This is a genomic window from Streptococcus sp. CCUG 71758, assembly GCF_011714815.1.
Classification (GTDB): domain Bacteria; phylum Bacillota; class Bacilli; order Lactobacillales; family Streptococcaceae; genus Streptococcus; species Streptococcus halitosis.
In genome coordinates this window covers 1-52412 of record NZ_RXXO01000007.1, presented here as the reverse complement: position 1 = coordinate 52412, position 52412 = coordinate 1, and the positions used below count along the sequence as shown (strand labels likewise).

Sequence of the window (52412 nt, the reverse complement as noted above, 5' to 3'; positions counted from 1 at the left end):
TTCAACTCTTTCTATTATACCTACTTTTCCTACTTTGTCAAGATCTTTTTTCCTCTTTACCGAAATTCTGAAAAGATAAGGGAAAGTTCTCTCAGGAGAGCTTTACGTCCTCTAAAGACTTCTCCTCCCATGAGACGGTCTATTAACTCTTGTTTTTCCATACTCTGCTTTGATTTGTAATTCTTTAGAAGTTCGTGAAAGAGATAATAATCGTCTAGCCTGAGTCCTTTTTCTCCTAGGCGATGACTAATCTCACTCACCTCTTCATAGGGTTCTTTGTCAAAACGTCGCTTGTGGCTTTCCTGTTTACGGATGTAATCTAGAATACGATTTCTAAATTTTGTTTTAAAGCAGACATAAAGTCGATGGCGCTCGCCCTCTAATAACTCTGGATTACGGCTCACCAGCTCATACAGGCATAACATGCCTTCCTGATCCCAGTCCTCTTTCTCCCACAGATGCAAATGATAATCTTTGCGACACTTATGGACGATTCCCTTCGTTTCTTCGTATAGTTCTTTCAGATTCATAGACCTCTCCTTTCTGCATTTAGTTTAGCAAAATGCACGAACCCATGGGTCTACTTCCTCTATTCTATACTTCTTCCTCCCTCAACGGCACATAAAAAGAGAGGTTAAGCCTCTCTGGGGTTATAATTCTGCAATTTGGTTGAGATTCACTTCTGCAATCGTATCATTACCAAACATAGAGATAATCATCTTCACTTTGTTGTTATCAATTTCAGTAATTTTCCCTGTGTAGTCTGCAAAAGCGCCATCAATAATGCGGACTGTCTGTCCAACTTCAACGTCAATATCGAACTCTTGAACAGTTTGTCCCATTGAAACCAAGATATCACGGATTTCTTGTTCCAATAGTGGAGTTGGTTTTGATCTGTTCCCGTGTGAGCCGACGAATCCTGTTACGTTCGGTGTGTTTCGAACGACGAACCATGCTTCATCTGTCATGACCATTTCTACAAGGACATAACCTGGAAAGCGATTCTCTTCAACTTCCTTTTTCTTTCCATTTTTCTCAACTTGCACGGTTTGTGTTGGAATCTCAACGCGTAGAATATTATCCAACATGTTATACGTTTGCGCACGTTGCAATAGATTTTCTTTTACCTTATTTTCATAGCCAGAATAAGTTTGTAGAACAAACCATCCTTTGTCAAAACTATCCATGATATTTCCTTTCATAATAGAAGAAATTAGCAGAAGCTCTCTGCCTTTCTTCTAAAAAATGTTAATAAATCGAATCAAACCTGAAACAATCAACTGGTCAAAAATGTAAATGATGACCACAAAGAAGGCTGTGTATTCCATAATAGAGCGAAAATCTCTCCAGCTTTCCTTGCGAGTTGGCCACGTTGTTTCTTTAAGAAGTTTAAAAATATCCTTAATGAAGCCCATCGTTCTCTCCTATCTCGTTTCTCTATGTGTCGTATATTTCCCACAATGTTTACAAAATTTATTTACTTCTAGTCGTGTTGGCTTGGGGTTCCCACTAATTTTGATTGAGTAATTCCTTGAACCACAAACTGCACAAGCTAGGCTTGCTTTTTTTAGTGCCATAACGCCTCCATCTTATCTATTATAACAAGAAACCTAGGCTTTGACAAGCCTCTTAACGAAATAGATTAAAGATTGAGTCCCATATTGTCTGGGCTTTTTCTTTTATTTTAGCTTCTGAAATCGCACGTCCTGCTTCATCTACAAGATTTTGTGCACGACTACGAATATCTCCTATCGGGTCCTCAGACTGGTTTGTCTCATTTTCAACAACTTGCTTTTTCGTATTTTCTGGTTCAATACCATTTTGTTTATAAGCATTCTCAACTGTAAAAGTGCTACCTGGAGTGTATGGCAAAATGGTATTAGCCATACTTCTAAAGACATGGGCTGCTCCATTTGAGGTCGAACCTGCTAGATAATGGTTCTCATCCGTCGTCGGGAAGCCGAGCCAGTGGGTAATTACCACATCTGGAGTATAACCAATCACCCACTGGTCACTAGTATATACTGAATTAAAAGCAGCCTCAGTAGTACCCGTCTTTCCAGCCATAACATAATCTGTTGGCGACGAACTAATTCCTGTACCATTGGTAAATGTTCCTAGCATCATACTGGTCATTTTATCAGCTACAGACTTATCAATCACTCGTTTTTGGGAGTTTTTATGGCTCTTGATGACCTGACCACTGGCATTTTCAATACGAGTGATAAAATGCGCTTCAGGCATCAAACCTTCATTAGCAAAGGTTGCATAGGCTTGCGCCATCTGGAGAGGATTCGTCTCTACGCCTCCACCGAGAGCGACTCCAAGAACTCGATCAACATTTTCCATATTCAGGCCAAATCTCTCCCCAGCGTCAAAAGCTTTGTCAATACCTAATGCATTTACAGTCGCAACTGCCGGTAAATTGAGTGATTCAGCCAAAGCCTGATACATAGGTACTTCAGGAGAAGTCTTAATCCCTGCATAATTGTCCACTTGATAACTATCATACTGCATCGTATGATTATCCAATTGCTTGTTTAAGGCCCATCCTGCTTCTACCGCAGGCGTATAAACCACTAAAGGTTTGATAGTTGAACCTGGGCTACGCTTAGACTGAGTGGCATAGTTGAAATTGCGGAAGCCTGGTTTGTCATCGCCAGCTACGCTACCAACAACGCTACGCACCCCACCTGTTTTAGGCTCTAAAGCAACACTACCTGATTCAGCATGTGTTCCGTCTTCTGCCTTTGGAAATAGTGAGGTATTTTCGTAAACAACCTGCATGTTGGCTTGGTAGTTTTGGTCAAGTTCTGTATAGATTCGATAGCCGTTGTTGACAATTTCCTCTTCTGTGAGATTGTACTTGGAAACGGCTTCGTTGACAACTGCATCAAAATAAGACGGGTAACGATAATCCGAAATCTTCCCTTCATACTTATCTTGCAGTTGAGAAGCCATATCTGCTCCAGCTGCTTCGGTCTCTTGATTTTTATCAATATAACCCGCTGCAACCATATTTTGCAAAACAGTATCCCTACGGTTGGTTGAAGTTTCAACAGAATTTAATGGATTATACAATTCTGGCCCCTTGAGCATCCCTGCTAGAGTTGCCGCCTGATCAAGCGTTAGTTGTGAAGCCGATACACCGAAATATTTCTTACTTGCATCTTCAACACCCCACACCCCATTTCCAAAATAGGCGTTATTGAGGTACATAGTAAGGATTTGCTCCTTACTGTATTTCTTGGTCAACTCTAAGGCAAGGAAAAACTCCTTGGCCTTCCGTTCAACGGTTTGATCCTGAGACAGATAGGCATTTTTTGCCAACTGTTGAGTGATGGTGGACCCCCCTCCAGAACGACCCGCTGTAAGGATGGCTAGAAAGAAACGACCGTAGTTAATCCCATCATTTTTATAAAAGGAACGGTCCTCTGTCGCGACGACAGCATTTTGCAAGTCTTTACTGATGTCTGTCAGTTCAACATAGGTCCCCTTTTGACCGGACAGGGCCCCCGCCTCTTTTTCTTCGCGGTCAAAAATCAGAGTTCGCGTTTTCAAGGCATTTTGCAAATCATTGACATTGGTAGACTTGGCTATCGCAAATAGGTAGGTTCCCACAAGCAAGCCAGCGCTTAACCCTAAAATGATGACGATTTTTGTCAGATGATAACGACGCCAAAATTTCCGAATTGGCCCTACTTGTGACATTTTTTTTCTATCGCTCCGAGAACGACGCATGCTAGTAGAATCAGACTCCGCCGATTCATTCGTTTCTTTTTTAAAGAGAGAAAGAAACTTCTCAAATAATTTATCTAATTTCATGCGTTTATTTTATCATCTTCACCATGGGAACTCAAGAATTTAGCTACTCCCTATCCAAATAGGACTTTTTTTGTTACAATATCTGTATGCAATTCACATTTACATTACCCGAATCCCTGCCTCAAATGACGGTCAAACAATTTCTAGAGGAACAACTCCTCATCCCTAGAAAAATCCGTCATTTTTTGAGAACCAAGAAGAACATCTTAATTAACCACGAAGAAGTTCACTGGAACGAGATGGTGAAGCCAGGGGATATTTGCCAATTGACTTTTGACGAGGAAGATTATCCCAAAAAGGAAATACTTTTGGGAAATCCAGACCTCGTTCAAGAGGTTTATCAAGACCAACATCTCATTATCGTCAACAAGCCAGAAGGAATGAAAACGCATGGGAATCAACCCAAGGAGATCGCCCTTCTCAACCATGTCTCTGCCTACGTTGGGCAAACTTGCTATGTCGTTCATCGTCTAGATATGGAAACCAGCGGGCTAGTGCTTTTTGCTAAGAACCCTTTTATCCTGCCCATCCTCAATCGCTTGTTGGAGAAAAAAGACATCGCTCGCGAGTACTGGGCACTCGTAGAAGGACGAGTAGAGAGTAAAGAACTTATCTTTCAAGATAAAATTGGCCGTGATCGACATGATCGCAGAAAACGAGTAGTAGATCCCAAAAATGGGCAATATGCTGAAACGCATATCAGTCGATTAAAGCAATTCCCAAACAAAACAGCTCTTGTCCGTTGCAAGCTAAAGACCGGTCGAACGCATCAGATTCGTGTTCACCTCTCTCATCACAAGCATCCTATCTTGGGCGACCCTCTCTATAATAGTAAATCAAAAGCAAGCCGGCTTATGCTTCACGCCTTTCGCCTTTCTTTTACCCATCCACTCACCTTAGAAAAATTGAGTTTCACTGTTCTATCGGATACTTTTGAAAAAGAATTAAAAAAGAATGGATGACATTATCATCTATTCTTTTATCTATACAAAAAAGCAAGGCCAGAAAGCCTTGCTTTTTTATCGACTCAAGAATTATTTAGCGATTTTTGCAAAGTATTCAAGAGTACGAACAAGTTGTGAAGTGTAAGACATTTCGTTGTCATACCATGAAACAACTTTAACCAATTGTTTACCGTCAACGTCAAGAACTTTAGTTTGAGTTGCGTCAAACAATGAACCGAATGACATACCTACGATATCAGAAGATACGATTGGATCTTCAGTGTAACCGTATGATTCGTTAGAAGCTGCTTTCATAGCTGCGTTTACTTCATCAACAGTAACGTTCTTATCAAGAACTGCTACCAATTCAGTTACAGAACCTGTTGGAACAGGAACACGTTGAGCAGCTCCGTCCAATTTACCGTTCAATTCAGGGATAACCAAACCGATTGCTTTAGCAGCACCAGTTGAGTTAGGAACGATGTTAGCTGCAGCAGCACGAGCACGGCGAAGGTCACCTTTACGGTGTGGTCCATCAAGAACCATTTGGTCACCAGTGTAACCGTGGATAGTAGTCATCAAACCTTCAACGATACCGAAGTTGTCATGAAGAGCTTTAGCCATTGGAGCCAAACAGTTTGTAGTACATGAAGCACCTGAGATAACTGTTTCAGTACCATCAAGAATATCATGGTTAGTGTTAAATACAACTGTTTTAACATCTGATCCACCAGGAGCAGTGATAACAACTTTCTTAGCACCACCAGCGTGCAAGTGTTTTTCAGCAGCTGCTTTAGTAGCAAAGAAACCAGTTGCTTCAAGAACGATTTCTACACCGTCGTTAGCCCAGTCGATTTGTTCTGGATCACGTTCAGCAGAAACTTTAACGAATTTACCGTTAACTTCAAATCCGCCTTCTTTAACTTCTACAGTACCGTCGAAACGACCTTGAGTTGTATCGTATTTCAACAAGTGTGCAAGCATCACTGGATCTGTAAGGTCGTTGATGCGAGTAACTTCAACACCTTCTACGTTTTGGATACGGCGGAAAGCAAGACGACCGATACGTCCGAAACCGTTAATACCAACTTTAACTACCATTAGTGATTTCCTCCTTATGAAAATCATGAAAATTTTATTGTGAAAAGAGTAACTTGAATCACTACAAATCACCTTTCAACACACCTATTATATAACTATTTGAGTTTAATTGCAAGTATGGGCGTCGATTTTCTCTGTCAGTTTCTTTTTGATAAACTTCTTTCCCTACTCATAGCGTAAGGATTCCACTGGATCCATTTTACTAATCTTACGTGCTGGGAAGTAGGCTGAAATATAGCCAAGAAACAAAGCAAAAATAAGAGTTCCTGAAACGGAGAGAAGATTTAATTCAAAAACTTTAGAGATAGACGGATAGAAATGGTGGACAATAATATTCGCTAGGCTTCCTAGCCCTTGTGCAATGATAAAGGCTATTAGCAAGGCGATCCCTACAATCCAAAGAGCTTCGTAGATAAAGATTCCTTTCACATCTCTATTTTGATAGCCAACCGCCTTCATGACACCAATTTCCTTAGAACGTTGCATGATATTGATGTAAATAATGATCCCTATCATAACTGCTGCCACCACAATCGCTTGTGAAGAAAGCACAATCAGTAATCCCTGAATGACACGAATAAAGGTAATCACAATATCAAGAACGGCCTGTTGAGAAAGAACTGTATACTTCTTATTTTTCTGCAATTCTTCTATTACTGTTTTCGTACGAGAAGGATCTTTAAGTTCCAGAATAAAATAGGATACAGCCTTTGTAAATTCAGCTTCTTTTAAAATAGTTTCCATCTGGTTGGAAGCCATGAAACTATTGCTATCCTCTGCATCATCTTCGTCATTGATGACACGCACAATATGAGTTTGAAAACCTGCCAACTTGCTACCTTCAGCAGCATTTTCTACAATGGTTGCTGAAACTGGCTTGCCAATAACATCACTAGCTGTCAGATTTTCCCCTGTTTGTTCATTCCAATTTTTGAGCAAACTCATCGGAATCGTCAATCCCTGCTCGTTAACATCCGTATAAAGAGTGCCTGCTAACACTTTTTCTTTTTCATTGCTACTAACAGAAATACTTGTATCTTCATACAAACTCACGACTTGAGCATAAGAAGGCATAGATTGGCTAAATTCTACTTCGTGTCCGTCCATGCTAATCTTTGACATGGTCATGCCAAAAGGACTTTCTAGATATTTAATATTTTCTTTCCCAATCGTATCCACGATATAGTTCTTATCATCTTGGTTCAAAAAACCTCTGCCAGCAACACTAGAATTCAGCGCAATCTGAACTTGGGAAGGGAGCTTCCCCCCGTTGGTATTTTCATCAATCATCGAAATCAAGGCATTTCCTAGCCCAAACGAAACCAATACACCTACAAAACCAATCGAGGTCGCTACTGCAATCAGCAAGTTACGCCACTTTCTTTCCAAAAAGTTACTTAAAGAAAGTTTGAATTTGTTTTTAAAGGACAATCCTTTATTTTTTGACTTCTTCAACGACTTCACCATCCTTCATTTTGATAATCACATCTGCATATTCAGTAACCTCTGGGTTATGAGTAACAATCAGTACTGTTTTCCCAGCTTGGGCCAAATTTTTGAACACTTCTAAAACCATCTCTTGAGATTGAGAATCGAGCGATCCAGTTGGTTCATCAGCTACAATCATATCTGGTTGGTTTACCAGAGCACGCGCAATGGCTACACGTTGTTTTTGTCCACCAGAGAGCTGTTTAACATTCTTAGCCATAAAAGGCTCCATCCCTAAATTATGAAGTTGTTCTTGGGCTATTCTTGTCATTTCTTTATCCGATAAATCTTTGACATAGAGAGGCAACTTAACATTATCCAAAACAGATTGATGGGGGATGAGATTGAAGTTTTGAAAGACAAACCCAATGTTGTCTTTGCGAAATTGCGTCAATTCAACCTCTGACAATTCCTTGAGAGACTCTCCTTTAAAGTCTAAAATTCCCTCGTACTCCCTATCTAAACCGCTGATAATATTTAATAGACTGGTTTTTCCACATCCTGACGGGCCATAAATCGCAGTGATTTTCCCTTCAGCAATTTGCAGGTTAATATTCCTTAGAGCCTGCTCTTTATTATTCCCATCCAAGGCGTAAAATTTTGAAATATTTTTAATGGATAAAATGGACATTACAATCTCCTTTAATCACTTGTGATATCGTGTACCGATACAAACTAAAATAAACAATGCTAATATAAATTAATCTAACAGAATCAGATTCAAAAAAATTCCTTCTTTTTTCGAATCCATTTTAACAAAAAAGCGACATTCCCCCAATGACAGAAATGTCACTCCTATAAACTCTTTAACGATATCTTTCTAGATCCTCAGCCCATTCATTGTCTAAACTAACGATTAACTGCTCATTACCAAACATCCTTGCCATCATTTTTGCTTCTTCATACTTTTGTTTGGCTGTTTCATAATCCATCTGAATATAATATTTCCACTCCACCATCAAGACAATTGGTTGTTTTTGAAAATCTCGTGTTTTCTGTCCTATTTTATTTAAGGTCTCAACTGCTCTCTTAAAATAATGAAACAGCCCCATAATTTCTATACAAGCTAAAGAAGCTAACAAGGAATCTCTAAGCAAGTCCAAACAATCGAACTCTATCTTATCAACCTGAGAAATTAGTTTGTCATGAAAACAAAGAATGGTTTCATGCTCAGATTCTTTTATCTCACCCACATTTAAACCATCCATTAACTGACAGTTGAAATACAGTCTCAATTTCAAAAAGTCCTCGGCTTTATATACATCTCTGGATAGTAAGTCTTGAAGACCGCCCTCAATCACACTACTTCCGTATAAGGAATTACTAGTCGCCCTCACCTCATCTATAGCTTGAAGACAATCCACTATCACTTTCTCATCACGTGGCAAATCATCATAAAAACATTCAAAAATCTCATCAAAATATTCTTCCTTTCGTTCCTGCAACTCTTTGTCTCCATAGTCAGGATGATGAAGAAGAAAGTATTTTAATTCTTGGTAACGCTTGGGTAATTCCTTATAGTCTGGCATCAGAATATAGGTTGGAATATCTAGCCTATTCGCTATATATTCTAGTGTTTTTATCGTAGGACGAAATTCTCCTTTCTCGATGCGGACCAACTGACGGACTGATAATTCCGACTCATCTCCACAAAAAACTGGACGACTAAGCCCTTTCTCCTCTCTAAGGCGTCTTACCTTTTCCCCTAAATCATTCATCTCTTACATTTCTCCCTCGGCTCGATACAAAAACTTTGATATTCAAATAACTATATGCGCTTATTATAACATTTTTCAAGAAAATGTACAAAAAAAGAGACAGGATCACTCCTGCCTCTAGGCTGATAAACAATTATTTGCGACGTCCTGGTCGTTCTGCATAACCATAGTAAGCATCTGCCATGATTTCTTCCATGTCAGCTACCATTGGCAAGCGTGGGTTTGCAGGTGAACATTGGTCTTCGTAAGCAAGTAAGGCAATTTCATGCAAGCTGTCTTTCCAAGCTTTTTCATCAATTCCAAAGCCTTTGAAGTTCATTGTGATTCCAACTGCTTCACCAAGATCGTAAACTGCTTTGGCATAAGCTTCAACCGCTTCTTCTGGTGTTGAGCAAGGAAGACCTAGCATACGAGCGATATCTTGGAATTTTTCATCAGCTTTCCAGTAATTGTACTTAGGCCATGTTGTAGTTTTAGATGGACGAGTTCCATTATAACGGATAACATAAGGAAGTAAAATAGCATTTGTACGTCCGTGAATGGTGTGGTGAACAGCACCAATCTTATGCGCCATTGAGTGACTCATTCCAAGGAAGGCATTTGCAAAGGCCATACCAGCCATTGTAGAGGCATTATGCATCTTTTCACGGGCTTCTGGGTCAGCTGTTTTTACAGATTTTTCCAAGTATTTGAAGACTAACTTGATGGTTTGAAGAGCAATACCATCTGTATAGTCATTGGCAAAGTTAGAAGTATAAGCTTCAGTTGCGTGTGTCAAGACATCCATACCTGTGTCAGCAGCAATAAATGCTGGAACAGATTCTACCAAAGCAGGGTCAACAATTGCAATGGTTGGTGTCAAAGCGTAGTCAGTGATTGGGTATTTCCGGTTGTTTGCCTTGTCAGAGATAACTGCAAACGGTGTTACTTCTGAACCTGTACCAGATGTTGTTGGAATACCGATATATTGTGCTTTCTTACCAAGTGATGGGAATTTGAAGGCACGTTTGCGGATATCCATGAATTTTTGAACGAGGTCACCGAAGTCAACGTCTGGCTGTTCATAGAACATCCACATACCTTTAGCTGCATCCATTGGTGAACCACCACCAAGGGCAATGATAGTGTCTGGTTCAAACGAACGCATTACTTCAACACCACGACGAACTGTTGTGATATCTGGATCTGGTTCAACATCTGAGAAGACTTGAATCGTGACTTTGTTTTTACGAAGATTCAATTGGTCAATCACACGTTGTACAAAACCGAGTTTTTCAATTGATTTATCGGTAACAATCATGACACGTTCGATACCTTCGCAAGTTTGAAGGTATTGGATTGAGTTACGTTCGAAGTAGATTTTTGAAGGAACTTTAAACCATTGCATATTATTTCTACGTTTTCCTACTTTCTTGATGTTAAGAAGGTTGATAGCGGATACGTTATCACCAACTGAGTTGTGTCCATATGAACCACATCCAAGTGTTAATGATGGAATGAAGGCGTTGTATACATCACCGATACCACCAAAGGTAGATGGAGAGTTCCAGATAATACGCATTGCCTTTATTTCCGTACCGAAACGTTTTGCAAGAGCTTCGTCTTTTGTATGGATAGCAGCTGAGTGTCCTAGACCATTAAATTCAACCATTTGACGAGCTTTTTTAAGTCCATCTTCAGTATCTTCAGCTTTCAAAACTGCAATAACAGGTGATAATTTTTCACGAGTCAATGGTTCTTTAATTCCAACTTCTGCACATTCAGCAGCCAAGATATTTGTACCTTCTGGTACTTTGAATCCTGCTTGCTCAGCAATCCATGCTGCTGGTTTACCAACAATATTTGGGTTCAATTTTGCACCAGCGCAGTTCTTGCTGTTAGCTTTTGCACCAAAACAGAATTCTTCCAAAAGCGCTTTTTCTTTCTTGTTGACAAAGTAAGTGTGATATGATTTGAATTCTTCTACAAATTCGTCATACACTTCTTTATCAATGATAACCGCTTGTTCTGATGCACAGACCATCCCATTATCAAATGATTTAGACATAACGATGTCATGAGCAGCTTGACGAAGGTCAGCAGATTTTTCGACATAGGCAGGAACGTTTCCGGCACCTACCCCAAGAGCTGGTTTTCCACATGAGTATGCAGCTTTAACCATGGCATTCCCACCAGTTGCGAGGATAGTCGCAACACCTTCGTGGTTCATAAGCGCTCCAGTTGCTTCCATAGATGGCTCTGTAATCCATTGCACACAGTTTTCAGGTGCACCGGCTGCGATGGCTGCATCACGAACGATTTGTGCAGCATGAGCAGAAGATTCTTGAGCTGATGGGTGGAAGGCGAAAACAATTGGGTTACGTGTCTTCAAAGCAATCAATGATTTGAAAATCGCTGTTGAAGTTGGGTTTGTTGTTGGAGTGATACCACAAATAACTCCGACCGGCTCCGCAATCTTCGTCAAACCTGTAATTGGATCATCTTCGATAACTCCAGCTGTTTTAACTCCACGCATATTGTTCACTACGTGTTCACAGGCAAATAGATTTTTTGTCGCCTTATCTTCAAATACACCACGACCAGTTTCTTCAACTGCGTGTTGTGCAAGGATACCGTGCGCATCAAGTGCTGCAACAGACGCTTTTGCTACGATGTAGTCAACTTGCTCTTGGTTCAACTTGCGCATTTCATCAAGCGCAACCAAAGCTTTTTTCACGAGACCGTCGACATGCTTTTCAGCAGCAAGTTGTTTTTCCTCTGGTGTTACTGTTTTTTTATCAGCCATATTATCCTCCATAGCCTTTAAGGATGTTATCCTTTGTTAATTTTTTCACAAGTTCATTATAACTCTTTTTTTATACTTTGTAAACAGTTTCATAAGCATTTCACAAAGAAATTTCTTAAGTTTGTGAATTTTTTCTCAACCCACCTGTGCAATAGAGTTTTATCTGGATGATTGTGAAATTATGAAAAATATTTTTTTATTTCACAAAGTTTTTCTAGTTGATAGTTATTTACCGAATTTAATCACAGAAAGCGCTTTCTTTCTCGCTTTTAAAAATAGCCTCCTCATCTGGAGACTACTGTTTTTGTTGGAAAACGCCTTGTTTAAAGGTTCCTTCATAGACAACTTCTTGCTCTGTCGTCAACTTTCCTTGACCTTCAGCCTGGCCATTTACAAAATCACCTTCGTATTTCCAGCCATCTTTTGATTGGAACGTTCCTTTTCCATTAAAGGCTCCATTATTGAAATCACCTGTATATTGGTCCCCATTTTCAAAGGTCAAGGTCCCCTGACCATTCATTTTCCCTCGTACCAAGGTGCCATCATAAACAAGGGTACCGCCATCAAGTGTCAGGGCACCCTTTTTAGGTGTATTTAGTAGAAATACTGAAAGGGCACAGAGTGCAATTACGACTACTGCAATGAACTCTAGCCTAGGGCGAGTTAGGTAAACTCTATACTTTTCATAGATTTGTTTAAGCTTTTCCATTGTCACTCTCATTTTCTAATCGATCTAGCCAGCTTCGACATCCACTTGTGATGCGAGCATAGGTTTCCTCAAAATCTCCTGTATACCAAGGATCTGGAACACTTTCAGATGCAAAAGGGTAGATCTTATGTTGCAATTCCTGAGGACACATTTGACGCAGATCTGAAACGTTTGAAGCATCCATACCGATAATGTAATCAAACGATTCAAAATCTTCTCTACAAATCTGGAGTGATGTTTTGTCTTTGTCATAAGGAATCTGATACTGCCGGAAAATCCCCTGCGTTCCCTTATGAATCGGATTACCATGTTCCCATGATGACGTTGCACGGCTCTCGACTTGGTAATCGCTCGTCATGGATTTCATCACAAACTCTGCCATGGGGCTACGGCAGATGTTTCCTAAGCACACAAATACTATTTTTCTCATCCCTTTTCCTCTTACTTCATAGAAAAACGGGAGTGACAGGTCCCGTTTTATTCTTCGATTGCTCCGCTTTCATCAACAACTGTTCCTTCTGGTGTCACAGCTTCTTTGAGTGGCAACACTGTCTTGATAGCAGCCAATTCAAAAGTCAAATAAACGCCATCTACATCAAGTACGATTGTTCTCTTCTCAGTATCTACTTCATCCACTGTTCCGTAAAGGCCGCCAATTGTAATAACTTCATAGCCTTTTTGAAGTTTATTTAAGCTTTCCATACGCTTTTGAGCTTGTTTCTTTTGAGAACGTTGCATAAAGAACATCAAGGCCATCATACCTACAAGCATGATTAAAAAAGTAATATTTGGATTCATTGTTTTCTCCTTTGTATTTTACATAGGACTACTATATCAAATTTCAGCTACTTTTACAAGATTGTGCCTTGTTTTTATGGTTATAAAAAATCAGAGTTTTCACTCTGATTTTTGTGATTATTTCAAGTTTTGAACGACTTTGACTAGATTTTCAACTGTAAATCCGTACTCTGCCAATACTTTTGGTGCTGGAGCAGATGCTCCGAAGGTATCAATACCGAGAACTGCACCATCTAGACCAACATATTTGTACCAGTTTTGAGTTGCACCCATTTCGACTGCAACACGACGGCGAACTGCATTTGGAAGGATTTCTTCCTTGTATGCTGCATCTTGTTTATCAAAGACATCTGTAGATGGCATGCTGACTACACGGACTTTTTCGCCTTGACTAGCTAATTCTTTGGCAGCTGCGACAGCTAGATTGACCTCTGAACCTGTCGCAATCAAGATCGTGTCAAAATCTACTGCATTTTCATAGACAACATAGGCACCTTTTGCAACTTTATCGAAGTCTGTTCCCTCTTCTACAGTCAAGTTTTGACGTGTCAAGACAAGGGCAGTTGGTGTTTTCTCACTTGTCACTGCAAGGTACCAAGCCGCTTGAGTTTCACGCGCATCTGCTGGGCGGAAAACATTCAGATTTGGCATGGCACGAAGACCTGCTAAGTGTTCAACTGGTTCGTGAGTTGGACCATCTTCACCAACTGCAATCGAATCGTGGGTAAAGACATAAGTCACAGGAAGTCCTTGCAAGGCTGACAAGCGGACAGCTGCTTTCACATAGTCAGAGAAGACGAAGAAAGTACCACCGTATACACGAAGTCCACCATGAAGAGCCATTCCGTTCAAGATCGTTCCCATTGCAAATTCACGAACACCAAACTGAATGTTACGGTTCAAGCGATTAGCATCGTCTTGAAGTCCATCAGTCTTGATATAAGTCATGTTTGAGTGAGCGAGGTCAGCTGATCCACCTAAGAAGGTTGGCAACTTAGCTGCTACAACATTCAAGGCATCTTGGCTTGAATTACGAGTTGCTTGAGAGAAGCCGTTTTCTAAGGCTGGGAAGTCTGCTGGAGTTACTTCAACTGGGTCGCGCCCGTCAATGATAGCTTCTACTTCTGCAGCAAGTTCTGGATAAACTTCTTTATAATCAGCAACTAATTTTGTCCAAGCTTGATAAGCTGATGCGCCACGATCTGCAACATTTTCTTTGAAATCAGCATAAACTTCAGCTGGGATTTCAAATGGTTCATAGTCCCAACCGAGGGCTTGACGAGTTGCTGCAGTTTCGTCTGCACCAAGAGGAGCACCGTGTACAGCATTGGTTCCTTGTTTGTTTGGAGAACCATATCCAATCACAGTCTTCACTTCAATCAAAGATGGTTTGCCTGAAGCTTTAGCTGCTTCGATAGCAGCATGGATTGCTTCCAAGTCTGTTCCATCTTCAACCAAGGCTGTATGCCAACCGTAGGCATTGTAACGATCACGAACACTTTCTGTGAAGGAATCTTTTGTCTCGCCATCCAAGTTGATGTCATTTGAATCATAAAGAACCACCAACTTGTCAAGTTTTTGCAAGCCTGCGTATGAAGCCGCCTCACTTGAGACACCTTCCATCAAATCTCCATCTCCACAGATCACATAAGTATAGTGATCAAAGAGATTGTAGCCTTCACGATTATATTTGGCTGCAAGGAAACGTTCTGCTTGGGCAAAACCAGTAGCAGTCGAAATCCCTTGACCTAGAGGTCCAGTAGTAGCATCAATCCCTGCTGTATGTCCAAATTCTGGGTGACCAGGTGTTTTGGAACCCCATTGGCGGAAGCTCTTGATTTCATCCATGCTGACATCTTCAAAACCAGAAAGGTGAAGAAGGGCATAGAGAAGCATAGATCCGTGTCCTGCTGAAAGAATAAAGCGGTCGCGGTTAATCCAGTTTGGTTGGGCTGGATTGATACGAAGTTGTTTTGTAAAGAGGCTATAAGCCATCGGAGCCGCTCCCATAACCACACCTGGGTGACCTGAGTTGGCTTTGTTGATAGCGTCAATTCCTAGGAAACGAATTGCATTAACAGATAGATTTGACATAGAATTTCCTTTCTCTTTGAGGTGATTAATGAATCACACATCCTATTTTACTATTATATGAAAAAATGCATGGAATAGCAATAAAACAATTTGTGTTCATCTAACCCGTTTGATTTGTCTATTCCCTCGTCACTTCATAGTACGGAAGCAAGCGAGTATAAGCGTCTTCTAGCTTCTCCAATATCGCTTCTACTGACTGATTTTCAATGAGGGAAACATCTGACTTGACTAAGACTTTTCGGGCTTTCTGACTTCTCACCTTCTCGCGTAAAGTACGACGGTTCTCCTCAGTAGCCTCCATCTTATGACTTTCCCCATTTGAGTAGACTAGATAATAAATTCCTTCTACCACTGGAATTTCTAAAACCTTGGCTTGCTTGCCTAAGGTCTGTTCGTCTTTCTTACGCTCGATGAAACTGACCTCTAAAGAAATCCCAAAGTCAGCAGGTGTTCCATACAAACGAAGAGCCATCATAGGTTCTGTCACTTGTCCGTCTCTCTGAAGATAGGCCCAGAAATGCGGTCGCAAACGCTGCGCTTGGTTCATCCACTGGCTAGTCTGTTGCAGTTTCCATTCTGGATGACTAGCTTGAAAGGTTTTGGCCAGTTCTGTAAAAGACTTCCGAGCCCCTTGACCTTTTTGCCGCAAATCCAACATCTTTTCTCTTTCATCACCAGCTTTATCAGGATTACGATACTGGACCCCTGCAAATGATAGGTATTCTCTAACTGCTTTCAGCATATCTGAATCTTTCCTTTCCTAGCAAAAAATCAGGACGAACCTGATTTTGCTTTGCTTATTCTGCATCTACGACAACATAGCGATTTGGCTCGTCACCTTCAGAGTAACTCGTCACGCCATCCATGCGTGAAATAATGCGATGGATAATCTTGCGTTCGCTATTTGACATTGGATCAGTTTGTTGGCTACGCCCTTCTTCTAAAACGCGAGTCGCCAATTTTTGAGCGTAGGTTTGCAAGACTTCTGCACGGTGTTCAACGTAATCATTGACATTGATTGTGATGTAGAAGGTTCTTGAATAGCGATTATAAAGGTAATTTTGCGCTAATAGTTGAAGAGCTTTCAAGACTTTTCCGTGGTAGCCGATAATACGACCTGGTTCGTTAGTGTCAATTTGAAGATTGATGGTACGGCGATTGTAGTCACTTGAAATCGTCCCTTCAACATCCATATCATCTACAATGGTTTGAACGTAGCTAGCTACTTCAGTTGCCACTTGTTCGATATCATAACTTGGCTCTACTTTTAAGCCCAAATCTTCCAACGATTGGCTCGCTACTTCTTGCGTTTCAGCTTCTTGTTCTGGGGCAGACTTAACTTCCTCAGCAACATCTTCTGCTTGCAGTTCATTTAAAATTGAAATATGACCTGTTTCTTCCAAAATCGTGCTGGCATGTTTTTCATTTTTCAAGATTTCAGCCTTGACCTCTTCAGAAACACCTTGACCTTCTTCTTCAATCTTCTTGATGGCTTCCACTACATGCCCCAAATCAACTGTTGCTTCGCTGACGCTCTTTACTGGTTCATTCTTTTCATTGACTTCTTTTGGAACCCCTTTAATAGCCTGCTGATTGGCTTTGATCACTGTCGTTTCACTAATCGCTTCGATATCAACTTGAGCTGGCTTCTTACCAAACAAGCCTAAGAACCCTTTTTTCTCTTTCGAAACAACCTTGATGTGGGCCTTCATTCTTGGAATGTCTAATTCTTTCAATCCTTTTTGGATTGCCTCTTCAACCGTTGAACCTGTAAATAGTACCATTACAAGATTCCTCCTTATTTTTTCTTTTTCTGTGCTTTTTTCAAGGCTTTTCTCTTCTTACCTTCTAAATCTTTTTCTGCTTGCGCCACTGCTTCTCTTTCAGCAATAATCTTGAAAGGATTGTTCAAGAAATAGGTTTGCAAAACTTGGTAAGCATTTGATACAGCCCAGTACAAGGCAACTCCACTAGGTGCAGAGATGGCAAAGATAAAGATCAGTACCGGCATACCATACATCATCCCTGTCGTAGCTCCACTTTTTTCGGATAAAGCTTTATTCGATAACCAGCTACTCAAGAAGGTAAAGACTGCCGCCAAAATCGGAAGGACAAAACTTGTATCTACTCCTCCCAAATTAATCCATAAAAAGTGACCTGTTTTCAAAAAGTCTACTCGACTCAAGGCTTGAAAGAGCGCCAAGAGAACCGGCATTTGTATTAAAATCGGCCAGAGAGAGGAGGAATGTTTGATTCCTAACTCTTTATAAACCTTACGCATCTCCTGGTCTAGCTTGGTTCTACTTTCCATATCACGACCCGGGTATTGCTCTCGCAAAGCCTTGATGCGTGGCTGAGCCTCTTGCATTTTTCTAGAGGCAACCATCTGTGTCTGAAAGACTGGTAATAGAATCGTCCGGATCAAGATCGTAAAGAGGATAATCCCCACTCCGATACTAATGTCAAAGGACAAAAAGCGGATAATTTCAGCAAAAAAATAGACGAATTTACTCCAAAAATCTGTCGAGTCTGCTGTTATATCGCTAGCTGTACTATTTGTTGCACAGGCCGTCATGATAACCAAGGACAAGCCCAACAAACTAGTCAACTGTAGTTTCTTTTTCACTCCCATTTCCTTCCTGGTAAATCTTTGATAACTTTAATACGTGGAGTAGATTTTTCTCCATCTCTGCATATTCCAAGGTTTCCACCCCTTTTCGGGCAATCACGACAAAATCAACATGCTCTACTAAACTCCCTTTTACACTTTGTAGAATGTGTCGGATTCGTCTCTTAATTTGATTTCTGGTAACTGCATTCCCCAGCTTTTTGCTGACGGACAGTCCTACTCGAAAATGGTTTTGCTGGTTTTCCAATTGGTAGACAACAAATTTTCGATTGGCAAAACTTGTTCCGTCCTTGAAAATCGCCTTAAAATCTTTCTCTCTTTTTACACGAAAGCTTTTCTTCAAAACTCAACTCCATCTATTAAATTACTACTATTATACCATATTTTTTGAAAAAGCCAATAACAGCAAGGTTTTAGACATTTTCTGCATAAAAAAAGCTGGAAAATCTCTTCCCCAACTTCTTTCTACAATCAAATTTTATGTGCATTTACTTATTTTTTCAAGCGTTCAACATCACGTGCAATCACCAATTCTTCATCTGTTGGAATAACCAAGACACGAATTTTCGCTGCGTCTGTTGAGATATCTCCCGTTACACCAAAGACGTTCTTTTCTGGATCCACATCACAACCAAACCAAGAGATACCTGAGATGACATCTTCACGTACGTTTGCAGCATTTTCACCGATACCTGCTGTGAAGATAATCGCATCTGCTCCATTTAGGACTGCAAGATATTGGCCGATATGTTTTTGGATACGATCAACATACATTTCATAAGCCAAAGTTGCATCATGGTCTCCTGCTTCCATGGCAGCAATCACATCACGCATATCGCTTGACTGACCAGAAACTCCCATGAGCCCTGATTCACGATTGAGAACGCGACTAATATCTTCTGGGGTATTGAAATCCTCTGTATATTGCATGAGATAAGGGATGATAGCAGGGTCAATATCCCCTGTACGAGTTCCCATCATCACACCGCCGAGTGGTGTGAATCCCATAGAAGTATCCACAGACTTCCCACCCTTAACAGCTGTGATAGAAGCCCCGTTACCAATATGGCAGGTAATCAATTTCAAATCTTCTAGAGGACGACCCAAAAGTTTCGCTGCTTCTCCTGCGACAAACTGGTGGCTTGTACCATGAGCACCGTATTTACGAACCTTGTTTTCTGTGTAGTATTTAGTTGGTAGAGGATAGCGATAAGCCTTCTCTGGCATGGTTGTGTGGAATGAAGTATCAAATACAACAACACTGGTAATATCTGGAAGTAATTCCTTAAATGCACGAATTCCAGCTGCGTTAGCCGGATTGTGAAGAGGAGCCAAGAGTCCCAATTCCTCAACTTTTTCTAACACATCTCCCTCAACAACTGTTGATTCTTTGAAATATTCACCACCTGCAACGACGCGGTGTCCGACACCTGTAATCTCATCGTACCCTTTGATAATGTCAAAACGAATCAAGTCATCCAATAAAATTTTAACGGCTTGTGTGTGATCTTCAATATCAAGAATTTGTTGCTCCGAACGACCGTTAAATTTTACTGTTGAAATTGAGTCTTTCAATCCAATACGTTCAATCAAGCCTTTAGCCAAAACTTTTTCCTCAGGCATTTGATAAAGTTGCCATTTCAAGCTTGAGCTTCCTGCATTGATTGCAATTGTTTTTGTCATAAGATGATACCTCTTTTTAAGCGTTTTCATCTATTATAACAAAATCTCTTTTATATTTCAGTACCTTTGCTCCAATTTTGAAAATTTTCTTTAAAGGTCAACAAAACTGACGGATCTTGCAAGCTAGTAAGAGGGTAAACAAAGGGTTCTATTTCCTTGTCTCTTTTCTTCTGTAAGACAAAAATACTTTTAGCTTGGCTTGCAGTTGAGAAAATATCCTCTGGCAGAGCGATGATAGCAGCCAGACTCACTTCGTCTTTGAGCCACCCTTTTAATAAGTCACTTTGAGGACTGGTCAATAAATCACTCGGAGCTAGAAAAATAGCATAGCCATCTGACTTAAGGTACTTGAGGCCTTGTTCCATCAGCAAATGGTGGGCATAGGTATGCTCTTGACTAGAAGCCACTTGATAGCGTGAAGCGATGGCATCGTCTGGGTAATAGCCAACAGGTAAGTCGCTGATGACCACGTCGCTTTCTTTAAGCATTTGCGGACGAACGGCATCTCCTTGGACAAAACCAGCCTGCAAACCAATCACATCTGCCATACTGGCTGCCAAATCAATCAGCAAGTCATCCACTTCGATTCCCAAGTAATCTACTTTTTTAGCGAGAGAAGTCAAGAAAGTAGCCCCCAAAATCCCCATACCAGAACCTATTTCGAGAATGCTAATTTCCTCTTTATGAAGCAACTCTTCTACAACAATTACCAAGAGGAGGGCAATGGCATCTGGTGTAAACTGGTGATTGGCCTGTAAAGGTTCCGTTTGTCCTGCCTTCATCAAGAGAAACTGGTAGGTCTTGAGCCACTCTTCCTTGCGAAGCGCTAAGCGCTTAAGGGCTTGATTGTTCTCCTTGACCTGCTCTAGATTGGTCTCGCCATCTAGATAGATACTATTTTGCTCTACCAAGGCGTCATAAAAGTTGGTCGCCAAATCACTTTGGATGACTTGGACATTCTCTAGTAAATACGTATAAGCTTGTTCAATTTTTTCAAAATCCATATTTCTATCTTATCAAATTTCCCTCCTTTTTTCCATTCCTATAGAAAAATCACTCCCTTACTAGGCGAGTGATTTTTGGGCTACTGTTAAAAAGAGCTCTGCGTAATTTCCTAGGAAAAGACCTTCGGCACTGTAAAGGATCTGACTGTCAATGCTCGAAAAACCAAACTGGGCTAGCTTGTTTTCCAGTTCAGCTAAATCAAAACCATGATGGTTGGTATCTGTCTTGACAAAATCAGCGATGAGGACCTGTCCATTCTCCCTAAGATGATGGTGAAACATAGCAAGAGTTGCATCTAGATCAGGCATATGATGAAGAACCCTACTGACAACAATTAGGTCAAATTGCTGCTCCAAGGGATTTGCCAGTAAATCCTGCTCCAAGAGTTGAAGATTCCTGATTTCTTGTTCCTCTGCTTTCAAACGGGCTTGCTCCAGCATTTTCTCCGAGATGTCTACAAGGGTAACCGACTTGGCCTGCTTGGCTAGGGGCAAAGCTAACAGACCTGTTCCACCACCAAAATCCAGTATTTCCTTGTCTGATAGAAGAGCAATCTGTTTTTCAACTGCTTTACAAACTAAGTTTGCAAGAAAGATATTTTTGGGCGAATCAAAGGTTTCTGCTTTGTGATTAAAATCATGTTTCATGCTTTTAGTTTAACACAAAGTAGTTGAATTGACTAGGAATTGTCTTTCTTTTCAGGCTTTTCTTCTGATTTTTTCTTCCCTGCTTGATTGCTTGAATCAGTCGCTACCTCTTCCTTTTTATCCGTTTTCTTTTCTTGGATTTTCATCGGAGGAAAGAGAAATTCATAGTTGCCCTTATTCATACGAACACTTGTTGTAAAACCTGTTTTCGTATTTTGATACCTGACTTTTCCTAAGTTAAAGACTCGTTCCCCGCTCTCTTGCTCAGCCTTATCTTTGCTTCGTTTGGCCATGGCAAAAGCGACCAACTTTTCTTTGTTTAGGGTAAAGTCTTTGTGATGGGCGACTTGCCGATTCAAATAAAACTGCAACAAAAGGCTAAAAATGGCTGCAATGGTGACTGCATATAAAAGAACACCTGCCTTAACTTTTTGCTTTTTCCACACGATAGATGAACTCCCTTTCTAGGCCCTTTTGAAATTGGAAACGAAAGCGAACCAATTGATTTTCCTCTGTAATTTGAGCTGATTTGAGTCCATAAACCATAGGTTGGTAGCCCCTTCCGCTGGTATCCGTCTTTCGAAAATCATCCGATTTAGACTTCCCTATAGAGATATCCTTACCATCCTGTTTCATGTAGAGGCGATTGCCTTCCACCTTTTCAAACTGCGAACGCTCTAACTCTGCCTCCAGCTGGTCCACAAACAAGAGCCACTCCTTTTGCTCGCTTTGCTTCTGGTAACGAACTTCTGAAATGAGGAGCTGACTCATAGCTTGAAAAAGGAGCAAACCTCCGCTAATGACGATAAGGGCAATCAGCGATTCTAAAAGAGTGAAGGCTCTTACCTTACTGCTCTTTAAGATCGAGCAATTTCTCTGAACCATGGTAGACCTCCAATCCTTTTTCACTAGCAAATACCTGAATCTCAACTCCATTTATGTTTACCTGATTTTGCCCTGTTTGCAGAGCCATCTTCGCCACACGCAAGACTTCTTCCTTTTGCAAGATTTCTGCCTCTAACCGTCGATTTTGTTGGATTTGTCCCAAAAGAAGGGTCGCAATGCTGGCAAAGATAGCTAGAGCGACCAACGCTTCCAGTAAAATCACTGCCTTAATTTTTTGTTTCCTTAATGCGTTTAATTTTTCCATTTCCTAGATATAATTGATAGCGAATCGCTCCTTTGCTAGTCTGAAATTCAACCTTAGCCAGAGAGGAATTGCCCCCAGCTCGATCAAATATAATGCTTTGTCCTGATGGTCCCTGAATTCCTTTTGGAATTGTCAACTTTTGACTGCCATTGCTGATCGTCTGTCCATCTAAGTTTAGACTAGTCTTTTGCTGACTGGTAACACTGCGTTTTTGCGTTTCCCGATAGAGTTCTTCAAACTCCATAAAGAAAATCTGCTCCTCTACCGCCGCAAAACTGGACTGAACAGAACCAGACAAGCCCAAAGAAAGGATACTCACAAGTCCCAAAACCAAGAGACTTTCAAGCATAGTAAAGGCCTTAATCTGCAACAGTTTGACTTGTTTTTTGTTTTGCATGGTAGTCTTTATAAGCTTTAACTTGCTCAGCTGTGATACGACCGTCCGCTTGTAATTTGCTGAGGCTGGCATCATCATTTTTATCCAAACGATAAAGTTCTGCCTGGCTTTCCACGACCTTGACAACAGCAGCTTTTCCTTTGTCATCTACGGCATCCTTTTGCTTGGTCAAATTGGGCACAAAGAGCAAGAGAAGAACGCTGATGATAAGTAAAACCACTAACATTTCTACCAAAGTGAAAGCTTTAACCTTGGCTTTTTTTAAATTTGTCATGAGTTTTTTCATTTTAAAAATTTACCTCCATATTTTGATACATGGGCATGAGCATTGCCGCATAGAGTAAAACGATAATCAGGGCCACAAAGATAAAAACCAGTGGCTGTACCAGATTCATGGTACGATTAACTCGGGTAAAAAAAGCTTCCCAAGTTTTTTCAGCATAGATTTCCAACTCACTCCCCAGCTTGGACTTGACTTCCCCATACTCGATGATGAGACTCAACTCCTTCTTAAAGAAAGGATAGGTCACTATGGTTTGAGAAAATTCACGGCCATTTTGCAGGGCTTGAGCTAGATCTTGACCGATTTCTTTAAAGAGCTGAGAACCTTGTTCCTGCATGATCTGAAAAATCTGCGTCAGCTCCATTCCCTGTGAAATCATATTGCCCCATTCACGCGCATAATAAGCTGTCAGATAAGTCTGGACAAAGATTCCTAGAAAGGGAATCCGTGCCAAAATAGAAAAGACCCGCATCTTGGAACTTCTTTTATAGAAAGTGAGAGCTAAAAGTAGAGACAGAGAGCAAGCCAACACTAGTCCCAGAAAAATTTGTGGCAGATTGCCAATGATTTGAGTGGCGATATTGCTACTGTCCAGTTGAGGCAGCAAATAGTTTCTCAACCCCAACATGATTAGCAGGAGAAATCCCAGCAAAATCAAAGGATAGGTCGCTACTTCGATTAACTTTTTCTTGACCTTGGACAAATTATCCAGATATTCTTCTATCTTTCCCAAACTCAGGTGAAGATTTCCATGCACTTCAGCTAGAGATAATTGGGTCACAATAGCACTTGAAAAGCCCAAGTTGTTCATCATTTCTGAGAAAGATTTCCCCTGAGACAATCCTTGGTGCATCTGGGCCACATAGTCCTTTTCCAGCAAGGCACTTCTCCCCAAGAAAGAAATAATTTCCACCAAATGAAAGCCACTGGAGAAGAGGTTGTTAAACAAAGTGATGATTTTCTTCTGCTTAGCTGTAGCTAATTTTTTCCGTTTCAGCCTGAAGACTTGTGATATGTCCATCTTTAAGAAGCTGCTCAATCTGTTCATTCCAGCTAGTTGGCTGGTGTTCCTGATAGTCTTTGTTTGCAAAGTCAACGATTCCTCCTCCCCCAATTAATCTCTGGTAGCAGACTCCTTGCAGAACAACTGCTAATTCCTCCTCCGTCACACCCAACTCCAGAAGGCGTTCATAAACACCTCGGATACTCTTGGCATGAATGGTTGAAAAAACTGTCGCCCCTGTCAAACTGGCTCTGACCACTGCACGCGCTGTCTCGCTATCCCGAATTTCACCAATAATCAAGAGGTCCGGACGATGCCGGAGAGACAGTTTGATCAGATTTTCATAGGTCAAGCCAATCGCTTCATTCAACTGCAACTGGAGCATGTCTTCCTGCTTGATCTCGACAGGATCTTCAATGGACATAACCTGTTGCCCTTTAAACAGAGACTTGGCCAATTCGTGCATCAAGGTCGTCTTGCCACTTCCGACTGGACCTGCAAATAGATAGAGTCCCCGTTGCCTGTACTGCTCACCCAGTTCGTTCATATCCTGAAACCAGAAATTCAGATCCTGCTCCTCATCGTGCAACAAACGAATGACCAAACTCTCATGCCCCCGATAATCTCCTACGGTAGACAAACGCAGAGAAGACTTCTTCTCCCCATGCTGATAGTCGCAAGAACCCAGCTGACTGCGCCTCTTCTCTCCTACGTTCATACCCGCCACAAACTTAAAATGACTAATCACAGCAGCTAAAACATCAAACTCATAGGAGTCAACGAGACACCGCTCGTCTCCAACCCGCATGTGAAGCTCGTAGGACTTTTCCTTGGGAATGAAATAGATATCCTGAGCCTTCTTTTCTTTCGCAGTCGCAATAATTTTCTGTGCAATTTCTTGTACCATACCGCCCTCCTTATCTAACTATTCGCAAAAAAATAAAAAAAGCAACTTAAAAAGTTACTTTTTTATCTCCATTTCATACGGCAAGAACGGTGCTTTTCTTGACCTGTTTGTTTTTCATAACCTGGACGTAGCTTTTCATCGGGAATGACTTGCCCATCTTGTAAAAGTGCCAAAGAATGGTACTGCTGCAAATACTCATCACACTCATCACACCAGCGTTTATCAGCAGGATCCCAAAAAATAGTCATCAAATCACTCCGACTCTTATAAAGAGGATTCTTCTTTTCCAGCTCAAACCAGCATGATTTATAATATTTTAGAGCATCATAATACTTGTCAAAAGATTGACTCATGATGACATCTTCTTCCCAACCTTCTATGAACCACCACGGTTCAAAGTCCCCATACATTTCTATAACACGATACATTCTTACTACTTCCTTTGTACCGTATATTATATCTAATTTTTTAATACAAGAAAAGGATTTTGCTTATTTCCCCCATTAGAAACTTCTTTAAGAAGCCTGTTATTTTCATCTGATAATAAAAATAGGAGTCCTTTATTGACCCCTATTTTTATCTTCTTAGGCTTGATAACGTTTCACACCATCTAGGTAGGTTGCTACCAATTCCAAATCTTTATCTAGTACGATAAAGTCGGCATCGTAACCTTCACGGATTTGACCACAGACATCATCGATGTGAACAGATTTTGCTGGGTTGAGGCTGGCCATCATGACTGCTTCATGCGGATTCGCAATTCCCCATTCGACCACATTCTTCAAACCATCTTTGAGTTTAAGGATAGAACCTGCCAAATTACCTGTCGATTTGAGGCGAGCAGTTCCATTAGCAACAACTACTGGGAATTCTCCCAACATGTAATCTCCATCTTCCAAGCCACCAGCTGTCATACAGTCTGTGATAAGGGCGATATTTTCAGTTCCTTTTTGCTTGAGCAAAATATCACAGGCCTTTGGATCTACGTGGTGACCATCACAAATCAATTCAGCGTAAGTATGTGGCAACTCATACATGGCTCCCACCATACCGAGCTCACGGTGAGTCAACCCACGCATTCCATTATAGGCATGTACCCAAACACTCGCTCCAGCATCGACTGCTTTTTTAGCTTCATCAAAAGTCGCATTGGAGTGTCCAAGAGCAACAGTCACTCCTTCACCCGTAATTGTACGAACAAAGTCTTCTACACCTTCACGTTCTGGCGCAAGGGCAATTTTATTGAGCAGGCCATTAGCTGCTTTTTGCCAAGCACGAAACTCATCCATACGAGGATCTTTCATGTAAGCAGGGTTTTGAGCTCCCTTGTATTTCTCTGTGAAATAAGGGCCTTCAAAATAGATCCCACGAATCTTGGCTCCACTTGCTTCCTGGTAACGAGCACCGATATTTTCAGTTACCGCAAGCAACTGCTCGTAAGAGGAAGTCAACGTCGTTGGCAAGAAGCTGGTAACACCTGTGCTAAGCAATCCTTCACTCATGGTATGAAGGGTTCCTTCGATATTATTATCCATGACATCGACACCGCCAAATCCATGAATATGGGTATCCACAAGTCCTGGGGCAATGCTATAACCGGTATAGTCAATCACCTCAGCTCCTTCAGGAATCTGTTCTACATGCTTGCCAAACTTGCCATCCACAAGTTCCAAGTAACCGCCACGACGAACTCCGTGTGGGTAGAAAAACTGATCCGCTTTAATATAATTAGGCATAATGATAACCTCCTTGATAGATTGATTCTAGAATTTATTATGTCAATTACATTATAAACCTTTCTTTTTCATTTGTAAATGGTATAGACCTATTTTCTAGAGATATTTTAAAAGAGCTGGATTTCTCCAACTCTTTAATTTTATTTTGATTTTACAGGTAGTTCTTGAGCAGCCTTGACAGCAGCTGCAATCGTTTCTGCGTAAAGTTTAGCACCTTCTTCAATCATGTTGCTATCATTCCCAAAGTGGACTTGGTCGGTTCCAGCCCAGATTTCAGGGTGCTCCTTAGCAACCTTATTCCAGTCAGCGATGCTCACGTAAGGATTCTTTTCAGCTAATTCCCGTGCATAAGCCGCATACTGCTCCACTGATGTGTAAGTGTCCTTACTCTTATCTCCCTCATAAGGTGTCACCAATATCAGATGGTGTCCTTTCGGTAGATTGTTCACGATGCTGTCCAAATCATTCTTATAGCCTTCAGGATTGTTGACCCCCGTTGCAATGACAACTGTTTTTAAAAGCGCCTTGTTCTGGCTATTATTGAGCATGATGTCATTGGCTTGCTTGGTCGTCCGACTAACCTGAGCATTGATATTTGTATCAGGAAGTGCCTCTTTTAAGGCTGTATTGGCACGTAAAGTCACTGAATCCCCAATCAGACTCGTTCCCTCAGAAATTCCTAGGCGACTGACTTCAGCTTGTTCAGCCAGAGTCTTTGTTTGTCCTATATTGGTCTGAGCTTGCTTGAAACCATTGATCATCAAGTCTGTCTCAAAAGCTCCAACCTGAGGAGCTGCAGCTATGATAATCAAAGTAAGTAAAGAAAGGGCGCCCACAACACTAGCACTAATAGGTTTGATATGACGCAGCTTAGTGATTTTTCTAACTAAAGCGTTGGTCTTACCAGCAATCAATGGCTCAATAATATAGAAGGATAGGATAGCAAAGAAATAGGAAAAGATAACGGTTAAAACAACAGCAGGCAGATTACTCATCAACTGAGAAAAGATAATATAAAAAGGCCAGTGGAAGAGATAAACCGCGTAGCTGGTATCCGCTAAAAATGTGATTATATGAGGTTCTCGTATCTCAGGCGTTTTCTCATGCAAGACACGCGCAGCAAAAATCATGGTCACGGCCGCTAAACTTGCCAGTAAGAAACCGAATAGATAAGCAAACAGGTAGGTGAACTTGACAAAGAAAGTCAAGAGCACTAATACCAAAAGACCTGCAGCAAACACCAGTAAATTCTGACGAAGATCCCACGTCCGGTCAAACTGCTTGACTAAATCGCTCGTCTGACGAACCCCTACAACTGTCGCTAAAATGCTTCCTAAAAAGAAGGGATAGACATGGGTTAAACTTGAAAAGTAGACAGATGAATAGGAACTAGCCATTAGACTACCAATAAACATGGAGAAAAAGCTAATGATGAAAGCTCCCGCAGAAAGAAGAAAGACCATCCCTCTCAATTGACTACTAGATTTTGAACGTTTCGATAAGAACCAAACCGCCAATCCCCAGAGAATATAGTAGTGAACCTCAACAGCTAGACTCCAGTTATGAACAAAGAGATGCGGAATGAACTGGGATTCATAACTTCCCCCTGTTAACATTTCGTAGAAGTTGGTCATAAAACCGAGAACTCCAGCTATCTGGCCACCAATTCCAGCAACATAGTCTTGACGAACCAAGAAAGTAAAAGGCATGGTCACCAAAACCATCAGCACTACAGGTGGCACGATGCGGTAAAACCGTCTCTTAAAAAAGCCCAACAAATCAATCTGATGTGCCTTCCCAAATTCTTCTAAAAGGAGGGAGGTGATCAAAAATCCTGAAAAAGTGAAAAAGACATCTACCCCAAAGAATCCTCCAGGAAAGATTGTTTGAAAGAAGTGGTACAAAAGCACCAAAAGTAAACCTGTAATCCTAATCAAGGAAAACCATTTAATACGCATACGAGTCTATTCTCCATTAAATTAGGAAGTAAAACACCACCTAATTTCCATTCCATTATACTCCCTATTCTATCAAAAAAATAGGAAAAATCCTAAGAGAAAACTTAGGATTTTGGCATTCTATTTTTACACTTTAGAAATTGCGCCCTGACTTGTTGTAGCCATATTTTTCTACAAAATACTCACGAAATTCCAAGAGATTGTCATCCATGATGGCTTGGCGGACCTGCTTCATCAGGTTGAGCAAGAAGTAGAGATTGTGGTAACTAGTCAAGCGGATACCAAAGGTTTCATCAGCCTTGAGCAGGTGACGAAGATAAGCGCGTGTGTAGTTCTTACATGTGTAGCAATCACACTCAGGATCCAGTGGCGTAAAATCTTCAGCGAATTGGGCATTCTTGACAACCAAACGACCTCGGCTGGTCATACAAGTTCCGTTACGAGCAATACGAGTTGGCAAGACACAGTCAAACATATCTACACCACGAATGACTCCATCAATCAAGCTATCTGGCGCTCCCACACCCATCAGGTAGCGAGGTTTGTTTTCAGGAAGGAGTTGGGTTGTGAAGTCCAAGACTGCATTCATCTCTTCGTGCGTTTCTCCCACAGCCAAACCACCGATAGAGTAGCCTGGGAAATCCATGCCGACAAGGTCGTGAGCCGACTGACGACGAAGGTCTTCAAATCCTGCCCCCTGCACAATTCCAAACAAACCTTGATCCTGTGGGCGACGGTGAGCCTTCAAACCACGCTCAGCCCAACGACTGGTACGTTCGATTGATTTCTTAACGTAATCATAGGGTTGGTAAAACTGAGGACATTCATCAAAAGACATCATGATGTCTGAGCCTAGATTGTTCTGAATAGAGATGGCCTTTTCTGGCGATAGGAACATCTTGGATCCATTGAGATGGTTTTTAAAGGTTACTCCTTCTTCGGTGATATTTCGGCTATCCGCTAGAGAATAAACCTGAAAACCACCACTATCGGTCAAAATGGGTTGGTCCCAGTTCATAAATTTGTGGAGACCACCTGCGCGTGCGATGAGTTCGTCCCCAGGGCGAAGCCAGAGATGATAGGTATTGGACAGGATAATCCCTGAACCCATCTCCTTCAACTCCTCTGGTGACTGAGTCTTGACAGTAGCTTGGGTCCCAACTGGCATAAACATAGGCGTTGGAAAGGTACCGTGCGGGGTGATAATTTCTCCTAGACGAGCTCCCGTGTGTTTTTCTTTCTTAATCAAACGATATTTGATGGGTGAATCTGACATTTTCTACCTCCGAAGCTGGGAAAGACAGTCCCAGTTCATACTTTGTGCCCAAAGGCATACTGTATGATTTTATCAAAAAAAGCTGGAACTGTCACGAACTATGATATAATGAGAGAATGAAATACCCAAAAATTGATTTAAAAACTATTCGTCTGCAGGCTAGGCAATTTCAGGCTGAAAATCCCCGCCTCCTTCTGGTCTATCTCCTTCCTAGTATGCTGGTCATCTTGTCAGGCTTTCTCAACCCCTTGGCTCGTCTCCAAGAAAGTGTTTTAGAGCAATCCTTTTTCAGCATGCTGGCACAAGTACTCCAAGCCTATCTCTTCCCGTTAGTGGTTTCTTTTGTGAGCACGATTTTTCTAGCAGGTGCTGCCTTTGCGACACTCCGACTCCTCAAGGATCCTGATACAGAACTCTCAGTAAAATCAAGCCTGGCCCTCTTTGCTGAAGAGCGCTTCTCGCAAACCTTCCTAACTCTGCTCCTCAAACGTTTCTACCTCTTTTTATGGAGCATTCCAAACTTAGTAGGCGTTTATTTTCTCTTTTATAGCAATCTCTTGGCTCGGAGATTTGTCGCCCTACATCCTGAATTTCCAAAATTAGACCTCTCATCCGTTGAAACCGAGCAATTCCTTATGACCTTTGGACTCTACTTTTTCGCGAGTCTCATCTTGATGATTGTAGGGAATATCCTCTACGTTCCGCAACATTATGCCTACTCACAGGTAGAATTCCTCCTCTGCGACACTCTGGATTTAGGCCAGGTTAAACCCCGTCAAATCCTGAAAACCAGCCGTTTCTTGATGAAGGGTTACAAGTTTCAACGCTTTGTCCTCGACTTACAACTACTTCCTTGGTACTTCCTCAATTGGATTACTTTTGGAATTGCTAGTTTTTCAATCCTTCCCTATATCCAGAACAATCATATCTTCTTTTACAGAGCCCTCCTAGCCCGTAAACGTCGAAATGGATAAGAACCTACAAAAACCAGCGTCTTACAGGACGCTGGATTTCTTATTTCAAAAGCAAAATACTCAGCAAAGTCAAAATAGCGGGTCCACCTTGCTTCAGAATAATCTTCTTGTCTGCTGTTAGAGAACCGTAGGTCGCTGCACCAAGCACAAATAAAACAAAGATGGTCACAATTTCCAAGCTTTGCGAAAAATAAATCCCATACAAGAGAAAGCCCCCCTATCAAAGCATTATAAATCCCCTGATTTTTAAACAATGAACTCACTGAAGGACGAGCCAGTTCTTCTTTACCCACATTAAATACGCGACTAGTAGTATCTGATTGCGTAGCCACACTTTCCAAATAAAAAATGTAAAAATGCTCTAAAGCAACGAGAGTTGCTAAAATAGTAGTAATGATTGACATCGTTTTCTCCTTAAAATTCTATTTTTTCTAGACCTGACACTAGTTTCGTCAGTAAAGTTGTTAGCTCTTTCTGCTCAGCTGTCGATAAGATGCTCTCCATCTGTTCCTTCACTCGCAAATGATGTTTAGGCGGACTGACTAAGAGTTGATTCTTGGCTTCTTGGGTTAATTCAACTAAGACTTCTCGCTGATTGGCCGGATTACGCTTGCGACTGACATAGCCCTCTGACTCTAGTATCTTAAAATGACGGGTCAAGGCCGCCTGGTCGATTTGCAACTTCTCCTGAACGGCAATCTGGTTGCAGGGTGACTGCTGCAGTAAAAACTGCAAGATTTGATAGCGGGTCAAACTAATTCCCAATTGTTTCTCAAAAAGTTGAGTGATCATCTGATCTGTTAAATGGAGCTGGTACAGTAAGTCGTTAATTTTTTTCATTTCTACCTCCTTGCGTACACTTGATTTATCAACTATTGATTTATCAAGTATATTACAGAAAGATTAAAAACGCAACTATTTTGCTTACTCACGAAAAATAGCCTCTTGGTTTCAATCCCAAAAGGCTATTATTTCTATATTCTAGATAAAATCCAGCACTAACCTACCAAATCTGCTCGAAGGATTTCTCCCTCTTTATCAATGACAACTTCGATGGCATGGCCTGCAAAAATTTCCTCGCTATCATCATAGTAGAGGGTCAATTCCCCGTCTTCGTTGATCGATAGTTCACTCAAGGAAAGAGAGTTGGTAAAATACTCTTCTGTTAACTCCACATCATTTTCATCTGAATCTATCCAGTCTTGGGCTGTTTCCCACAGTTCTTTGACAATATAGTCTTTAATCCGAGTATCTTGAACTTGGAAAGTTCCCATAAATTTCTTTAGATCATCAAAAGAACTTGGAGGGAGACTTTCATCTGCACTCGCAGCAAAGATAGCATGAATCTTACCACCCTCGTAAGTGATAAATCCTTCAAACCAAGAATAGGCTCTGTTTAAGGTGAATTCCCCAATATCGTCTTGAATGATGACCGGTTTTTGATAGGTTTCAATCAAGGTCTCTAACCTAGAGTCTGAGGATTGGTCATCTAGGTATTCCAGCAAGTGGTAGCAGTTATTAGCTACTTCTGACATATATGGCTCTAACTCCATGAAGGGGCGTTTTTGACATTTGATATGATGAATTTTGTAGGGTTCAAAACTAAAGCCCCATCTCTTTTCTTCAAATTCCTCAGGAGTCAATACCCATTCCAAACGTCCCTCACGTTCAGAGAATTTCTGGGTTGCAACATTGACACTAGCTTTAAAATGAACGGACGGCATTTTACAACCATCTTTTAAAGAAGCGGCCCCAGTTACATTTTGGAGGGTAAAAATCAAGAATTCGACAATTTCACCACAAAATTCCTCTTCAAAATCATCTCTTGTTTTCTCAAATGGAGTTTTTAATCGATTTGTCATTCACTTCATCCTTTCTCTCTATGCTTAAAAGCGTTAGTATAGTTTTGTATTCGCTTACATTTTAACATGTTTTAGATTTTATTTCACTTATCGACACTATTTTACACAAAAAGAAGCTACACATTTTAAATGTATAGCTTCTTATTATTCTTAATTCATTGATACGTGAACGTGGTCATAGTGGTTTTCGGTCACACTACCACGATCCGGCATTGGATTCCACGTGTAGGCTGGTCCATATTTACTATCATATGGAGCGTAGAAACGTTGCTTCCAGATGATATAGTTGATACCACGGCTAGCTATATTTTTGACTGCATATTCTGCAATTTGATCTCCGAGTGCTGAACTCACTGGGACCATAAAGTCGATGGCCAATCCTTTACCATGGTCCCCACTGTCACCAGGACGGTAGCCACTAAAGGATGTAATCCCAAACAAGTTGGCTACTTCTTCTTTAAAGGCTGCAGTTTGTGGTTGAAGACCAGCATTCTCAGACTTAGCTACAGCAAGTCCTGCATAGTCAGGAGCCGCTGGAGCTGAATACGTTCTTGAAGGAGTTTGGCTTTGCTCTGCTTGATAAGTCGAAGTTACAGTGTCAGAAGTTGCTGTTGATGCTGCTGTTTCTTCTGCTGCACTTGTTCCTGTTGTATCAGCAGGCGTTTCAGTTGCCGGCGCAGCTGCTACTGGTGCTTCTGCTGGAGTTGTTGCTGCCGTTTCTTCGGTCGCTGGAGTCGCCACTTTTGGAGCTTCTTCAACTGGACTAGTTGTTTCTGCTACTGGTGTTTCTGCTACTGGTGCTGCCGCTGGAGTCGTTTCTGCTGTTTCTTCAGCTACTGGTGTTTCTGTAGATGGTTTCTCTTCAGCAACTGTCGCTGTCTCAGAAACTTCTGAACTTGACGCTACTTCTGCTGGTTTTTCAATCTCTGTTGCAGTTGGAGCTTCCTCAATCGGTTGAGAAAGGTCTTCTACTTGAACTGTTTGTTCATCGACTGTTACTTGATTCGTCGTCAAATCAGCTGTCGCAGTCGTCACTTCTTCACTAGCGTCTGCTTGAGGAGTTTGGATTTCAACTTCCGTTACCTCTTCTGCCTCATTGACAGTTGTAGTGAGGACAGTATCTGGGAAAATCAAGTCCATATTGGTAATTTTGTTCAAATTAGCAAGAACTGTGACATCTACACCCAAGGCTTCTGCAATGGTGCTCAAGGTATCACCATACTGTACTGTATAGCTTGTTTTGTTGTCCGTTTTAGTCAAATCGTTTTGAATTTGCTCAACACTACGTGCAGTCCAAAGGACTTCTTCTGCTTGAGTTGCCAATACTGGGGCAAATGACAAGGCTACTGTTGAGGCTAAAATCATTCTTTTCTTCATTCGTTCATATTCCTTTCAAATGAGTACCTGTCTATCATAACACAAAAAAAGCTGAAAAAAAGCCCTCTCGGGCCTATTTAATAGAACTGTCTATTCCTTGTAACAAACTCGATTACTTGAAATAGTTTGTTAGGTCTCTGTCACACAACTGACACAATCTTCTCGTTACTTACTCTCAAAAATATGAGGAATATCTGCTAGTGCTCGAATCATGTGATTGCCTTCAAAAGAAGACTCTAAAAAGTTGATGCTTTGAATGCCGCTATTCTGGGCGAATTCCACATCTAAAGTCCGGTCCCCTATATAATAGGTCTTCTCAGGATCCAGCTGATACTTGTCTAACAAATAGGTAGCCGCTTCTGGACTAGGCTTGCGCTCAAAGCCACTCTGACTGGTTAAAATCTCTGTAAAATAGGATTCCAATCCCAGATCCTTTAGAATAGTAAAAGCATTGTCCCCTTTATGAGTGTAAACAAAGTTCCGAATCCCTACTTGGTCTGCCCAAGCCAACACCTCACGTGCACATGGCATCAAAACTACCTGAGCATTCTTCTCAGCCAGGCTCTGGGCACGTACCTGATTGAGCACTTCCGCATTCAGATTTCTCTCTTCTGCCACCTGCACCAGCAAATCCTGCACAGAAAACTTGAGGATAAACTCTCTCACTTTCTCCTTATCATAAGGAATAGAAAACTGACCAAAAGTCTCCTCAATCCCTGACAAAATCGCTTCGTAAGAATCCAATAAAGTCCCGTCTAAATCCCAAATAAAAGCTGTTTTTTGCATCTTCTATCCTTTCAAACTCATATAACGCTGGTAACGGTAACGTAGAAATAACCAACGGAAACCATTATCCAAGAGAGTCCCTGCCCAAATACCAGGCAAGCCCCAACCAAGAACAATCCCCATCAGATAGGCTGTTCCTATACGGATACACCACATCCCAATACTTGTCGCATAAAAGGGGAGGCGAGCATTTCCCAAGCCCTGCCAAACTGCCGTATATATAACTGTCCCTGTCGCCATGGGAGTCCCCAATAGAGAAAACAGTGCCACCAAAACGCTCGCTTCGACTGCTACAGGGTCGGTCGTATAGAGATGAGTCAATGGTGTCCCCAAGGCATAGATACTGAGAGTTAAGGGCAACATGAGGAGCAGAGAAAGCCAAAAGGCTTGTTTGCTCAAATTATCTACTCTTTTCCAATTATCCTCTCCAACCGCTCGAGCCACCAGCATGACCGTTGCCGTAGCGACGCCAAAGGCAGGCATATAATTAAACTGGGTCAAGACTTCTCCAACTGCATTTCCCGCCACTGCCTCCGTCCCAAAAGAAACGACCAAGGCAATGATAACCACATCTCCAGCCCTCATCATGAGGCGCTCTCCAGCTGCTGGCAAAGCCAAGATCAGTAAGTCTTTATCCAGTCCAAAAGTCGGTTTCTCAAAAGGTAGCTTTAATTGCGACCACAAAATCCCAAGACCAACCAAACGAGACAAGATAGTCCCCCAAGCAACACCCGCTATGCCCATATCAAGGATAAAAATAGCTAGACTTGAAAAAAGAATATTCAAGGCATTGGATAAAAGACTAACATAGAGGGGTAGACGCGGATTATGCGTTGCACGAATCAAGGCACCTAGACTGGTCATCAAGCCCAAGAGAACAATCGATCCACCCACCAAAGATAGGTAGAGCCCACCACTCTCAGCCACCTCCTGCTCAGTTCCCAAAAGTCCAATCATTTCTTGCCCAGCAAAGATGGATAAAGCCCCTAAAAGAAAACTTAGTAGCAAGGTAATCTTCAGCGCTTCTGTCACGTGATAAGCCAACTTGGACTGATCTTTCTGCCCCATACTTTTTGAAATAACACTGGAAATAGCAGCTCCCAGAGCGATAAAAATCGCCTGGTAAATCGTGATAATATTGCTAGCCACTGAAACACCTGAAATAGCGATTAAGCCCAAGTGAGCGACCAAATAACTGTCCACCATACCCATGAGCATCTGCAAAAAGTTTTCGCCCATAGCCGGCAATGCAATATTAAGAATGTCTTTATTTTTCTTAAACAATCTCTCCTCCTGATGAAAAGAAACTCAGTTGGTTTCCCAACCGAGTTTACTCCCTCTGCCTTAAAGTCCTAGATAAGCCTCAACCGCTGCTTGCATATCAGCAGCTGCCACTGTTGTTTTATGACGAACTGGAGCTGTTTCAAGGCCATCAACCGCTGGTGGCACTGCCACTCCTGAAATGTCATGTAATTGAGCCAAGGCTTCAAAGTCAGTTAAGCCTGCTTTTCCTGTTACTGCTTCTACGGCAACCACTGGGAACTTGTATGGACTAGCTGTTGAAGCAATCACTGTCTTAGTCGCATCGCCAGTAGCTGCTTGGTATTTTCTATAAACAGCTGAGGCAACCGCCGTATGTGGATCCTCGATATAGGCATCTGTTTGATAAACACGTTTAATTTCTGCCGCAGTTTCTTCCTCAGTTGCATATTCAGCTGCAAAGAGTTCCAAAATCGCTGCATCAAAGTCTGTCAATTCATATTGTCCTTGTGTACTCAAGGCATTCATGAGTTCAGCTGTCTTAACCGCATTATTCCCCAAAAGATGGAAAATCAAACGCTCCAAGTTTGAAGATACTAAGATATCCATAGATGGACTAGTTGTCACTTTAAACTCACGTTTCTTGTCGTAAACACGTGTCTTGAAGAAGTCTGTCAAAACATTGTTGTCATTTGAAGCACAGATTAATTTGCCAACTGGCAGACCGATTTGTTTAGCATAAAAGGCAGCCAAGATATTTCCAAAGTTTCCTGTTGGTACTGTGAAATTGACTTTTTCACCCGCCACAATTTCGCCTGTTTTTACAAGCTGAGCGTAGGCATAAACATAGTAAACAATCTGTGGTACCAAACGACCAATGTTCATAGAGTTAGCTGATGAAAATTGCAACTTGTTCGCTGCCAATTTTTCACGAAGAGCTACATCGTTGAACATGTGCTTCACATTTGTTTGCGCATCGTCAAAGTTACCATCAATAGCGATAACATGAGTATTGTCGCCAGTCTGAGTAGTCATTTGCAACTCTTGTACCTTGCTGACACCATCCTTTGGATAAAAGACGATAATCTCAGTTCCAGGCACATCGGCAAACCCCGCCATAGCAGCTTTCCCAGTATCACCAGATGTCGCTGTCAAAATGACAATCTTGTTCTCCAAACCATGCTTTTTAGCGGCCGTTGTCATAAAGTATGGCAAGATAGACAAGGCCATATCCTTAAAGGCAATCGTTGAACCATGGAACAATTCCAAGTTGTATTGCCCATCCAGTTTCACCAATGGCGCAATAGCTGGAGTATCAAACTTGCTATCGTAGGCATTGTTGATACAGTAGTCCAACTCCTCAGCTGTAAAGTCATCTAAAAATGCTGATAAAACTAATTTAGCCACTTCTTGGTAAGAAGCATCTTTTAATGTATCAAAGTCCAAATCCACCTTTGGATAAGTAAGTGGTGTAAACAGACCACCATCCGTCGCCAAACCTTGCAAAATAGCTTGGCTGGCAGTTACTGTATTATTGGCATCACGCGTTGATTGATAAACTAATGTCATGAATCTCTATCCTTTATCTATAGTCTCTTCCATTATATCATGATTTTTCAGAAAATTCTCCCTTTATAAGAGAAATTATAATCCCAATTCTTTCTTCAAAGGCTCTAAATAAACCATTTCTTGCTTATCTCTTTTCTCCAGTCCTTCCTCAGCTAGGGTGAGTAAATCTTTAGAAAACTCGAGAACCGCAGCTTCTTCTTCATCTGTGAGTTGTTTTTTAGAAAATTGTCGTCTTAAAAGCTTATAATCACGACCAGCTGTGGTAAAAAAAGGAGCAGTTCGCAAGTAAGCCTCAAGCTTGTCTAAATGAACCAACAAGCCCAAGTGAAAAGCTGCTGAAGTAAAAGTCCTATCAAGTGGCTGAGTACACACACTACGAAACTCAACTGTTCCTCGAGTCGTTAAGTCTTGATACTGATAACTACGATGAGTTTCAAAATCCTTCTCCTGAGGATAAAGAAGAATCTCCTCCCCATCAAGAGCAAAGGCATGAATTTCAGGGGTTCCTAAGTAATCTTTTGCTCGAATTGGATAAAAATAATAGGTTTCACCATCCCGCTCTGCTGTAAAAATCGCAGAATGATTTAGGTAATCCAAAAAATCATCCTCATCTTTAAAGAGTCTAGCATTGACACCAATGTTCTCTGGATAGATACCATGCATGGACTCTTCCCAAAAAATATCTCTCGAAATTTTGGTATCCCAATCTGCCCCCGAAAACTCAGAATTTGCAAACAAATAAGCTTTGGCAGCTTCAATCTGAGTAAAAGCGTTGATAACACGCAGGTAGTTGGACCTTGAAACGTCCAGTTGAACCTGACTACCGCAGATAAAGGCTCCATACTCAGGAAAATCGTGTAAACCTCTACTAGTCTTACTTCTACTTAAGTTCAAATAATCCATCAACATCTGATAGCGGGGAAAAGCCACTGGACAATTCTCATTTTTATCCCAGTTAGGATGAAGGCCACAGCCAACAATAGCATGATTAGCTTCACCCAATTTATTCTGAATCGTAGCCATATAGAAGTTAAGGCGTTCTTCTACCTCTTGGATAGATTCGGCCTTTCCGAATGCAAACTCAATCGTCGTATAAGCAACCTCAAACAAGATCGTATCTTGGCTGACTGGATCAAGCAACTGAATTGGATTCCCAAAATCATCCACTTTTTCGATAGTAAAACCCAGTACTGATGGTAAATACCGAAAGAGATCTTTAACAACTTCACCATCTGTAGCTTTACCCTCTAAATTTACAATAGGAAATTCTAACTCAATCCCAATAAATAAATCTGGGTTCTCTTTTATATTCTTTAAGTAACGTTTCTTTAGTAATTCAACAGAGCGAGACATCAAATACCAACACTTTCATAATCAAAATAAATTGTGAATAAATAATATTATACCAAAAATCTAAGCAAAAAAGATTAGAATGGCACTCAAAAATAAGGCTCTATAATATTTGCAGTGGGTAAATCCCCTATAGATATTATGGAGCCTATTTTTGTGTGATAAATTGTAAAATATAGTGCAACAAAAAACTCATAGCGTTTCATTGGTGTAAACTGTAAGTAACCACACAAACTATCATCCGAAATTACTTTCTTCGCTACGATAGAATCGTTCGCTGTCAGGTGAAAATCATTACGATGGATATGTTTAGTCCTTACTATGACTTAGCTAAACAGCTTCGCTTTCGAATTTCTAGGCTCAGGCTCATCGAGGAGAATCTAAAGCAGGTTCATCCTCTTTTTCAGACTGTCTTTAAAACCTTCCTCAAGGACAAAGAGAAAATCCTCAACGCTCTTCAGTTACCCTATTCTAATGCAAAATTAGAAGCGACTAATAATCTCATCAAACTTATCAAGCGAAATGCCATTAGTTTTAGGAACTTTGAAAAGTTCAAAAACGGATTTTCATCGCTCTTAACATCAAAAAAGAAAGGACAAAATTCGTCCTTTCTCGATCTTAGCTGACTTCAACCCACTACAGTTGACAAAGAGCTATTTTTAGTAACTCAAGCAAATACAGATAATCAGATAAAAGAAAAGACAAGGCCTAGAAACCTTGTCATTATTACTATACCGGTGGCCAACAAACTAGCGTTAAAATAAGTTAAAATAAATAACCAAAAAGCGATTAAATCAAGATGTTATCACACGCTAGTTAATATTCAAAATTGAGAAGTTGACCAAAAGTTGACCAACAACTATTTTACGCATTAAAAATCTTCTTACTTTCTCGAGTAAGAAGATTTTTATTATATATCAACTAATAAAACTGTTGTTTAACTAACTATTAAGATTTTAATTTGATAGTTCTCAAAATCCTAACCACTCTAGTTTTCTTTTAAATATTGAAATTTTTAAGAATCTGACTTATGACTATCAATTTCTTTCTTTATATTTATTTCACCATCTTTAAAAAGTAAAATACATACAAATATATTTGCTACAGCGCTAAGATAATAAATTATTCCTCCAAAACCTAACGCTCCCGTTCTTCCTATCAATTCACTTGTGATCGCTAAATGTACCGCGATAGCATAAATATTTAACAATATGATAATTACAAATCTGATTCTACTAAAGATTATCGATTTAATATTGACTAAAGATAATATTAAAGCAATCGAAAATGCTCCATACCATAAAATAAATAAAATCACGGGTGATGGTAACCGTAAATAGCTAGCAACTGCCCTGCTCATCGGAGCAAGTGACATATCTCGACCAGTGACAACCGGTAGTAAAAAAGTAACAAGCCCTAAAATTGTTGTACCAATTAAAATATTCTTATATTTCATAATATTTCCTTCCTCTTATTGATTTTTAAGTCTTCTATTTTTTGATTAATATCAATTCATCATCACTGCTACCATCAGAAAGTCTTAAAATGTCACCTTCCTTCCTAAAAGTCATTTCTGTAGTCAAGTCCCTATCCGGGTCTTTTAATGTGAAAGTTTTTGTAGCTGAATTAATCTTTTCAATTTTTCCTTCATGTTTTTCATCACCTTTAATCATTACCAGATTGCCTTCGTTACCATGTATTGACACTACTATAGTAATTCCACCTTTTTCACCAGAATAACTTCCGTCCAAGTCACTCTTGATTAAAAAGCTACCAGCAAACATCACAGATATTATTGCTATCCCTACTACTATTATCTGCTTTAATTTTAAAAGCTCTTTAAACCAATTAACAACCTTCATAAAAAATTCTTTTATCTCGTTCATTTCAACCTCTTTTTTATTATGTAATTATCTTTTAATTTTTGATTAATTTATTCACTAATTAATTCTTTTTTCTGCTTCCTACTGCACAAACAACAGATAGAATAGTTACACCGAATATAGCTAACCAACTCTCATGTTCACCTGTCTCCGGTAGTGTTTTTGCTCGTTCTACTCGTGAATAAATTGGCTTACTTGATGCTTGTTGTTGACTTGTGTACGCTTGACCATTAACAGTAACATTGCCTTTGTCATCAATAGCGAGTATCTTATTATCGTCAAGTCCTTTGTTCAAACTGTTAATGTCAAATTCTGAAAGTTCTTCAGCAGTTGGTGCTGTGTTAGGAATTGCAATGATAGTTCCGTCAGGTAAGGTAATAATTTTATTATCTTTAGCCTTGTCTTCTAAGTCTTTTAGACGGTCATATTTTGTTTGTAGTTCAGCTAGTTTAGCTTGTTCTTCAGCAAGTTTTGCTTGTAATTCTTTAAGCTTAGTATGAGCAGCTTTAGCTTTTGTCATTGCATCTTTAAGGGCTGTATCCTTTTCTGAAGCGGTTGTTTGTGCAGCGGCAAGAATTGCTGGAGCTTCTAAGTAGCCTTTCAATTCAGTAGCAAGTGCTTTTGCTTCTGCAACCAAGCGGTCTTTTTCTTCAACTAATTTAGCTTTTTGAGCTTTAAGAGCTTCAAGTTTTGATTCTTGTTTTGTGAGTTTAGTTTTTGCATCAGCAAGAGCTTGAACTTTTTGTTCTTGAACACGTTTAGCTGATTTAAGAGCTGATTTAGCATCATCAAGAGCCTGTTTCTTAGAAGCAAGGTCCGCTGAGAAGTTATCAACTGCTTTTTGAGCTTCAGCTTGACGTTTTTGTGCGCTTTCAAGAGCAAGTTTTGCAAGACGCAAGTTGTTTTCAGCAACAGCTGTTTGAACAGGTGTAGCAGTAGCGTCAGTTAATGTCTTTTCAGCTGAAGTTTTAAGTTCTAGAGCGTTAGCATAATCAGCAGATGCTTGTTTGAGAGCGTCATTTGCGTTTTCTGAAGCAGTTTGAGCTGTAGCTTTTTCAGCTTTAGCGTCTTCATAAGCTTTTTGAATTGCTTCAGCATTGTTTGGGTTAGTGATTGATTCACCTTTGTCTGCGGTAACCATTACTAGCCAATATTGTCCATTGATGTTTGCAATATCAAGACCAACATTTGAAGCACTAGAAAGATTATTTTCCAAATGTCCCCATTTTGATGGTGCGTCAGCAAATGATGTACGCATTAATGCATCAATAACAGCCTTTTTCAAATCGTACATGGTTTTTAGTTCTGATTTAGATGCGATACCAGCAAGATTTTCTGTTCTAGCAGTAAGATTTTGACCAGCTAACAAACTGATGTGTCCATGTGTAAGTGGACTTTGAGCTCTTTCTTTATATGCTTTAGCACGATTTGATGCAACGTCAATCATTTCTTTTGTGACTGATGTATCGTTTGTCACACCAAGTTTTCTACGAATTTGATTCAATGCTTGAACATATAAGTGAGAGATTTCTTCTTTTTGAGCTTGAGTTAGATTGTCAATATCAACAGGTTCATCTTTTGCATTTTTGCCAATTGAAACGTCTGTGTTTTCAATAGCTGTAGCACCAGAGTCAGTCATGAAGTCATCGTCACCTGAAGCTTTATCTTCTTTGAATTGAGTCAAATCTGGAATTTTGACAATATCAACGCTATCTAGAGCTTTAGTAGCTTTAGCTAGTTTATCTTCAGCTTGAGAAAGTGTAGCTGTAGCATCATTAGCTTTTTGAGTGGCTGATGTGAGGTTGTCTTTAGTTTCGTTAACTAAAGTTGTTTTAGCGTCAACGTCTGCTTGAGCAGTGTTGATTGCGTCTTGACGTTTTTGGTCAGCTTTCTTAGCATCAGTCAAAGCAGTTTCTGCATTAGTGACATTCTTTTCAGTAGATTTTGTTTGAGCTTTAGCTTCATCAAGTTTATCTTCAACTTGAGCAAGTCCAGTTCCTGAAATTGCGTTTTTAGCTGATTGAACTTGGGCTTCTTTAGCAGAAACATCAGCGTTAGCGTCTTTAAGAGCTTGTTCAGCATTAGACACATCTGTTTGAGCATTGTTTACAGCTTCAGTTTGTGTTGCAATTTTTGCATCAGTAGTAGCTGTTTCTGTAGCATTAGCTTTTTGATCAGCAAGATTTGCTGCTTGGTCAGCTTGGTTAGCTGCGATATTTTTTGGTGTTGCTTTTGCTGCGTTTGCTTCAGCGTTTTTGACAGCTTGATTTGCTGCATTTGCTTCATTTTGAGCCTTAGCTTGTGCTTGGTCAGCAGCAGTTGCGTTAGCAGTAGCGTTGTTCACTTGAGATTGAGCAGTAGCAACATTTTTTTTCTGAGCATCAACGTTATTTTTGACCTCATCAGATGTCACTTTATGTGGTTCAGTAGTCGCACCTGTTGATGGATCTGTCTTAATGATAGATTTATTAGATGCGTTAACTTTTGGTGTTACTTCATCAGCAAATGCTGGTGTACCAACGGCTGCAAGGGTGATTGCAGTAGTTGCTGCGATGGTTTTGATTGTATTCTTTGCCATAAAATTCTCCTTTATTGCTATTAAGGTAGGTTTGGCTGTAAAGTCAAACCTTGTTATATGTAGTATAACAAGAGATTTGTCAGCTGTTTTACCAGTTAACTCTCAGGAGTATTTTAACAGAAATAATTAATGTAATTTCTCGATTTTATCCTATAGGTTCATTTTTTTCAAAACAAACCGAATAATTGGGGAGTTTCCCTTTTTTTGAACCTATAGGTAGGTTTTACATCTTATTTCAACCTATTTTACGGTATAATAATATTGAAAAACAAAAGGAGATGACTATGACAGATTTATACCCATTTGGACAGACATTTAAGCAGTTGCGAGAGAGTAGAGGACTTAGCTTGAAGGAAGCAGCCGCCAATATTGTATCCCCTCAATTTCTAAGTCGCTTTGAAAAAGGGGAAAAAGGTATTTCTCTTGAAAACTTTAGTAGATTACTCATTGTTTTAGGATTAGAATGGAATGATTTTGCAACAGCTTATGCCAACCAAGGTGGCGACTGTATGGAATTTCCTTCTATTGAATTTGCGAAGCATGTTAAGAATGAAGAAGATATTTTAACTTATGCCACTGTATATGAAAAATTATTTGATACTTATTTAAATGACAACCCTCTACAAGCTGATATACTATTAAAATCAATTAAACTAGGACATTACCCCACTATTTCTAAAACAGATGAAACTGTAGCGAAAATTCAGCATATTATCAATCATTTAATGAAAATTGAAACATTTAATAGTGCTGAACTGGAGATTTACTGTCGTATCATCAATCATTGCCCACTTGAACTTGTTGAACACATGTCTAAACAACTCCTCCTCATGTATGCACAAAGTGCCAACACTGACACTCATATTCGTATTTTGAACGGTCTAACCTTTACAGCTAAACATTTTTCAGAACTTGGTTACTACGCTAAGGCGGATGATATTATTAAAAAAATAAAATCATTGCAAACATTTGAAAGAGGTTATTTATCCACACCACTCATGTTCCTTGAAGTAGAACATGTATACAATCAATTTCGTTGGAACAAGCCTGAAGCAATCGCTTTAGCAAAAAACCTTTTCAACTATCTTGAAAGTGCAAAATTTATTGATATAAACTACTACTCCAATTTTATCAAAGCTTTTACTTATCATTGTCATAAATTAAATAAAACAGGCAAAGAACTCTTCTAACATTTATTATAAGATAAACTAAACCGCTAAGACTAAATCCTAGCGGTTTTCTTTTATTCTATTTACATAGGTAAAGCTTTGTCTTTATATGCCTTTTCAATATCTTCATTTATTTCATCGAGAGTAAGCTGCTTCGGTTCAATTTGAACTTCTGTTACCTGAAAATATTCTTTATCAAATCCTGTTAAATCAAATCCTATTTTGAACAATTTTTTATCAGTTTTACGATATCCTAATCGACTATCTTGCAACGACTGAACCTTCTCTAAATCTGATACAAAACGTTCAATGGATTGTACAATCATCTGTTGTTCTTTATCTAAATAGTGTGAAAGCTTTAACTTTGAATATCGACTATCACTTTTTATTGCAAAAGTACTCCTATATTCTCGCATTTCATGTGAATAGTATAAATTATAGGTTTGATAAATTTGATAACCAAGGGAATCTGAAATGATTGCAGTCTGTTTCTCATTCCATTGCTCAATCTCATCAATCACTTGATGAGCAAATACTTTAAGTTTAGCATCTAAATAGCCTAACTCATAATCACTGTCAATAAACACTTGTTTAAATAATTGATAAAATTGTTGCTCAATCTCGGGCTGATATAGTCGAAAAATTACTTGAGCTAACTTTTTATCATGAATATCAAAAGAAATACTTTCAAATGAGAAATCAGATTCAATTTCTTTTTTAGCCAATTCAGATGCAAAAACGACGGATGGCTTTAAGACTTCAATAGCTCTCTCTTGAAGAGAGAACTTTTCTTTTGTACCCTTATTAATATGATTCAATGCATCAAAAATTACAAGATAAAACAGAGCTGGGAGAAGTGTCTTCCAGTCTTTTTCTTTTCCCCACAACAATTCAGATACCGAAATCTTCATATTCTCAGCTATAAGCCTAATAGGGGTGGGGCTCATCTTTTTACGCTCTCCTTTTTTGATACAAGTCATTCGTTGCTTCGCAGACTCTTTAGATAAACCATAGTACGGTTCATCTTGATAGTCTCCTTTATTTTCTTTAATAATCTTCTGATTATTGTTGGCTATAGTTTTATCATATAAAAATTGATATAGGAAATATTTTTTTTCTTTAGGATGCTCTTTCCGATACTTTTCCTGATAGTCCAATACTCTTTGTGGGATAGAATCTAATGTGAATCTATAAATCATTTCTTTTATGTTATGCATTATACGCTACTCCTTTATTATAAGTACAAGATTATTATAACACAAAAAGTTATACATGTGAAGTGTTTAACTTTCTGTTTTTTATACTATTGTCGTATAACTTTTTTGTGGTAAACTAGTATTGTAAATAAAGAACGTTCAACTATTTACAAAATAATTTTATTAGAAACCTTCCTATATTGGAAGCGGAGAATTATCATGTCTACATTTAATCAAATCGTATCAAATGCTAATAAGTCTTCTGAAGAGACTATCAATGTCACAGCAGTGAATCTAGGTTCAGTTGCAACACCTTACAAAGAGTACCTTCGTGATAAGAACGGACAAAAGGTTAAAGATAATCGTGGTTACGATAAAAAAGAAGATACAGCTTCAAAGCTTAAATACCAATTTGCAACAGTTGGTCAAGAATGCAAGACTGTAACTTTGTTATCTCCAATTGATCAGCCTCTTTCTATTGAACCATTAGTGGTTTATGAAATTACCGCATATGGATACTCATTTAAGAATAGCGGATACTGGTTGACTGAATTGGTAAGTGCTAAGCCACTATTACAACTCAAAGAAGTCAACGTGACACGGCCAACAGGAGGTCAAACAAATGGATAATATTCATGAAGAACTAGCAGACTTGTCAGCTGATGATCTTCCTCGTGAAGTTCGAAACCTGTTCGCAAGCTATTTACGCACAGAAGACAAAGAAATCATTAATGATTTTATCAATCTAAGCCTAGCTTATTCAAACGGTCGCTATACAGATTTCATTCGGACATACATGTATTTTGAACTATTGCGTCAGAAAATGTGGGCTGAAATGGAAGAACTCTGTAAGAAGTTATGATTAGATATCGTTTAAACTCTCACTTGGGTTACATGATGCGAGCTTATCCTAGTTTAGTAACCCTGCTTCAATTCTTTGGAGCAGGCTTACTTATCACAGGATTTGTTGGCGAATGGTTGATGAGGAAAGCAGTTGAACTAGAGCTGATTATGGCTCACAGTAGATGGGCATTCTATCTCATGATATTTGGCTCAGCTGTCTTGCTTCTCGTTAATGGTTCATTACTCTTGCGTTTCCTTTATCGTGTTAAAGCAGCGGATTCATTTTCTCAATATCGTCAATTAAGATTGATAGAGCGTCAGGCTCACAAAGCATTGAAAGATTCGGCAACTGCTAATCGCAAAGTCGGCAGCAAATTCATAGATGTTTCAAAAGCGACTGCGTGCTTCTCGAAGCAAAGCAGGCGCATTACAGTTACTATCAATAAATTAGCTGACCAAACTACTGATGATTTAGAAAAATTTGCGGACATGCTTTCAGCGTGTTTAATAGGTAAAAATCGGTCTTTGATCGTCCTTGATTACTGGTTATCTGAGGATAATACAGAATTTGTCTATTTGCTTGATGATATCGTAGAAGCTAAAGCAAGACAGCTGACGCCAAGACGAATCACAGAATTAAAACCAGCTAATGATTTTGAAATTACAGTTGAAAAAGACTTGACCTTTTCATTGCTGCAATCTCCTCATTTATTATTGGTCGGAAATACAAATAGCTCCAAAACAACGTTTTTAAAATCTATGCTTGCACAGGTATTCATGTTCAATGAAGATGTTGATCTGACAATCTTTGATGTAAAGTCAGAGTTCAGTTCGTGGAGCTTTTTACCTAAAGGTACAATTATATCCAATAGTGAAGAAATCCTAGCTTATTTTGAAACTTTACTTGACTTAGTCATCAAGCGTGAACAACAAATTGCTCAATTATCCGCGAGGGAAGATATTACTGGTGCAACTTTTGTCAATTTTGGCAAAGAGATGCGAATGAAGCTCTGCATTATCGAAGAGTACAGTGCAATGCTTTCAAGCATCACTGATACCAAAAAGCGAAAAAGAGTACAAGATTTAGTTTTATCTATCGTATCTCGTTCACGTAGTAGTGGAGTATATATCTGTATCTGCATGCAGCAGCCTAGATCTGAATTGCTTTCTACTGCTATCAGGGACAATTTAGGGGTTCGCATCTGTCTTTCAAATGGTGCTATTACAGATGAACTAGCTCGCATGGTCTTCGGAGAAACAGATAATATTGACAATCATGCTCCACGATTCAGTGCTTATATCATGACATCAGACATTAAATTCTTTAAGCCGAGACGCTTTTGGAATATTAATATGCACAAACATGGACTTGAAAAGATTAGCACATTTGAAAAAGCATATCTGTACGGCATTAAGAAACGAAAAGCACAGGGACAATCCACGTCTAATCCTTAACTTTTGGAACAACATTTGAATCTGTGTTGTGCCAAATTTTGAACCCTATTTGATATTTTTGGACGCCACATTTTTCTCCGTCTGTGGCGTCCAAAAAACAATCAAATCTATCTTAACAAAATGACACATCACAATCATTTTGTGTCAAAAAAATACAAAGGAGACCTCAACATGGTTAAAAAGAAAGCGATTGATCCAAACACTCGCAAACGTAAATTCTTTGGTCAAATTTCTTATGAATATGAGAAAAACGCTGATCCTAAGCTCAAAGAATGTGATTTCAAAAAATCGATTGATAAGCGTATCAAAGCACTCTGTAAACATGATGAAGATGTTTACTACTATATCTATCATGATAAAGATAAAAAAGAAGACGGAACACCTAAATGCCTGCACGTTCATTTCGTTATCATTTTCAAGCATGCTCACAGCTATCAATCCGTTTATAAATCGCTCCAGATTTCACGTGAGGAAAATCTTGAATTTGTACGGAGCGTAATCAAAGCTTGTAGATACTTGACACATAGAAATGAGCGAAATATGGCTGAGGGGAAATATCCCTACAATGTTGACGAAGTTATTCAATCACCGAATGGCAATTATATCAACTCAATTACGGGGGAAATCAAAAACCATAACAAAGAACAATCTGATGATGGCTCGGAAGTTGATGAGTATTGCTTAGATCTTAGCTATCAAATTTCATCAGATGGATTACTACCACTAGAAGCAAAAAAAGATTTGTTTGAACAATTCACTCAACGAACCGCACAAAAGGCATGGAATCAAAATAAACGGCAATTTGAAGAAAACCGCTTAGAGTACATTCAGAAAGAGTTTGAACGTATGAGTCGTGGGGAACGTAACCATAACGGAATCTATATACAAGGATCAGGTAATAGCGGAAAATCATTTCTAGCACGACTTATTGCGGAACAACATGACAGATTAGGTGCTCATATACCTTCAATAAATAAAAAACGCTTTGATTTAGGTTCGGGCTACAAAGGTCAAAAAACAATGATCATCAATGAATTTGATGCATCATGCGGCATGTCATATCGTGAGCTCTTTCAAATTTTAGAACCGAATTCAGCCAATCAGCTCAGTTCACGTTTTAAAGATGCCTATATCATCAATGATTTAACGATTATGACCAACTCAGAATCATATTTTGATTGGGTTGATGCTTGGTTTCCTAAAAAGAGAGAATATCATCAGTTGATGCGGCGTATTCGCTATATCTTAAAAATGTATCATGACGACTACAACAAGCTCAATATTGAATTATGGTACTACAATTCAATCCGTGATTTAAAAGAAAAAGCAAAGTTGCAATTTCAGAAAATTAAGGTTTGGAAGTTAGAACCTATCACAAAAGATTCTGAAGATGAATTGACTCTGATAGCTCAAGAATTATTAGAAGAAATCCAAAACAATCACATTAATTCTAAACAAACCAAAAAAGTTGCCGTAAAATCTACCGACCAAAGTGATTCAAACGACAACCCAAAAAATCTAGAAGATTAGTCAAGTAAGCTAACTTCTTACTTGATTATCTCATATCATGACAATGAGGTAAAGCAAAATGATAAAAATAACAACAACTGAACTAATTTACCTATTATTTGAAATTGAACAAATCGAAGCAGCACTTGAATATGAAACAGGATTCAACTGCTATGACTACTTTTTAACTGACATTCTTATGATGAGCTCTGAACAAGTTTTAGAATGTTTGAATTCTCAAAAGGACAATCCAAGGTGGTTGATGAACCGCTTAATGGATTTTGTCAGTGAGTATTTCAACATCCAATATCAGTATGAGCCTACAAACGAAAGGAATACATTATGATTACACAATTTGAATTAAAACTCAATCCTATTACAATACAGCTGCCTAAAAGCCATATTATCATTTCTAAAGATGATTATGATCATTTAACAAAGGAAGCCACACAAGGACGTTATTTGACCTTAAATGAGGTTTTAGAGATGCTTTCTGTGTCTCGTCCATGGTTATTAGAAAACGTTCTATACAAGCCAACCATTCGCTCAAAAATTGATATTGACAAGAACAAAGATGGATTTGTGAAATATCCTCAAAACCAAGGCGGACGTTACTATTTTTTAGCAAGTAAAGCCAAAAAATATTTTGAAGAACATTTTGCAGAAATTTTTGATTTGTGATATGATAACCAAGATAATATCTTGGTTATCGCTTTTAGAAAGAGGTAATCAATGGCAATTTCATATAGAAAAAGAGGTAAAAATAAAACTTGGGATTATCGAATCTTTGATAAGAATAAAAAGGTAGTCGCATCTAATTCTGGATTTAAAACCAAGCGTGAAGCTGAGATTGAAGCACTTAGCATTGAAATAAAATTAATGCAAGGGGCGATCATAGACAAAAATATTACTTTTTATGGTCTATGGGAAAAATGGTTAGAACTGACTGTAAAACCACTTGGCAAAGCTGATACAACCATAAATAAGCATATGATACGTGGAAAATTCATCAAAGCACAATTTGAAGATAAGCCAGCGATTCAGATAAAAGCTAGTGAATATCAAGCTTTTATCAATAAATACGCTGAAACAAATTGTCGTGATAACGTAAGTAGAATGAATGCGGAAATCCGAAATGTCATTATCTTTGCTAAACGTGATAAGCTTAATATGGAAGATTTTACAGAAGGTGTTATTTTATCTGGTCGTCCTCCTAAGAAACGTAAAGAAGATAAATATATTCATAGTTTTAAGGATTATCAAAAACTGGTCAGTTACTTAGAAGAAAACTTAGATTTATCTACATCAATCATCCCACACTTACTATTGATCCAACTAAAAACTGGACTCCGTGCAGGAGAAGTTGCAGGATTGACTTGGGACTGTATTTTATGGAATACTTCAGAAATTAAAACATATCGTCGATATGATACCGTTCGTCATCGCTGGTCAAAAGCAAAAACAGACGACTCTATCCGAACCATCCCCATTGATGAGGTTACATTAGCAGTTCTTCAGAAATTAAAACAAGAACAAGAAGTCTTCATTGAGAATGGTGCCATTGCAAATGATGAGAATATGATCTTCATTGATATAAATCATAATATCGTAACCAATGCAGGCATTAATAAGCACTTAAAACAAATTTTAAAAATGTTACGTATCTTCCCTAATAATATGACAAGTACAGGGTTACGCCATACCTACTGTTCAACCATGTTAGCAATGGGCGTTGACATTTGGGCTGTATCGAAGCTAATGGGACATAAAGATATTACAGAAATCACTGAAACATATGGTCATCTAATCAAGGAAAAAGCTGAAATAGAGAATAATAAAGTACGCAATGTTTTAAAGAGTTTATCTAAGTAGGACTTCGGGTGACCAAAAGTTAACCAAAAAGCAAAAGAAACGCTGTTAAATCAACGTTTCTCAAACTTAAACTATACCGGCGGCCGGGGTCGAACCGGCACGTCCTTGCGGACACTGGATTTTGAGTCCAGCGCGTCTGCCAATTCCGCCACGCCGGCAAATAGTAACTGGGGTAGCTGGATTCGAACCAACGCATGAGGGAGTCAAAGTCCCTTGCCTTACCGCTTGGCTATACCCCAATAATATAAAATAGGCGAGTGATGGGGATCGAACCCACGCATGCCAGAGCCACAATCTGGTGTGTTAACCACTTCACCACACCCGCCATAATCATATTAACACGGGCAGTAGGAATTGAACCCACACTGAAGGTTTTGGAGACCTTAGTTCTACCTTTAAACTATGCCCGTAACTAAAGCAATGGAAGGGGAGGGATTCGAACCCCCGAACCCGAAGGAGCGGATTTACAGTCCGCCGCGTTTAGCCTCTTCGCTACCCTTCCAAGTTATAAATAAAATATGGCGCGAGACGGAATCGAACCGCCGACACATGGAGCTTCAATCCATTGCTCTACCAACTGAGCTACCGAGCCA

General features: G+C 39.7%; 53 protein-coding genes, 6 tRNA genes and 2 pseudogenes. 11 read left to right on the top strand and 50 right to left on the bottom strand.

Features of this window, described 5'->3' with window-relative positions; translation table 11 throughout:
- Positions 1–56: 56 nt before the first annotated feature.
- The 5 genes from EKB01_RS08990 to pbp2a form a co-directional block, all read right to left on the bottom strand.
- Positions 57–530, bottom strand: a complete 474-nt coding sequence (locus EKB01_RS08990; RefSeq protein WP_084970845.1) for a transcriptional regulator — start codon at positions 528–530, stop codon at positions 57–59.
- A 120-nt stretch (positions 531–650) separates the two neighbouring features.
- Positions 651–1187, bottom strand: a complete 537-nt coding sequence (gene nusG / locus EKB01_RS08985) for a transcription termination/antitermination protein NusG (protein WP_000376732.1) — start codon at positions 1185–1187, stop codon at positions 651–653.
- Between the two features lie 51 nt (positions 1188–1238).
- Positions 1239–1415 carry a preprotein translocase subunit SecE gene (gene secE / locus EKB01_RS08980; protein ID WP_000505776.1) on the bottom strand — a complete coding sequence of 59 codons (177 nt, stop codon included), beginning with the start codon at positions 1413–1415 and terminating at the stop codon, positions 1239–1241.
- Between the two features lie 9 nt (positions 1416–1424).
- On the bottom strand, positions 1425–1577 hold the full coding sequence (rpmG, locus tag EKB01_RS08975) for a 50S ribosomal protein L33 (protein WP_001809375.1): 153 nt from the start codon (positions 1575–1577) through the stop codon (positions 1425–1427).
- A 52-nt stretch (positions 1578–1629) separates the two neighbouring features.
- Positions 1630–3825, bottom strand: coding sequence for a penicillin-binding protein PBP2A (gene pbp2a, locus EKB01_RS08970; protein WP_167266675.1), 2196 nt, complete (start codon positions 3823–3825; stop codon positions 1630–1632).
- Positions 3826–3911: 86 nt separating this feature from the next.
- Here pbp2a and EKB01_RS08965 point away from each other — a divergent pair, with 86 nt between their 5' ends.
- Complete coding sequence (locus EKB01_RS08965; protein ID WP_333558144.1) at positions 3912–4787, top strand: RluA family pseudouridine synthase; 876 nt, start codon at positions 3912–3914, stop codon at positions 4785–4787.
- Between the two features lie 72 nt (positions 4788–4859).
- On the opposite strand, the gene gap is transcribed toward EKB01_RS08965, so the two are convergent.
- The 27 genes from gap to tgt form a co-directional block, all read right to left on the bottom strand.
- A complete protein-coding gene (gap, locus tag EKB01_RS08960) occupies positions 4860–5870 on the bottom strand; it encodes a type I glyceraldehyde-3-phosphate dehydrogenase (protein ID WP_000260673.1) in 1011 nt (336 codons plus the stop codon).
- A gap of 165 nt (positions 5871–6035) precedes the next feature.
- A complete protein-coding gene (locus EKB01_RS08955) occupies positions 6036–7337 on the bottom strand; it encodes an ABC transporter permease (RefSeq protein WP_167266673.1) in 1302 nt (433 codons plus the stop codon).
- Positions 7306–7989 carry an ABC transporter ATP-binding protein gene (locus EKB01_RS08950; protein ID WP_033585165.1) on the bottom strand — a complete coding sequence of 228 codons (684 nt, stop codon included), beginning with the start codon at positions 7987–7989 and terminating at the stop codon, positions 7306–7308. Before EKB01_RS08950 ends, EKB01_RS08955 begins: the two co-directional genes overlap by 32 nt.
- Positions 7990–8164: 175 nt before the next feature.
- The gene (locus EKB01_RS08945; RefSeq protein WP_167266670.1) at positions 8165–9076 is read right to left on the bottom strand and encodes an XRE family transcriptional regulator; all 912 of its coding nucleotides are present in this window, start codon (positions 9074–9076) and stop codon (positions 8165–8167) included.
- A gap of 133 nt (positions 9077–9209) precedes the next feature.
- Positions 9210–11861, bottom strand: coding sequence for a bifunctional acetaldehyde-CoA/alcohol dehydrogenase (gene adhE / locus EKB01_RS08940; RefSeq protein WP_167266667.1), 2652 nt, complete (start codon positions 11859–11861; stop codon positions 9210–9212).
- A 295-nt stretch (positions 11862–12156) separates the two neighbouring features.
- A complete protein-coding gene (locus tag EKB01_RS08935; protein ID WP_167266664.1) occupies positions 12157–12570 on the bottom strand; it encodes an MORN repeat-containing protein in 414 nt (137 codons plus the stop codon).
- Positions 12557–13000: a low molecular weight protein-tyrosine-phosphatase gene (locus EKB01_RS08930; protein WP_109289436.1), complete on the bottom strand. Its 444-nt coding sequence runs from the start codon at positions 12998–13000 to the stop codon at positions 12557–12559. The genes EKB01_RS08935 and EKB01_RS08930 overlap by 14 nt, the downstream gene beginning before the upstream one ends.
- Before the next feature lie 47 nt (positions 13001–13047).
- Entirely contained in the window at positions 13048–13368 is a 321-nt protein-coding gene (gene yajC, locus EKB01_RS08925; RefSeq protein ID WP_001069056.1) for a preprotein translocase subunit YajC, read from the bottom strand.
- A gap of 117 nt (positions 13369–13485) precedes the next feature.
- Complete coding sequence (gene tkt, locus EKB01_RS08920; protein WP_167266663.1) at positions 13486–15462, bottom strand: transketolase; 1977 nt, start codon at positions 15460–15462, stop codon at positions 13486–13488.
- Between the two features lie 118 nt (positions 15463–15580).
- Positions 15581–16204, bottom strand: a complete 624-nt coding sequence (locus EKB01_RS08915; RefSeq protein WP_167266660.1) for a ribonuclease P — start codon at positions 16202–16204, stop codon at positions 15581–15583.
- A 55-nt stretch (positions 16205–16259) separates the two neighbouring features.
- Positions 16260–17246, bottom strand: coding sequence for an RNA-binding cell elongation regulator Jag/EloR (gene jag, locus EKB01_RS08910; protein ID WP_057488754.1), 987 nt, complete (start codon positions 17244–17246; stop codon positions 16260–16262).
- A gap of 14 nt (positions 17247–17260) precedes the next feature.
- Positions 17261–18088 carry a membrane protein insertase YidC gene (locus tag EKB01_RS08905; RefSeq protein WP_162838150.1) on the bottom strand — a complete coding sequence of 276 codons (828 nt, stop codon included), beginning with the start codon at positions 18086–18088 and terminating at the stop codon, positions 17261–17263.
- Complete coding sequence (gene rnpA / locus EKB01_RS08900; protein ID WP_000748120.1) at positions 18063–18434, bottom strand: ribonuclease P protein component; 372 nt, start codon at positions 18432–18434, stop codon at positions 18063–18065. Before rnpA ends, EKB01_RS08905 begins: the two co-directional genes overlap by 26 nt.
- 149 nt (positions 18435–18583) lie before the next feature.
- Entirely contained in the window at positions 18584–19774 is a 1191-nt protein-coding gene (locus EKB01_RS08895; protein ID WP_084940302.1) for an acetate kinase, read from the bottom strand.
- A 50-nt stretch (positions 19775–19824) separates the two neighbouring features.
- A complete protein-coding gene (locus EKB01_RS08890) occupies positions 19825–20778 on the bottom strand; it encodes a class I SAM-dependent methyltransferase (RefSeq protein WP_000345143.1) in 954 nt (317 codons plus the stop codon).
- Positions 20779–20838: 60 nt separating this feature from the next.
- Positions 20839–21426, bottom strand: a complete 588-nt coding sequence (locus tag EKB01_RS08885) for a class I SAM-dependent methyltransferase (protein WP_000679761.1) — start codon at positions 21424–21426, stop codon at positions 20839–20841.
- 32 nt (positions 21427–21458) lie between these two features.
- Entirely contained in the window at positions 21459–21872 is a 414-nt protein-coding gene (gene comGG, locus EKB01_RS08880) for a competence type IV pilus minor pilin ComGG (RefSeq protein WP_000265642.1), read from the bottom strand.
- A complete protein-coding gene (gene comGF / locus EKB01_RS08875; RefSeq protein WP_002883335.1) occupies positions 21850–22311 on the bottom strand; it encodes a competence type IV pilus minor pilin ComGF in 462 nt (153 codons plus the stop codon). Before comGF ends, comGG begins: the two co-directional genes overlap by 23 nt.
- Positions 22274–22576 (bottom strand): competence type IV pilus minor pilin ComGE, encoded by a 303-nt coding sequence (gene comGE / locus EKB01_RS08870; protein WP_167266658.1) that lies wholly within the window; start codon positions 22574–22576, stop codon positions 22274–22276. Before comGE ends, comGF begins: the two co-directional genes overlap by 38 nt.
- Positions 22539–22973, bottom strand: coding sequence for a competence type IV pilus minor pilin ComGD (comGD, locus tag EKB01_RS08865; RefSeq protein WP_167266655.1), 435 nt, complete (start codon positions 22971–22973; stop codon positions 22539–22541). Before comGD ends, comGE begins: the two co-directional genes overlap by 38 nt.
- A complete protein-coding gene (gene comGC, locus EKB01_RS08860; protein ID WP_167266652.1) occupies positions 22936–23259 on the bottom strand; it encodes a competence type IV pilus major pilin ComGC in 324 nt (107 codons plus the stop codon). Before comGC ends, comGD begins: the two co-directional genes overlap by 38 nt.
- A gap of 1 nt (position 23260) precedes the next feature.
- On the bottom strand, positions 23261–24277 hold the full coding sequence (comGB, locus tag EKB01_RS08855) for a competence type IV pilus assembly protein ComGB (protein ID WP_167266650.1): 1017 nt from the start codon (positions 24275–24277) through the stop codon (positions 23261–23263).
- A complete protein-coding gene (gene comGA, locus EKB01_RS08850; protein WP_000249583.1) occupies positions 24225–25166 on the bottom strand; it encodes a competence type IV pilus ATPase ComGA in 942 nt (313 codons plus the stop codon). Before comGA ends, comGB begins: the two co-directional genes overlap by 53 nt.
- A 62-nt stretch (positions 25167–25228) precedes the next feature.
- Positions 25229–25594 (bottom strand): DUF1033 family protein, encoded by a 366-nt coding sequence (locus EKB01_RS08845; RefSeq protein WP_167266647.1) that lies wholly within the window; start codon positions 25592–25594, stop codon positions 25229–25231.
- A 156-nt stretch (positions 25595–25750) separates the two neighbouring features.
- On the bottom strand, positions 25751–26902 hold the full coding sequence (nagA, locus tag EKB01_RS08840; RefSeq protein WP_001134442.1) for an N-acetylglucosamine-6-phosphate deacetylase: 1152 nt from the start codon (positions 26900–26902) through the stop codon (positions 25751–25753).
- A gap of 140 nt (positions 26903–27042) precedes the next feature.
- Complete coding sequence (locus EKB01_RS08835; RefSeq protein WP_167266644.1) at positions 27043–28860, bottom strand: acyltransferase family protein; 1818 nt, start codon at positions 28858–28860, stop codon at positions 27043–27045.
- A 133-nt stretch (positions 28861–28993) separates the two neighbouring features.
- Positions 28994–30136, bottom strand: coding sequence for a tRNA guanosine(34) transglycosylase Tgt (gene tgt, locus EKB01_RS08830; protein ID WP_167266641.1), 1143 nt, complete (start codon positions 30134–30136; stop codon positions 28994–28996).
- 116 nt (positions 30137–30252) lie between these two features.
- On the opposite strand from tgt, the gene EKB01_RS08825 reads away from it, so the two are divergent.
- Positions 30253–31110 (top strand): DUF975 family protein, encoded by an 858-nt coding sequence (locus EKB01_RS08825; RefSeq protein WP_167266639.1) that lies wholly within the window; start codon positions 30253–30255, stop codon positions 31108–31110.
- A 40-nt stretch (positions 31111–31150) separates the two neighbouring features.
- Here EKB01_RS08825 and EKB01_RS08820 read toward each other — a convergent pair.
- From EKB01_RS08820 to EKB01_RS08785, 8 genes and pseudogenes are all read right to left on the bottom strand, one after another.
- A pseudogene (locus tag EKB01_RS08820) lies at positions 31151–31514 on the bottom strand (DUF1304 domain-containing protein).
- Between the two features lie 10 nt (positions 31515–31524).
- A complete protein-coding gene (locus EKB01_RS08815; protein WP_000723482.1) occupies positions 31525–31950 on the bottom strand; it encodes a MarR family winged helix-turn-helix transcriptional regulator in 426 nt (141 codons plus the stop codon).
- A gap of 158 nt (positions 31951–32108) precedes the next feature.
- The gene (locus tag EKB01_RS08810) at positions 32109–32972 is read right to left on the bottom strand and encodes a DUF2262 domain-containing protein (RefSeq protein ID WP_167266636.1); all 864 of its coding nucleotides are present in this window, start codon (positions 32970–32972) and stop codon (positions 32109–32111) included.
- 150 nt (positions 32973–33122) lie between these two features.
- Positions 33123–34349, bottom strand: coding sequence for a LysM domain-containing protein (locus EKB01_RS08805; RefSeq protein ID WP_167266633.1), 1227 nt, complete (start codon positions 34347–34349; stop codon positions 33123–33125).
- Between the two features lie 165 nt (positions 34350–34514).
- Complete coding sequence (locus tag EKB01_RS08800; protein ID WP_084852895.1) at positions 34515–35135, bottom strand: HAD family hydrolase; 621 nt, start codon at positions 35133–35135, stop codon at positions 34515–34517.
- A 3-nt stretch (positions 35136–35138) separates the two neighbouring features.
- Positions 35139–36419: an MATE family efflux transporter gene (locus EKB01_RS08795; RefSeq protein WP_109289444.1), complete on the bottom strand. Its 1281-nt coding sequence runs from the start codon at positions 36417–36419 to the stop codon at positions 35139–35141.
- A gap of 60 nt (positions 36420–36479) precedes the next feature.
- On the bottom strand, positions 36480–37964 hold the full coding sequence (thrC, locus tag EKB01_RS08790) for a threonine synthase (RefSeq protein WP_033606371.1): 1485 nt from the start codon (positions 37962–37964) through the stop codon (positions 36480–36482).
- Positions 37965–38039: 75 nt separating this feature from the next.
- Complete coding sequence (locus EKB01_RS08785; protein ID WP_167266631.1) at positions 38040–39317, bottom strand: gamma-glutamylcysteine synthetase; 1278 nt, start codon at positions 39315–39317, stop codon at positions 38040–38042.
- 224 nt (positions 39318–39541) lie between these two features.
- Here EKB01_RS08785 and EKB01_RS08780 point away from each other — a divergent pair.
- Positions 39542–39936 (top strand): annotated as a pseudogene (locus EKB01_RS08780) (transposase); the annotation flags it as partial.
- A gap of 393 nt (positions 39937–40329) precedes the next feature.
- Here the strand turns inward: EKB01_RS08780 and EKB01_RS08775 are convergent.
- Genes EKB01_RS08775 through EKB01_RS08765 form a run of 3 tightly spaced genes read right to left on the bottom strand, consistent with a single transcriptional unit; the run spans position 40330 to position 43775 of the window.
- Positions 40330–40770: a hypothetical protein gene (locus tag EKB01_RS08775; protein ID WP_033583901.1), complete on the bottom strand. Its 441-nt coding sequence runs from the start codon at positions 40768–40770 to the stop codon at positions 40330–40332.
- A gap of 34 nt (positions 40771–40804) precedes the next feature.
- A complete protein-coding gene (locus EKB01_RS08770) occupies positions 40805–41200 on the bottom strand; it encodes a hypothetical protein (protein ID WP_109289446.1) in 396 nt (131 codons plus the stop codon).
- A gap of 58 nt (positions 41201–41258) precedes the next feature.
- Positions 41259–43775 (bottom strand): SEC10/PgrA surface exclusion domain-containing protein, encoded by a 2517-nt coding sequence (locus EKB01_RS08765; RefSeq protein WP_050589081.1) that lies wholly within the window; start codon positions 43773–43775, stop codon positions 41259–41261.
- Between the two features lie 284 nt (positions 43776–44059).
- On the opposite strand from EKB01_RS08765, the gene EKB01_RS08760 reads away from it, so the two are divergent.
- On the top strand, positions 44060–44965 hold the full coding sequence (locus tag EKB01_RS08760) for a helix-turn-helix transcriptional regulator (protein ID WP_033583898.1): 906 nt from the start codon (positions 44060–44062) through the stop codon (positions 44963–44965).
- A 62-nt stretch (positions 44966–45027) separates the two neighbouring features.
- Here EKB01_RS08760 and EKB01_RS08755 read toward each other — a convergent pair whose 3' ends face one another.
- Positions 45028–46161 (bottom strand): hypothetical protein, encoded by a 1134-nt coding sequence (locus EKB01_RS08755; RefSeq protein ID WP_033583896.1) that lies wholly within the window; start codon positions 46159–46161, stop codon positions 45028–45030.
- Between the two features lie 198 nt (positions 46162–46359).
- Between EKB01_RS08755 and EKB01_RS08750 the strand changes: the two genes are divergently transcribed.
- The 7 genes from EKB01_RS08750 (at position 46360) to EKB01_RS08720 (ending at position 51819) form a co-directional block, all read left to right on the top strand.
- Positions 46360–46770 (top strand): hypothetical protein, encoded by a 411-nt coding sequence (locus EKB01_RS08750; RefSeq protein ID WP_033583894.1) that lies wholly within the window; start codon positions 46360–46362, stop codon positions 46768–46770.
- Positions 46763–47002 (top strand): hypothetical protein, encoded by a 240-nt coding sequence (locus tag EKB01_RS08745; RefSeq protein WP_033583892.1) that lies wholly within the window; start codon positions 46763–46765, stop codon positions 47000–47002. Before EKB01_RS08750 ends, EKB01_RS08745 begins: the two co-directional genes overlap by 8 nt.
- Positions 46999–48438 carry an FtsK/SpoIIIE domain-containing protein gene (locus EKB01_RS08740; protein ID WP_109289447.1) on the top strand — a complete coding sequence of 480 codons (1440 nt, stop codon included), beginning with the start codon at positions 46999–47001 and terminating at the stop codon, positions 48436–48438. The genes EKB01_RS08745 and EKB01_RS08740 overlap by 4 nt, the downstream gene beginning before the upstream one ends.
- A gap of 171 nt (positions 48439–48609) precedes the next feature.
- Complete coding sequence (locus tag EKB01_RS08735; protein ID WP_167266628.1) at positions 48610–49968, top strand: Rep family protein; 1359 nt, start codon at positions 48610–48612, stop codon at positions 49966–49968.
- Between the two features lie 58 nt (positions 49969–50026).
- Positions 50027–50293, top strand: a complete 267-nt coding sequence (locus EKB01_RS08730) for a hypothetical protein (protein WP_033583886.1) — start codon at positions 50027–50029, stop codon at positions 50291–50293.
- Positions 50290–50628: a DUF771 domain-containing protein gene (locus EKB01_RS08725; RefSeq protein ID WP_033583884.1), complete on the top strand. Its 339-nt coding sequence runs from the start codon at positions 50290–50292 to the stop codon at positions 50626–50628. The genes EKB01_RS08730 and EKB01_RS08725 overlap by 4 nt, the downstream gene beginning before the upstream one ends.
- Before the next feature lie 51 nt (positions 50629–50679).
- Positions 50680–51819, top strand: a complete 1140-nt coding sequence (locus tag EKB01_RS08720) for a site-specific integrase (RefSeq protein ID WP_167266625.1) — start codon at positions 50680–50682, stop codon at positions 51817–51819.
- Between the two features lie 74 nt (positions 51820–51893).
- Here the strand turns inward: EKB01_RS08720 and EKB01_RS08715 are convergent.
- From EKB01_RS08715 to EKB01_RS08690, 6 genes are all read right to left on the bottom strand, one after another.
- Positions 51894–51977: transfer RNA gene (locus EKB01_RS08715), tRNA-Leu, on the bottom strand.
- Positions 51978–51986: 9 nt separating this feature from the next.
- Positions 51987–52058, bottom strand: a tRNA-Gln gene (locus tag EKB01_RS08710).
- Between the two features lie 13 nt (positions 52059–52071).
- A tRNA-His gene (locus EKB01_RS08705) sits at positions 52072–52144 on the bottom strand.
- Between the two features lie 14 nt (positions 52145–52158).
- Positions 52159–52229 (bottom strand) — tRNA-Trp (locus EKB01_RS08700).
- Positions 52230–52240: 11 nt separating this feature from the next.
- Positions 52241–52321, bottom strand: a tRNA-Tyr gene (locus EKB01_RS08695).
- A gap of 17 nt (positions 52322–52338) precedes the next feature.
- Positions 52339–52411: transfer RNA gene (locus EKB01_RS08690), tRNA-Phe, on the bottom strand.
- Position 52412: the final 1 nt, after the last annotated feature.

Coding starts and splice junctions, on each gene's coding strand:
- EKB01_RS08990 (WP_084970845.1), bottom strand. CDS start 530: ATGAATCTGAAAGAACTATACGAAGAAACGAAGGGAATCGTCCATAAG.
- nusG (WP_000376732.1), bottom strand. CDS start 1,187: ATGGATAGTTTTGACAAAGGATGGTTTGTTCTACAAACTTATTCTGGC.
- secE (WP_000505776.1), bottom strand. CDS start 1,415: ATGGGCTTCATTAAGGATATTTTTAAACTTCTTAAAGAAACAACGTGG.
- rpmG (WP_001809375.1), bottom strand. CDS start 1,577: ATGGCACTAAAAAAAGCAAGCCTAGCTTGTGCAGTTTGTGGTTCAAGG.
- pbp2a (WP_167266675.1), bottom strand. CDS start 3,825: ATGAAATTAGATAAATTATTTGAGAAGTTTCTTTCTCTCTTTAAAAAA.
- EKB01_RS08965 (WP_333558144.1), top strand. CDS start 3,912: ATGCAATTCACATTTACATTACCCGAATCCCTGCCTCAAATGACGGTC.
- gap (WP_000260673.1), bottom strand. CDS start 5,870: ATGGTAGTTAAAGTTGGTATTAACGGTTTCGGACGTATCGGTCGTCTT.
- EKB01_RS08955 (WP_167266673.1), bottom strand. CDS start 7,337: ATGGTGAAGTCGTTGAAGAAGTCAAAAAATAAAGGATTGTCCTTTAAA.
- EKB01_RS08950 (WP_033585165.1), bottom strand. CDS start 7,989: ATGTCCATTTTATCCATTAAAAATATTTCAAAATTTTACGCCTTGGAT.
- EKB01_RS08945 (WP_167266670.1), bottom strand. CDS start 9,076: ATGAATGATTTAGGGGAAAAGGTAAGACGCCTTAGAGAGGAGAAAGGG.
- adhE (WP_167266667.1), bottom strand. CDS start 11,861: ATGGCTGATAAAAAAACAGTAACACCAGAGGAAAAACAACTTGCTGCT.
- EKB01_RS08935 (WP_167266664.1), bottom strand. CDS start 12,570: ATGGAAAAGCTTAAACAAATCTATGAAAAGTATAGAGTTTACCTAACT.
- EKB01_RS08930 (WP_109289436.1), bottom strand. CDS start 13,000: ATGAGAAAAATAGTATTTGTGTGCTTAGGAAACATCTGCCGTAGCCCC.
- yajC (WP_001069056.1), bottom strand. CDS start 13,368: ATGAATCCAAATATTACTTTTTTAATCATGCTTGTAGGTATGATGGCC.
- tkt (WP_167266663.1), bottom strand. CDS start 15,462: ATGTCAAATCTATCTGTTAATGCAATTCGTTTCCTAGGAATTGACGCT.
- EKB01_RS08915 (WP_167266660.1), bottom strand. CDS start 16,204: ATGCTGAAAGCAGTTAGAGAATACCTATCATTTGCAGGGGTCCAGTAT.
- jag (WP_057488754.1), bottom strand. CDS start 17,246: ATGGTACTATTTACAGGTTCAACGGTTGAAGAGGCAATCCAAAAAGGA.
- EKB01_RS08895 (WP_084940302.1), bottom strand. CDS start 19,774: ATGACAAAAACAATTGCAATCAATGCAGGAAGCTCAAGCTTGAAATGG.
- EKB01_RS08890 (WP_000345143.1), bottom strand. CDS start 20,778: ATGGATTTTGAAAAAATTGAACAAGCTTATACGTATTTACTAGAGAAT.
- EKB01_RS08885 (WP_000679761.1), bottom strand. CDS start 21,426: ATGAAACATGATTTTAATCACAAAGCAGAAACCTTTGATTCGCCCAAA.
- comGF (WP_002883335.1), bottom strand. CDS start 22,311: ATGGTTCAGAGAAATTGCTCGATCTTAAAGAGCAGTAAGGTAAGAGCC.
- comGE (WP_167266658.1), bottom strand. CDS start 22,576: ATGGAAAAATTAAACGCATTAAGGAAACAAAAAATTAAGGCAGTGATT.
- comGD (WP_167266655.1), bottom strand. CDS start 22,973: ATGCAAAACAAAAAACAAGTCAAACTGTTGCAGATTAAGGCCTTTACT.
- comGC (WP_167266652.1), bottom strand. CDS start 23,259: ATGAAAAAACTCATGACAAATTTAAAAAAAGCCAAGGTTAAAGCTTTC.
- comGB (WP_167266650.1), bottom strand. CDS start 24,277: ATGGACATATCACAAGTCTTCAGGCTGAAACGGAAAAAATTAGCTACA.
- comGA (WP_000249583.1), bottom strand. CDS start 25,166: ATGGTACAAGAAATTGCACAGAAAATTATTGCGACTGCGAAAGAAAAG.
- EKB01_RS08845 (WP_167266647.1), bottom strand. CDS start 25,594: ATGTATCGTGTTATAGAAATGTATGGGGACTTTGAACCGTGGTGGTTC.
- nagA (WP_001134442.1), bottom strand. CDS start 26,902: ATGCCTAATTATATTAAAGCGGATCAGTTTTTCTACCCACACGGAGTT.
- EKB01_RS08835 (WP_167266644.1), bottom strand. CDS start 28,860: ATGCGTATTAAATGGTTTTCCTTGATTAGGATTACAGGTTTACTTTTG.
- tgt (WP_167266641.1), bottom strand. CDS start 30,136: ATGTCAGATTCACCCATCAAATATCGTTTGATTAAGAAAGAAAAACAC.
- EKB01_RS08825 (WP_167266639.1), top strand. CDS start 30,253: ATGAAATACCCAAAAATTGATTTAAAAACTATTCGTCTGCAGGCTAGG.
- EKB01_RS08815 (WP_000723482.1), bottom strand. CDS start 31,950: ATGAAAAAAATTAACGACTTACTGTACCAGCTCCATTTAACAGATCAG.
- EKB01_RS08810 (WP_167266636.1), bottom strand. CDS start 32,972: ATGACAAATCGATTAAAAACTCCATTTGAGAAAACAAGAGATGATTTT.
- EKB01_RS08805 (WP_167266633.1), bottom strand. CDS start 34,349: ATGAAGAAAAGAATGATTTTAGCCTCAACAGTAGCCTTGTCATTTGCC.
- EKB01_RS08800 (WP_084852895.1), bottom strand. CDS start 35,135: ATGCAAAAAACAGCTTTTATTTGGGATTTAGACGGGACTTTATTGGAT.
- thrC (WP_033606371.1), bottom strand. CDS start 37,964: ATGACATTAGTTTATCAATCAACGCGTGATGCCAATAATACAGTAACT.
- EKB01_RS08785 (WP_167266631.1), bottom strand. CDS start 39,317: ATGTCTCGCTCTGTTGAATTACTAAAGAAACGTTACTTAAAGAATATA.
- EKB01_RS08775 (WP_033583901.1), bottom strand. CDS start 40,770: ATGAAATATAAGAATATTTTAATTGGTACAACAATTTTAGGGCTTGTT.
- EKB01_RS08770 (WP_109289446.1), bottom strand. CDS start 41,200: ATGAACGAGATAAAAGAATTTTTTATGAAGGTTGTTAATTGGTTTAAA.
- EKB01_RS08765 (WP_050589081.1), bottom strand. CDS start 43,775: ATGGCAAAGAATACAATCAAAACCATCGCAGCAACTACTGCAATCACC.
- EKB01_RS08760 (WP_033583898.1), top strand. CDS start 44,060: ATGACAGATTTATACCCATTTGGACAGACATTTAAGCAGTTGCGAGAG.
- EKB01_RS08755 (WP_033583896.1), bottom strand. CDS start 46,161: ATGCATAACATAAAAGAAATGATTTATAGATTCACATTAGATTCTATC.
- EKB01_RS08750 (WP_033583894.1), top strand. CDS start 46,360: ATGTCTACATTTAATCAAATCGTATCAAATGCTAATAAGTCTTCTGAA.
- EKB01_RS08745 (WP_033583892.1), top strand. CDS start 46,763: ATGGATAATATTCATGAAGAACTAGCAGACTTGTCAGCTGATGATCTT.
- EKB01_RS08740 (WP_109289447.1), top strand. CDS start 46,999: ATGATTAGATATCGTTTAAACTCTCACTTGGGTTACATGATGCGAGCT.
- EKB01_RS08735 (WP_167266628.1), top strand. CDS start 48,610: ATGGTTAAAAAGAAAGCGATTGATCCAAACACTCGCAAACGTAAATTC.
- EKB01_RS08730 (WP_033583886.1), top strand. CDS start 50,027: ATGATAAAAATAACAACAACTGAACTAATTTACCTATTATTTGAAATT.
- EKB01_RS08725 (WP_033583884.1), top strand. CDS start 50,290: ATGATTACACAATTTGAATTAAAACTCAATCCTATTACAATACAGCTG.
- EKB01_RS08720 (WP_167266625.1), top strand. CDS start 50,680: ATGGCAATTTCATATAGAAAAAGAGGTAAAAATAAAACTTGGGATTAT.